General features: G+C 71.2%; 46 protein-coding genes (2 of these 46 only partly in view). 32 read left to right on the forward strand and 14 right to left on the reverse strand.

All coding sequences use genetic code 11. The annotated features are described in order from the left end of the window. Together ABZ725_RS13440 and ABZ725_RS13445 are read left to right on the forward strand one after the other, a co-directional pair. Positions 1 to 325, forward strand: the 3' portion of a protein-coding gene (locus ABZ725_RS13440) for a crotonase/enoyl-CoA hydratase family protein (RefSeq protein ID WP_358802821.1). 545 nt of this gene lie to the left of the window's left edge; only the last 325 of its 870 coding nucleotides appear in the window; its start codon lies beyond the left edge, outside the window; the stop codon is at positions 323 to 325. A gap of 107 nt (positions 326 to 432) precedes the next feature. Continuing rightward, the gene (locus tag ABZ725_RS13445; RefSeq protein ID WP_358802822.1) at positions 433 to 1,851 is read left to right on the forward strand and encodes a family 1 glycosylhydrolase; all 1,419 of its coding nucleotides are present in this window, start codon (positions 433 to 435) and stop codon (positions 1,849 to 1,851) included. Here ABZ725_RS13445 and ABZ725_RS13450 read toward each other — a convergent pair. Both ABZ725_RS13450 and ABZ725_RS13455 read right to left on the reverse strand, forming a co-directional pair. Continuing rightward, positions 1,830 to 2,339, reverse strand: a complete 510-nt coding sequence (locus ABZ725_RS13450) for a MaoC family dehydratase N-terminal domain-containing protein (protein WP_358802823.1) — start codon at positions 2,337 to 2,339, stop codon at positions 1,830 to 1,832. The genes ABZ725_RS13445 and ABZ725_RS13450 overlap by 22 nt on opposite strands. Positions 2,340 to 2,365: 26 nt before the next feature. After that, the gene (locus ABZ725_RS13455) at positions 2,366 to 3,187 is read right to left on the reverse strand and encodes an enoyl-CoA hydratase/isomerase family protein (protein ID WP_358802824.1); all 822 of its coding nucleotides are present in this window, start codon (positions 3,185 to 3,187) and stop codon (positions 2,366 to 2,368) included. 81 nt (positions 3,188 to 3,268) lie between these two features. Between ABZ725_RS13455 and ABZ725_RS13460 the strand changes: the two genes are divergently transcribed. The 4 genes from ABZ725_RS13460 to ABZ725_RS13475 are packed head-to-tail and all read left to right on the forward strand — an operon-like array spanning position 3,269 to position 6,981. Continuing rightward, positions 3,269 to 4,438, forward strand: a complete 1,170-nt coding sequence (locus ABZ725_RS13460; protein WP_358802825.1) for an acyl-CoA dehydrogenase family protein — start codon at positions 3,269 to 3,271, stop codon at positions 4,436 to 4,438. Positions 4,439 to 4,472: 34 nt separating this feature from the next. Beyond that, the gene (locus tag ABZ725_RS13465) at positions 4,473 to 5,651 is read left to right on the forward strand and encodes an acyl-CoA dehydrogenase family protein (protein ID WP_358802826.1); all 1,179 of its coding nucleotides are present in this window, start codon (positions 4,473 to 4,475) and stop codon (positions 5,649 to 5,651) included. Then, the gene (locus ABZ725_RS13470) at positions 5,648 to 6,226 is read left to right on the forward strand and encodes a nuclear transport factor 2 family protein (protein ID WP_358802827.1); all 579 of its coding nucleotides are present in this window, start codon (positions 5,648 to 5,650) and stop codon (positions 6,224 to 6,226) included. The genes ABZ725_RS13465 and ABZ725_RS13470 overlap by 4 nt, the downstream gene beginning before the upstream one ends. Next, positions 6,226 to 6,981, forward strand: a complete 756-nt coding sequence (locus ABZ725_RS13475) for an SDR family oxidoreductase (RefSeq protein WP_351912222.1) — start codon at positions 6,226 to 6,228, stop codon at positions 6,979 to 6,981. The genes ABZ725_RS13470 and ABZ725_RS13475 overlap by 1 nt, the downstream gene beginning before the upstream one ends. 130 nt (positions 6,982 to 7,111) lie before the next feature. Here ABZ725_RS13475 and ABZ725_RS13480 read toward each other — a convergent pair whose 3' ends face one another. Next, complete coding sequence (locus ABZ725_RS13480) at positions 7,112 to 8,293, reverse strand: CaiB/BaiF CoA-transferase family protein (protein WP_358802828.1); 1,182 nt, start codon at positions 8,291 to 8,293, stop codon at positions 7,112 to 7,114. Positions 8,294 to 8,435: 142 nt separating this feature from the next. Between ABZ725_RS13480 and ABZ725_RS13485 the strand changes: the two genes are divergently transcribed. Genes ABZ725_RS13485 through ABZ725_RS13510 form a run of 6 tightly spaced genes read left to right on the forward strand, consistent with a single transcriptional unit; the run spans position 8,436 to position 13,229 of the window. Further along, positions 8,436 to 8,927, forward strand: coding sequence for a PaaI family thioesterase (locus ABZ725_RS13485; RefSeq protein ID WP_351912218.1), 492 nt, complete (start codon positions 8,436 to 8,438; stop codon positions 8,925 to 8,927). 4 nt (positions 8,928 to 8,931) lie between these two features. Beyond that, on the forward strand, positions 8,932 to 9,789 hold the full coding sequence (locus ABZ725_RS13490) for an enoyl-CoA hydratase-related protein (protein WP_358802829.1): 858 nt from the start codon (positions 8,932 to 8,934) through the stop codon (positions 9,787 to 9,789). A 16-nt stretch (positions 9,790 to 9,805) separates the two neighbouring features. Continuing rightward, positions 9,806 to 10,252 (forward strand): MaoC family dehydratase N-terminal domain-containing protein, encoded by a 447-nt coding sequence (locus tag ABZ725_RS13495; RefSeq protein WP_358802830.1) that lies wholly within the window; start codon positions 9,806 to 9,808, stop codon positions 10,250 to 10,252. Continuing rightward, positions 10,249 to 10,698 carry a MaoC/PaaZ C-terminal domain-containing protein gene (locus tag ABZ725_RS13500; protein ID WP_358802831.1) on the forward strand — a complete coding sequence of 150 codons (450 nt, stop codon included), beginning with the start codon at positions 10,249 to 10,251 and terminating at the stop codon, positions 10,696 to 10,698. Before ABZ725_RS13495 ends, ABZ725_RS13500 begins: the two co-directional genes overlap by 4 nt. Before the next feature lie 4 nt (positions 10,699 to 10,702). Then, entirely contained in the window at positions 10,703 to 12,139 is a 1,437-nt protein-coding gene (locus tag ABZ725_RS13505; RefSeq protein WP_358802832.1) for a class I adenylate-forming enzyme family protein, read from the forward strand. Next, a complete protein-coding gene (locus tag ABZ725_RS13510) occupies positions 12,132 to 13,229 on the forward strand; it encodes a serine hydrolase domain-containing protein (protein WP_358802833.1) in 1,098 nt (365 codons plus the stop codon). The genes ABZ725_RS13505 and ABZ725_RS13510 overlap by 8 nt, the downstream gene beginning before the upstream one ends. A gap of 40 nt (positions 13,230 to 13,269) precedes the next feature. Here ABZ725_RS13510 and ABZ725_RS13515 read toward each other — a convergent pair whose 3' ends face one another. Both ABZ725_RS13515 and ABZ725_RS13520 read right to left on the reverse strand, forming a co-directional pair. Then, positions 13,270 to 14,451: an amidohydrolase family protein gene (locus ABZ725_RS13515; protein WP_358802834.1), complete on the reverse strand. Its 1,182-nt coding sequence runs from the start codon at positions 14,449 to 14,451 to the stop codon at positions 13,270 to 13,272. A gap of 102 nt (positions 14,452 to 14,553) precedes the next feature. Beyond that, positions 14,554 to 15,357, reverse strand: a complete 804-nt coding sequence (locus ABZ725_RS13520) for an FCD domain-containing protein (protein WP_358802835.1) — start codon at positions 15,355 to 15,357, stop codon at positions 14,554 to 14,556. A 139-nt stretch (positions 15,358 to 15,496) separates the two neighbouring features. On the opposite strand from ABZ725_RS13520, the gene ABZ725_RS13525 reads away from it, so the two are divergent. Both ABZ725_RS13525 and ABZ725_RS13530 read left to right on the forward strand, forming a co-directional pair. Beyond that, the gene (locus tag ABZ725_RS13525) at positions 15,497 to 16,378 is read left to right on the forward strand and encodes an enoyl-CoA hydratase-related protein (RefSeq protein ID WP_358802836.1); all 882 of its coding nucleotides are present in this window, start codon (positions 15,497 to 15,499) and stop codon (positions 16,376 to 16,378) included. After that, positions 16,375 to 16,989, forward strand: a complete 615-nt coding sequence (locus tag ABZ725_RS13530; protein WP_358802837.1) for a DUF2889 domain-containing protein — start codon at positions 16,375 to 16,377, stop codon at positions 16,987 to 16,989. The genes ABZ725_RS13525 and ABZ725_RS13530 overlap by 4 nt, the downstream gene beginning before the upstream one ends. Here the strand turns inward: ABZ725_RS13530 and ABZ725_RS13535 are convergent. Beyond that, positions 16,974 to 18,335: a 6-phospho-beta-glucosidase gene (locus ABZ725_RS13535; protein ID WP_358802838.1), complete on the reverse strand. Its 1,362-nt coding sequence runs from the start codon at positions 18,333 to 18,335 to the stop codon at positions 16,974 to 16,976. The two genes, ABZ725_RS13530 and ABZ725_RS13535, sit on opposite strands and share 16 nt — an antisense overlap. Then, on the reverse strand, positions 18,332 to 19,084 hold the full coding sequence (locus tag ABZ725_RS13540; protein ID WP_351912198.1) for a DeoR/GlpR family DNA-binding transcription regulator: 753 nt from the start codon (positions 19,082 to 19,084) through the stop codon (positions 18,332 to 18,334). The genes ABZ725_RS13535 and ABZ725_RS13540 overlap by 4 nt, the downstream gene beginning before the upstream one ends. Before the next feature lie 320 nt (positions 19,085 to 19,404). Between ABZ725_RS13540 and ABZ725_RS13545 the strand changes: the two genes are divergently transcribed. From ABZ725_RS13545 to ABZ725_RS13555, 3 genes are read left to right on the forward strand one after another with little or no spacing between them, the layout of a single operon-like run. Beyond that, positions 19,405 to 20,679: an extracellular solute-binding protein gene (locus ABZ725_RS13545; protein ID WP_358802839.1), complete on the forward strand. Its 1,275-nt coding sequence runs from the start codon at positions 19,405 to 19,407 to the stop codon at positions 20,677 to 20,679. Position 20,680: 1 nt separating this feature from the next. After that, on the forward strand, positions 20,681 to 21,739 hold the full coding sequence (locus ABZ725_RS13550) for a sugar ABC transporter permease (protein ID WP_358802840.1): 1,059 nt from the start codon (positions 20,681 to 20,683) through the stop codon (positions 21,737 to 21,739). Positions 21,740 to 21,789: 50 nt separating this feature from the next. Beyond that, positions 21,790 to 22,569: a carbohydrate ABC transporter permease gene (locus ABZ725_RS13555; protein WP_351920112.1), complete on the forward strand. Its 780-nt coding sequence runs from the start codon at positions 21,790 to 21,792 to the stop codon at positions 22,567 to 22,569. Between the two features lie 32 nt (positions 22,570 to 22,601). On the opposite strand, the gene ABZ725_RS13560 is transcribed toward ABZ725_RS13555, so the two are convergent. From ABZ725_RS13560 to ABZ725_RS13570, 3 genes are all read right to left on the reverse strand, one after another. After that, a complete protein-coding gene (locus tag ABZ725_RS13560) occupies positions 22,602 to 23,789 on the reverse strand; it encodes an SPFH domain-containing protein (protein ID WP_351920108.1) in 1,188 nt (395 codons plus the stop codon). 15 nt (positions 23,790 to 23,804) lie between these two features. After that, complete coding sequence (locus ABZ725_RS13565; RefSeq protein WP_358802841.1) at positions 23,805 to 24,056, reverse strand: hypothetical protein; 252 nt, start codon at positions 24,054 to 24,056, stop codon at positions 23,805 to 23,807. 105 nt (positions 24,057 to 24,161) lie between these two features. Continuing rightward, on the reverse strand, positions 24,162 to 25,421 hold the full coding sequence (locus tag ABZ725_RS13570) for an acyl-CoA dehydrogenase family protein (protein ID WP_358802842.1): 1,260 nt from the start codon (positions 25,419 to 25,421) through the stop codon (positions 24,162 to 24,164). Between the two features lie 81 nt (positions 25,422 to 25,502). On the opposite strand from ABZ725_RS13570, the gene fabG reads away from it, so the two are divergent. From fabG to ABZ725_RS13595, 5 genes are read left to right on the forward strand one after another with little or no spacing between them, the layout of a single operon-like run. Continuing rightward, on the forward strand, positions 25,503 to 26,249 hold the full coding sequence (gene fabG / locus ABZ725_RS13575) for a 3-oxoacyl-ACP reductase FabG (RefSeq protein WP_358802843.1): 747 nt from the start codon (positions 25,503 to 25,505) through the stop codon (positions 26,247 to 26,249). Between the two features lie 43 nt (positions 26,250 to 26,292). Beyond that, the gene (locus tag ABZ725_RS13580) at positions 26,293 to 27,531 is read left to right on the forward strand and encodes an acetyl-CoA C-acetyltransferase (protein ID WP_358802844.1); all 1,239 of its coding nucleotides are present in this window, start codon (positions 26,293 to 26,295) and stop codon (positions 27,529 to 27,531) included. Continuing rightward, positions 27,531 to 28,958 (forward strand): OB-fold domain-containing protein, encoded by a 1,428-nt coding sequence (locus tag ABZ725_RS13585; RefSeq protein ID WP_358802845.1) that lies wholly within the window; start codon positions 27,531 to 27,533, stop codon positions 28,956 to 28,958. The genes ABZ725_RS13580 and ABZ725_RS13585 overlap by 1 nt, the downstream gene beginning before the upstream one ends. Before the next feature lie 12 nt (positions 28,959 to 28,970). Then, positions 28,971 to 30,179 carry an acetyl-CoA acetyltransferase gene (locus tag ABZ725_RS13590; RefSeq protein ID WP_358802846.1) on the forward strand — a complete coding sequence of 403 codons (1,209 nt, stop codon included), beginning with the start codon at positions 28,971 to 28,973 and terminating at the stop codon, positions 30,177 to 30,179. 16 nt (positions 30,180 to 30,195) lie between these two features. Then, positions 30,196 to 30,990, forward strand: coding sequence for a glucose 1-dehydrogenase (locus ABZ725_RS13595; RefSeq protein ID WP_358802847.1), 795 nt, complete (start codon positions 30,196 to 30,198; stop codon positions 30,988 to 30,990). Positions 30,991 to 30,997: 7 nt separating this feature from the next. Here ABZ725_RS13595 and ABZ725_RS13600 read toward each other — a convergent pair whose 3' ends face one another. Then, a complete protein-coding gene (locus ABZ725_RS13600) occupies positions 30,998 to 33,700 on the reverse strand; it encodes a branched-chain amino acid ABC transporter permease/ATP-binding protein (protein ID WP_358802848.1) in 2,703 nt (900 codons plus the stop codon). A 129-nt stretch (positions 33,701 to 33,829) separates the two neighbouring features. Between ABZ725_RS13600 and ABZ725_RS13605 the strand changes: the two genes are divergently transcribed. Genes ABZ725_RS13605 through ABZ725_RS13615 form a run of 3 tightly spaced genes read left to right on the forward strand, consistent with a single transcriptional unit; the run spans position 33,830 to position 35,982 of the window. Beyond that, on the forward strand, positions 33,830 to 35,068 hold the full coding sequence (locus ABZ725_RS13605; RefSeq protein WP_358802849.1) for an ABC transporter substrate-binding protein: 1,239 nt from the start codon (positions 33,830 to 33,832) through the stop codon (positions 35,066 to 35,068). Positions 35,069 to 35,083: 15 nt separating this feature from the next. Further along, entirely contained in the window at positions 35,084 to 35,794 is a 711-nt protein-coding gene (locus ABZ725_RS13610) for an ABC transporter ATP-binding protein (RefSeq protein WP_358802850.1), read from the forward strand. Positions 35,795 to 35,817: 23 nt separating this feature from the next. Continuing rightward, on the forward strand, positions 35,818 to 35,982 hold the full coding sequence (locus ABZ725_RS13615; RefSeq protein ID WP_358802851.1) for a hypothetical protein: 165 nt from the start codon (positions 35,818 to 35,820) through the stop codon (positions 35,980 to 35,982). 9 nt (positions 35,983 to 35,991) lie between these two features. On the opposite strand, the gene ABZ725_RS13620 is transcribed toward ABZ725_RS13615, so the two are convergent. The 3 genes from ABZ725_RS13620 to ABZ725_RS13630 form a co-directional block, all read right to left on the reverse strand. Continuing rightward, a complete protein-coding gene (locus ABZ725_RS13620; RefSeq protein ID WP_358802852.1) occupies positions 35,992 to 36,762 on the reverse strand; it encodes an SDR family NAD(P)-dependent oxidoreductase in 771 nt (256 codons plus the stop codon). Positions 36,763 to 36,860: 98 nt separating this feature from the next. Continuing rightward, positions 36,861 to 38,909 (reverse strand): non-reducing end alpha-L-arabinofuranosidase family hydrolase, encoded by a 2,049-nt coding sequence (locus ABZ725_RS13625; protein WP_358802853.1) that lies wholly within the window; start codon positions 38,907 to 38,909, stop codon positions 36,861 to 36,863. A gap of 216 nt (positions 38,910 to 39,125) precedes the next feature. Next, on the reverse strand, positions 39,126 to 40,073 hold the full coding sequence (locus ABZ725_RS13630) for a methionyl-tRNA formyltransferase (RefSeq protein ID WP_358802854.1): 948 nt from the start codon (positions 40,071 to 40,073) through the stop codon (positions 39,126 to 39,128). Positions 40,074 to 40,311: 238 nt separating this feature from the next. Between ABZ725_RS13630 and ABZ725_RS13635 the strand changes: the two genes are divergently transcribed. The 7 genes from ABZ725_RS13635 to ABZ725_RS13665 form a co-directional block, all read left to right on the forward strand. Next, the gene (locus ABZ725_RS13635) at positions 40,312 to 41,658 is read left to right on the forward strand and encodes a lysine N(6)-hydroxylase/L-ornithine N(5)-oxygenase family protein (protein WP_358802855.1); all 1,347 of its coding nucleotides are present in this window, start codon (positions 40,312 to 40,314) and stop codon (positions 41,656 to 41,658) included. A gap of 111 nt (positions 41,659 to 41,769) precedes the next feature. Beyond that, positions 41,770 to 42,828, forward strand: coding sequence for an iron ABC transporter permease (locus tag ABZ725_RS13640; protein WP_358802856.1), 1,059 nt, complete (start codon positions 41,770 to 41,772; stop codon positions 42,826 to 42,828). Positions 42,829 to 42,833: 5 nt separating this feature from the next. Continuing rightward, on the forward strand, positions 42,834 to 43,895 hold the full coding sequence (locus ABZ725_RS13645; RefSeq protein WP_358802857.1) for an iron chelate uptake ABC transporter family permease subunit: 1,062 nt from the start codon (positions 42,834 to 42,836) through the stop codon (positions 43,893 to 43,895). Positions 43,896 to 44,030: 135 nt separating this feature from the next. Beyond that, positions 44,031 to 44,834, forward strand: coding sequence for an ABC transporter ATP-binding protein (locus ABZ725_RS13650; protein ID WP_358803251.1), 804 nt, complete (start codon positions 44,031 to 44,033; stop codon positions 44,832 to 44,834). Between the two features lie 90 nt (positions 44,835 to 44,924). Beyond that, on the forward strand, positions 44,925 to 45,986 hold the full coding sequence (locus ABZ725_RS13655) for an iron-siderophore ABC transporter substrate-binding protein (RefSeq protein ID WP_358802858.1): 1,062 nt from the start codon (positions 44,925 to 44,927) through the stop codon (positions 45,984 to 45,986). A 2-nt stretch (positions 45,987 to 45,988) separates the two neighbouring features. After that, positions 45,989 to 47,776, forward strand: coding sequence for an ABC transporter ATP-binding protein (locus ABZ725_RS13660; RefSeq protein ID WP_358802859.1), 1,788 nt, complete (start codon positions 45,989 to 45,991; stop codon positions 47,774 to 47,776). Between the two features lie 70 nt (positions 47,777 to 47,846). Then, positions 47,847 to 57,671: the 5' portion of an amino acid adenylation domain-containing protein gene (locus ABZ725_RS13665; protein WP_358802860.1), read on the forward strand. Its footprint extends 1,119 nt past the window's final position; 9,825 of the gene's 10,944 nt are visible here — the first part of the coding sequence; it begins with the start codon at positions 47,847 to 47,849; the stop codon falls past the right edge of the window.

The following is a 57,671-nucleotide window of genomic DNA, read 5'->3' on the forward strand; positions in this document are numbered from 1 at the left end:
CGTCCACCCGCCCGAGGAACTGCTGCCGGCGGCGTACGCCCTCGCCCGCGAGATCGCCGAGAACACCTCCGCGGTCTCGGTCGCCCTGGCCCGGCAGATGATGTGGCGGATGCTCGGCGAGCCCCATCCCCTGACCGCCCACCGCCTCGACTCGCGGATCATGAGCCAGATCGGCGGCGGCCCCGACCCCACCGAGGGCATCGAGTCGTTCCTCGCCAAGCGCCCCCCGAAATTCCCGGGCCGGGTCAGTGCCGACATGCCCGCGATCTACCCCTGGTGGCAGGACGAGGACTTCCGCCCCTTCGACGAGCCTTTCGGCGGCTGAGGCGGAGATCTGGCCGAAACGTTGTCGTAGTGTGCGTGAAGTGTTAGCGTCCCGACGGCGGGCATTCAGTTGAATGCGCTAAACCATTCACCGCCTGGACGGTAACCATGAGCGATGGTTTCCTGCATGAATCGCTGCGCGGTGTCGACTGGGGAGTCGCCACCGCCGACACCATCGCGGCCCCGCTGCCGCCCCCGCCCGAACGGGCCGGACACTTCGGCCGGTGGACCGAGGACATCCGGCAGCTCATAGGCGCCGACGTCGACGCACGCCGGATGGTCGCCGGATGGCCGCGACTCCAGCCCGACGGCCCGGGCAGCTGGGACCGGGACGCCCTGGACCGCTGCGACCGCGCACTCGACGCCCTGCTCGCCCAAGGAGTACGGCCCGGCCTCACCCTGTTCGACCGGACCCTGCCGCCCTGGCTGGACGCCGCCGGCGGCTGGCTCGAACGGGACACCGCCGAGCACTTCGCCGCGTACGCCGCCGAACTCGGCCGCCGCTTCGGCGACCGGGTGGAGCGCTGGATCACCTCCACCGACCTGGCCGGGCCCACCCTCGCGGACCATGTGGCCGGAATGTATCCACCGGCCCGGGGGATCGGCCGGGCCGGTCTGCCCACCGTCCACCACATCCTGCTCGCCTGCGGACTCGCCACCCAGGCCCTTCGGGCCGCCGGAGCACGGGGTCGGATCGGGACCACGGTCACCCTGGTCGGCGCCTACCCGGCCACCGACGACCCCTTCGACCGGCTCGCCGTCGAGCGCCTGGAGAGCTGGACCAACCGGCTCTTCCTCGACCCCCTGCTGCTCGGCGAGCACATGGTGACCGAGGAGGACGTCTCCCCCGTCGAGGCCGGCGGCTGTGTGCGCCCGGGCGACCTGGAGATCATCGCCGCCGAACAGGACCTCCTCGGCCTGTCCTGGCACACGCCGTTCCGGGTCACCGCCCCCGAGAACCTGCCGCGCGTCCTGCCCACCGCCAAGTGCCTGAGCGCCCTCAACGAGGTGAACCGCCTGCTCGTGGGCCTCGGCTTCGCGATCGTCCCCTTCGACGAGGTGGAGACGACCGCCTACGGCTGGCCCATCCTGCCCGAGGGACTCGCCGACGCCGTCGCCGGCCTCCACGACCTCTACGGCGAGCTGCTGCCGCCGCTCTCGATCGTCGACAACGGCATGGGCGATCTGGATCTCGTCGACGCGTCAGGACACAGCGACGACGCCCGGCGCCGGAACCTGCTGCGCGCCCGACTCTCCTGGCTGGCCCGACTCGTCGCGGCCGGGGTGGACGTGTGCGGCTACGAGTACTGGTCCGTGCTGGACAACCTGGAGGCGAAGTTCCGCTACACCCGCCTCTACGCGATGGCGGTCCCGGACCACGAGCTCCCGTCCCGCCCGCCGATCCCCTCGGACTGGGTGCACGGCGAGGCCTTCGACCCCGGCGGGGAACCCGGACCGGGTCATCCCCTGTCCGTGCTGACGCTGGTACCGGCCCCCGGCCGGCCTCAGGGCGTCCCGGCCTCGTAGTCCCGGCCCCGGATCAACCGCACCGGCGTGTAGACGAGCACGTCCTCGTCACGCTGGTTGCGTACCGTGATCCGGCTGGTCACCACGCCCCGGCCGGGCTTGCCGGACGGGCGCGACTTCGTGGTCTCGACGACGGCGTACAGCGTGTCGCCGACGTAGACCGGCCCGTGCACGGTCAACTCCATGTGCAGGAAGGCGAGCCCGGTGCCGTGCAGCACGTTCGTCTGGAGCACGAGCCCTTCGGCGATGCAGTACGTCAGCGCCCCGGGGACCAGCCGACCGGTGTAGCCGCCGTCCGCGGCGTGCGAGGCGTCCCAGAACAGGGGCTCGTTGAAGCCGCCCCAGGTGATGAAGTTGACCAGGTCGGTCTCGGTGATCGTGCGCCGGGCGGTGCGGAAGACCTGCCCGGCGGGCATGTCCTCGTAGGTCAGTCCCCGCACCAGCGGGGGGATGTCACGGGCGGTGGCGGTGGTGGGTTCGGATGTCATCGGTGGCTCCTCGTGAGTAGCAGGGATCAGAGGTCGATCGGGTGCTTGCCGGCCACGCCCTCGAAATCCGGTGCGCGCTTCTCGCGGTGGGCGGCGAGTCCCTCGACGACCTCGGGCCCGCCGAACCCGAAGAACTCGAGCCCGAGGGAGGCCTCGAAGATCGGCTGCGCGGTGCGGTACCAGTGGTTGAGGGACCGCTTGGTCCAGCTGAGGGCGCTGGCGGGCCCGGCGGCCAGGACCTTCGCCACGCGCAGTGCCTCCGTGTGCACCTCGCCGTCGTCCACGCACTTCGACACCAGCCCGATCCGCTCGGCCTCCTCGCCGGTGAGCGTCTCGCAGGTCAGCAGGTAGTACTTGGCCTTGGCCATGCCGCACAGCAACGGCCAGCAGATGGCCGCATGGTCACCGGCAGCGACCCCGAGCCGGGTGTGCCCGTCGACGATCTTCGCCGTACGGGCCGCGATCGAGATGTCCGCGAGCATGCCGATGACCAGCCCCGCGCCGACCGCCGGGCCGTGGATCGCGGAGACCACCGGCTTGGAGCAGTTGATCACCCCGTAGACCATGTCCCGGGCCTCGCGCATCACCCGGGCGCGCACCGCGTACTCCTCGGTCAGGGCGTCGATGGAGTCGAAGGTCCCGCCCGCCGAGAAGGCCCGGCCGGCCCCCTGGACCAGCACGGCGCGGGTGTCCGCGTCCCGGTCGACGACCGGCCAGAGGTCGGCGAGCTCGCCGTGCATCCGCGGATCCACGGCGTTGAGGTTCGGGGCGTCCAGCACGACGCGCAGCACGCCGGGCGCGGGCCGCTCGAAGGTCAGGCTCGTGAACTCGGCGTAGAGATCGGTCACGTCGCGCTCCTGGTGTAATCAGTGCGGATACTATAATTATCTAACTGTATAGTGGTCGGGTCGACAAGCGGGAGACGAGGCATGGACTTCTCCTTCACCGAGGAACAGGACGAACTGCGCAAGGTCGTACGGTCGTTCCTCGCCAAGCACTGCGGCGATGCGCAGGTGCGCCGCCCGGCGACCGACCCGCTGAGCCACGACCCGGTCGTCTGGCGTCGGATGGCCGGCGAGCTCGGTCTGCAGGGACTCGCCGTACCCGAGGAGTACGGCGGCTCCGGATTCGGCTACGTCGACCTCGGCATCGTCTTCGAGGAGACGGGCCGCGCCCTGCTGTGCTCGCCGTACTTCGCCACCGTGGCGCTGGCCGCCGAGGCCCTGCTGCGCTGCGCGGACGAAGCGGCGCGACGTGAGCTGCTGCCCGGCATCGCGTCCGGCGAGACGGTGGCCACCCTGGCGCTGACCGAGGACGGCGGCCGCTGGGACGAGCCGGGCATCCGGCTCACCGCCCGCGAGTCCGCCCGCGAGTCCGCGCGCGATTCGACCCGCGAGTCCGCCCGCGGCACGGCAGACGGCGGCTGGGAGCTGACCGGCGTCAAGACCTACGTCCTGGACGGGCACCTGGCCGACCTGCTGCTCGTCGCGGCCCGCACCCCCTGCGGCGTCAGCCTCTTCGCGGTCGCCGCCGACGCGCCGGGCCTGGTCCGCACGCCCCTGCCCACCCTCGACCAGACCCGCGGACAGGCCCGGCTGGAGTTCACGGACACCCCCGCGCGACTGCTGGGCGCCGAGGGCACGGCCTGGCCCGCCCTCGAACGCACCCTCGCCACCGCCTCCGTCCTGCTGGCCGCCGAACAGGTCGGGGGAGCCGCCGCCGCTCTGGACGCCGCGGTGGCCTACGCCAGGATCCGCGAGCAGTACGGCCGGCCCATCGGCTCCTTCCAGGGCGTCAAGCACAAGTGCGCCGACATGCTCATGGAGATCGAGTCCGCCCGCTCGGCCGCGTACGGCGGACTCTGGGCGCTGGACGCGGACGACGAGACGGAGACCGCGATCGCGGCGGCGATCGCACAGGCCTTCTGCTCGGAGGCGTTCACCAAGGTCGCGGGCGACAACATCCAGGTCCACGGCGGGATCGGCTTCACCTGGGAGCATCCCGCCCACCTGTACCTCAAGCGGGCCAAGAGCTCCGAGGCGCTGCTGGGCACGCCGTCGTACCACCGCGAGCTGCTCGCGGCCCGGCTCGGCATCTGACCACCGGCCCGCGACCACCGGCAAGGGAGCTGACATGGAACTGGACTTCGGGCCCGCCGTACGCGCCTTCCGCGACGAGCTGCGGGACTGGCTTGCGGACCACCTCGTGGGGGAGTTCGCCGAGCACCGGGGCGTGGGCGGCCCCACCGACGGCGAGGCCTGGGAGGTGCGGCTCGCCTGGGACCGTGAGCTCTCCGCAGGGAACTGGCTGGGCGTCGGCTGGCCCGAGGAGTACGGGGGCCGGGGCCTCGGACTGATCGAGGAGATCGTCTTCGAGTACGAGTACGCCCGGGCGAACGCGCCCTACCGCGCCACGGGCAACGCCCTGGACCTGCTCGGACCGATGCTCCTCACGACCGGTGCCGAGGCGCAGAAGAAGCGGTTCCTGCCACCGATCCTCGCCGTCGAGGAACTCTGGGGCCAGGGCTTCAGCGAACCCGGCGCGGGCTCCGACCTGGCCTCCGTCCGCACCCGGGCCGAACGCGACGGCGCGGAGTGGGTCGTCAACGGGCAGAAGGTGTGGACCTCGTTCGGCGTCCACGCCGACTGGCTCTACCTCCTCACCCGCACCGACCCGGACTCCGTGCGGCACAAGGGGCTCACCATGCTCCTCCTCCCGGCCGACCAGCCGGGTGTCGAGATCCGGCCCATCCGCAACCTCGCCGGTCAGGACGAGTTCGCCGAGGTGTTCCTCTCCGACGCCCGCACCGGCGCGGACCTGGTCGTCGGGGAGGTCGGCCAGGGCTGGCGCACGGCGATGACCACCCTCGGCATCGAGCGCGGCACCACCCTGCTGCCCCAGCAGCTCACCTTCGAACGGGAGGCGCAGGCACTGATCGACCTGGCCCGGGAACGGGGCGCCCTGGACGACCCCATGCTGCGCCGCCGGATCGTCGACGCCTGGATCTCCGTACGCATCATGCGCACCACCAACCTGCGGACCGTCGCCGAACTGACCGCGGGCCGCACCCCGGGCGCCCAGGCCACCACGGCCAAGCTGTACGCCTCGACGCGTCACCAGCAACTCGGCCATCTGGCCATGGAGTTGGCCGGTCCGGCGGGACAGATCGTCGGCGAGGACTACCGCCTGGACACCCGTCAGCGCTCCTTCCTGCTCTCCCTCGCGGAGACGATCTACGGCGGATCGAGCGAGATCCAGCGCAACATCATCGGGGAACAGGTCCTCGGCCTGCCGAAGGAACCCCGGCCATGACGACACCACCCGACGACAGCCCCGACCGCATCGACGGCTTTGACCGCGTGGACCGCCTTGACCCTCTGGATCGCCTGGATCGGATCGAGTCGCATCTCGCCGTCCAGCAACTGCCCGTCCGCTACGCGCTCGCCGTGGACGCCCGCGACCTCGACGCCTGGGTGGGCTGCTTCGCTCCCGACGTCGACATGGGGCGCCTGGGCAGCGGTCGGGAGACGCTGCGCGCGTACATCGACCCGCTCGTCCGCGGATTCCACCGGTCGGTCCACCAGATCTGCGGCCACCGGATCGAGTTCACCGGCCGTGACACCGCCACCGGCTCCGTGTACTGCCGAGCCGAGCACGAGGTGGGGGAGCGGTGGATCGTCATGGCGATCCGCTATCTCGACGACTACGCGCGCGTCGACGGCGAGTGGTACTTCACCCGGCGCCGCGAGCAGCACTGGTACGCGGCCGATGTGACCGAGCGCCCCCAGGCGGTGGCCTTCGAGGGCTGGGCGGGCGCAGGTCGGCCCGCGCTGCCCGACGCCTTTCCCACCTGGACGGACTTCTGGAAGGACGGGAAGGAGACGTGATGACACGGCTTTCGGGGAAGACGGCGCTGGTCACCGGCGGCGGTCAGGGGGTCGGCCGGGGCATCGCGCTCGCGCTGGCGGCGCAGGGCGCGGCGGTGGCGATCACCGGCCGCACCGAACGCACCCTGAAGGACACCGCCGCGGAGATCGCGGCGCGCGGCGGCCGGGCGCTCACGGTGGTCGGGGACGTCGGCGAACGGGACGACGTCGACCGCATGGTGGCCGAGACGGTACGGGAGTTCGGCGGCCTCGACGTGCTCGTCAACAACGCGCAGTCGTCGGTGCAGCGTCGGCTGGAGCAGACGTCGTACGCGGACGTCGAACTCGCCTACCGCAGCGGCCCGTTGGCGGTGTTCCACGCCATGCGGGCCGCCCTGCCCCATCTGAGGGCGAGCCGGGGCAGCGTGGTGAACCTCGGCTCCTCGGCCGCGGTGCAGGGCGAGGCGACCTTCGCGGCGTACGCGATGGCCAAGGAGGCGATCCGGGGGCTGACCCGGGTGGCCGCGCGGGAGTGGGGCGCGTACGGGATCAGGGTGAACGTCGTGTGTCCGGCGGCGCTGAGCCCTGCGGCGGAGGACTTCTTCGCCGCGCATCCGGAGAAAGCCGAAAGCGTGCTCCGTGCCATTCCGCTCGGACGGATGGGGGACCCGGAGACGGACATCGGCCGCGCGGTGGCCGCGCTCGTCTCCGACGACATGGCCTATCTGACCGGCGCGACGCTGATGCTGGAGGGCGGGCGGACCCTGATCGGCTGACCCGCGACAGCCCGGTCGCGGGGCGCCGCTGCCCGCGACAGCCCGGTCGCGGGGCGCCGCCGTCCGCGACAGTCCGGTCGCGGGGCGCTGCCGCCCGTGTCGAGGAGGTGTCCAGGAGGTGTGACAGGTCCTAGACGACCCCCCGCGCCCGCAGCTCCGCCAGCCGACTCTGCGTCACCCCCGCCAGCTCGCCCAGGACCTGGGCCGTGTGCTCGCCGAGCGCGGGTGGCGGTGCGTACCGCTCGACGGGGGTCGCCGAGAGCCGGACGGGGTTGGCCAGCAAGGGCAGTCCGCCGGCCTCGACCAGCATCTCGCGGTGCCGGATCTGGGGGTCGGCGAAGACCTCGGGCAGCTCGTTGAACGGCCCCGCGGGCACGTCGTGCCGGTCGAGCACGGCCAGCCACTCGTCGCGGGTCCGGGTGCGCAGGATGTCCTGGAGCACCGGCAGGATCTCCGTGCGGTGGGCGATGCGCGCGGAGGTCGTGGCGAACCGCGGATCCTGGAGCAGATCGGTGCGGTCGGCCGCCGCGCAGAACGCGGCGAACTGCTTGTCGTTGCCGGCGACGAGGAACAGCGGTCTGTCGCTGCACATGAACGACTGGGACGGGATCCCCCCGTACCCGCCGTTCCCGCGCCGCTCGGGCACCTCGCCGGAGACCAGGTAGTTCATCGCGAAGTGCGACAGCGAGGCCAGCCCGCAGTCCAGCAGGGAGAGGTCGATGAACTGGCCCTCCCCGGTGGCGTCCCGGTGCCGCAGGGCCGCCAGCACGGCCGTCGAGGCGTAGAGCCCGGTGAGGATGTCGACCATGCTGATCCCGACCTTCATCGGCTCGTCGGGGTGCCCGGAGACGCTCATCATCCCGGACATGGCCTGGAAGATCCCGTCGTAGCCGGGTCGCCCGGCGTAGGGGCCGGTCTGGCCGAAGCCGGTGACCGACAGATAGACCAGCCGGGGATCGATCGCGCGCAGGCTCTCGTGGTCGAGGCCGTACTTCGCCAGGGTGCCGACGCGGAAGTTCTCGACCACGACGTCCGAGCGTGCGGCGAGCGCACGGATCAGTTCCTGCCCCTCGGCGGTGGCGTGGTTCACGGTGACCGACCGCTTGTTGCGGTTGCAGGAGAGGTAGAAGGCGGCGGTGTCCGTTCCGGGCGCGAACGGGGGCCCGTAGGTCCGTGAGTCGTCGCCCGCTCCGGGCCGCTCGACCTTGATCACCTCGGCGCCCAGGTCGGCCAGCAGTTGGGTGGCCAGCGGCGCGGCGAGAATGCGGGACAGATCGAGGACGCGGATCCCCTCCAGGGCGGCAGACGGCATCGAGCACGCTCCCCTCTCGGTGAGCTCTCCCGGCGAGCCCTCTTAATCGGTTAGATAAATGATACATCGACGCTCGCGAATGGCGCTGAATCATGTAACTATATGGACCTGGGTAGCGAGGCAGAGACCGGAAGGTGCGCGGATGACCGTCGCGGCGAGGACCCTCACCGACCAGGAACAGCGCGAACGCCGCGAGTGGTTCCGGGCCCGCTGGGAGCGCGGGGTCGCCTTCAACCGCTTCTGCCGCCTGCGCGTGACGCGTTGGGACCCGGACGGAGTCGAGATCGCGCTCCCCTACACCGAGACCCTCTCCGCTCACGAGGGCGTCTTCCACGGCGGGGTGATCTCGGCGCTCATCGACACCGCGGGCGCGGGCGCCGTGATCTCCGGGCACGACTTCACCAAGGGGAGTCTGCTCAGCACCGTGTCGATGTCGGTGCAGTACCTCGCTCTCGCCCGGGGCCAGGAGGCCGTTGCCTACGCCCGTTGCCTGCGGCGGGGCCGCAGACTGCACTTCGCCGACGTCGACGTGATGGCCGACGGCCGGATCTGTGCCCGTGGGCAGGTCGTGGTGAGCATCTCCGGGGAACGGGCCGGTGTCGGCGACCCCATCGAACCGCTGACGGAGGAGTGACGTGATGCCCGACGAGCCCGCCAAGGACCCTCATGACGACCTGGTGCTGTACGAGGTCGACAAGGACGGCGTCGCCACGGTCACCCTCAACCGGCCCGAGCGCAAGAACGCCTGGAGCCTGCCCATGGAGCGCCGCTTCTTCGCGCTGCTCGACGAGGCCGCGCAGGACCCGGCCGTCCGGGTCGTGATCGTCACGGGCGCCGGCCGGGCCTTCTGCCCGGGGATGGACGTCCAGCGCCTGGAGCAGAACGCGCAGCCCGGCCAGTCCCTGAACCTCCGGGCCCGCGTGCCGATGTACAGCAAGCGGAACATGCCGAAGCCGCTGATCGCCGCCGTCAACGGCGCGTGCGCGGGCATCGGCCTGGTCCAGGCCCTCGTCTGCGACGTCCGGTTCGCCGCCCGCGGGGCCCGCTTCACCACCGCGTTCACCCGCCGCGGCCTGGCCGGCGAGTACAACCTGCCGTATGTGCTGCCACGCGTGGTCGGCCTGGAGAACGCACTCGACCTGCTGCTGTCCGGCCGCGTCTTCGACGCCGACGAGGCGAAGGCCCTCGGTCTCGTCAGCCGTGTCGTGGAACCGGAGGACCTGCTGGACTCCGCCCGCGCCTACGCCCGTGACATCGCCCGCAACTGCTCACCGCGCGCCATGGCCGTCGTACGCCACCAGGTGTACGGCGACCTCGACCGCCCCTTCACCGACGCCCTGGCCCGCTCCTACTCCGCCATGGAGTTCTTCGCGGGCTCCCCGGACTTCCGCGAGGGCGTGGCGAGCTTCGTCGAGAAGCGCGAGCCCGAGTTCGAGGGCCTGCCGCCGGACTTCGATCCCGAAGCGGCCACCCGCGACGCGTTCCTGCCGTACTGACCGAGGAGTTGACGAGATGACAGCGCAACCGTTCCCCGTCGAGGCGGGGCACATCATGATGTTCGCCCGCGCCATCGGCGACGAGAACCCCTCGTACGCGGAGTTCGCCCCGCCGACCTTCACCATCGCGAGCGCCCAGTACGACCCGGACTACCGGATGCGCCCAGGAGCCGGACAGGAGTGGTTCGGCTCGGGTCGTGAGCCGGGGGTGATGCCGGAGTGGGGCGGGGGCCTGCACGCCGAGCAGCACTACGAGTACCACCGTCCGGTGCGCGTGGGCGAGACGCTGTACGCCCACGTCGTACCGGGCGGAAGCTGGGAGAAGCGGGGCCGCAGCGGACGACTGCTGTTCAGCGAGCGGATCACCGAGTACCGGGACGCGGCCGGCGAACCGGTCGTCACGGCCCGTCAGGTGGCCGTCGTGCCCGAGGGGCCGGTCACCAGGAAGGACGAGGGCCGATGACCCTGCGCATCGACGACGTCAAGGTCGGGGAGAGCCGCGAGCGCGTGCTCGTCGAGGACCTGAAGCGCACCCGGATCGTCCAGTACGCGGGCGCCGGCGGCGACTACAACCCCGTGCACACCGACGAGGTGTTCGCCACCGAGGTCGCCGGATATCCGGGCGTCTTCGCCCACGGGATGATGACGATGGGCATGGCCGCACGCGTGCTCACCGACTGGGTCGGCATCGAGGCCCTGCTCAGCTACGGGGTGCGTTTCAAGGCCCAGGTCTGGCCCGGCGACACCCTCACCGCCACGGTGACCGTCGAGTCCGTGGAGTACGCCGAGTACGCCCAGTCCGCCGAGGAGGCGTCGACCGGGCCGGTCGCCCGCTTCTCCCTCACCGCGGTCAACCAGAACGGCGTCGAGGTGGTCAGCGGCACCGCGGCGGCCCGCCTGGAGCAGTGACGAGGTGGCCACCTGGACCGCCATGGTGAGCCGGGCCTACGACCACGCCCGACCCGCCGCCCGGTTCGGCGACCTGACCTGGACCGGTCGCGAACTCCTCGACCGGGCCGGCGGCGCGGCCGACTGGCTGGACACGCTCGGGCTGGAGCCCGGCACACCGGTCCCGGCGCTGGTCGCCACCTCCGCCGAAGCCCTGGCGCTCGTCATCGGCGGCGCCGGGTCCGGCCATCCGCTCGCCCCGCTGGGCGTCCGCACGACCGCGTACGAGATCGCCGCCGTCGTCCAGGAGACGCGGGGGCAAGTCCTGCTCGTGCAGCCCGAGTTCGCCGAGCTCGGCAGACAGGTCGCCGAACTCTCCGGCCGAAGGGTCGCGGTCGTCCCCGAACTACGGTCTACGGAACGGGAGTTGACCGCCGCCCCCGACGAACTCGCCGCCGTCCTGCACACCTCCGGTACGACCGGACGGCCCAAGCCCGTCCCCATGACCCAACGACGCCTGGCCGCCCGCGCCCGCGTCAACGGCGAGCTGTGCGCGCTCGACCCCGACAGCTTCTACGGCGGCAGCGCCCCCTTCCACCACATCGCGGGCCTCGGCAACATCGCCGTCGCGCTCGCCGCGGGCGCGCTGATCACCGGCCTGCCCCGGTTCACCGTCGAGGGCTGGGCCCTGCTGCGGCGCCTCGGGGCCACGCACACCAGCATGGTCCCGGCGATGCTGGAGACTCTCCTGTCCGCCGGCGAGGCCCGCCACGAAACGCTGCGGGTCCTCCAGTACGGCGGCGCGCCCGTCCGCCCCGGCACTCTGCGTCGGACGTACGAGGCGATGCCCGGCGTCCGCATGCTCAACATGTTCGGCCAGACCGAGGGCTCGCCGATCAGCGTGCTCACCCCCGAGGACCACCGGGAGGCGATCGCCGGACGCACCGAACTGCTGCGCTCGGTGGGGCGGCCCGCTCCCGGGGTCGAGGTCAGGGTCGACGATCCCGGGCCCGACGGCATCGGCGAGATCCACGCCCGCGCCGACCATTTCTTCCGGATCGACGCCGAGGGCTGGCTGCACAGCGGCGACCTGGGCCGGATCGCGGACGACGGCTACCTCTACCTCCTCGGCCGGCGCACCGACATGATCATCCGCGGTGGCGAGAACGTCCATCCGCTGGAGGTGGAGACGGTCCTCGCCGCGCATCCCGCCGTGGCGGACGCGGCGGTGACGGGCGTGCCCGACGAGCGGCTCGGCCAGACCGTCGTCGCCTTCGTCGTACCGGCCGATCCCGACGCCCCGCCGCAGCCGACGGCGCTCAGAAGTCATACCCGCGCCCGGCTGTCCGGGTTCAAGGTCCCCGTCCGCTGGTGGTTCGTGGACGACCTGCCGCGCAACGCCAACGGCAAGCTCGTCCGCAGCCGGCTGCGGGAGCCGCACGAAGGAGGAACACGTGCCTGACACGGTCGACCCGCTCCGCCTCGACACCCTGCTGAGCCGGATCCGCCGGGAGGTCGAGCAGGGCCCCTTGCCGTCCGCACAGGTCGCCGTCGCTCATGAAGGGCGGTTGGCGGCCTTCGAGACCTACGGCGACGCCGACCCCGGCACCCGGTACGTTCTCCAGTCCGTCGGACGGTCGATCGTCGCGGGCGCGGTGTGGAAGCTGATCGGCGACGGGCTCCTGGACGTGGGGGAGCAAGTCGCCGCGATCATCCCGGAGTTCGCGCCGAACGGGAAGGACGTGGTGACGGTCGAGCAGGTGCTCACGCACACCGCCGGCTTCCCCTTCGCGCCCCTCGGGTACCCCAAGATGCTCGACCGTGAGCAGCGGCTCGCCGCCTTCGGGCGCTGGCGGCTCGACTGCCCGCCGGGCAGCCGCTTCCAGTTCCACCTCACCTCGGCGGCCTGGCTGATCGCCGAGATCGTCGAGCGGCGCACGGGTCTGGCCTTCGCCGACTATCTGCACGAGCGGATCGTCCGGCCCCTCGGCCTGTCGTCGATCGAGCTGGGCGTCCCGGAGGACCGGCAGTCGGCGACCGTCGCCCCGATGGTCGCGACGGACCGCACCGACGACGACCAGGAGCCGGACCCGTGGGGCCCCTGGTATCTGGCCGACCCGCGCGTCCTAGCGGCCGGCGAGCCCAGCCACGCGCTCGTCGGCACGGCCGCCGACGTCGCGCTCTACTTCCAGGCGCTGGAGCACTCGGGCCTGTGGAAGGCGGAGGCGGTGGCGGAGGGGCGGCGGATCCGGCTGACCGACCACCCGTACGGCGAGCAGATCTACGGCGGCGGCGGCAGCCGGCGCACCAGCATGGGGCTGTTCGTGACCGTGGCAGGCCCCGACGCGGGCAGCCAACTGCCGTCGACCGGGTCGCCCGCGCTGTTCGGCAGCGCCGGAGCGGCGTACCAACTCGGCTTCATGGACCCGGAGTCGGGCCTGTCCTTCGCCTGTCTGAGCAACGGCTACCCGCTGGCCGGCTACGACCACTCCCCGCACGGCGCCGCGTTTCTCGCCGACATGGCGAACCTGGCGGCGGGCCTGGTCCGCTAGAGCCGGACCGGGCCCGCCGCCAGGCGAGGTTCCACGACGCTCAGCGGCTGATCAGCTGCTGGGCGTTGTGGTACATGATGTCGTCCTGCACGGACTCGTCCAGCTCCGAGATGAGCTTGCGGAAGTCCGCCGGGTTGGCCAGGCCCTCCGCGTGCGGGAAGTCGGAGCCCATCACGATGGACTCGTGGTGGCCGAGGCGCTTCACCAGGCTCACCGTGTCGTCCTCCGGGTAGGGCACCACGCGGACGTGCTTGCGGAAGACCTGGCTGGGCCGCTCCTCCAACTGCCCGCCGATCCAAGGGCCGTTGCGGCCCATGCCCCGGCTCTTGTCCATGTGGCGCACGAAGTGCGGCACCCACTCGGCGCCGAACTCGGACACCAGGACGTTGATGTCGGGGAAGCGGCCGAAGAGGTTGTCGAAGATGAGCGCGGAGAGCGTCTCCTCGATGGGCCGCTGGCCGTAGGTGTTCTGCCACTGCCACGCCGACATCCGGAAGTGGATGGGGTGGGGGTCGAAGCCCCATGAGGGCGCCACCTGCGAGTTGTAGTAGAACTCGCTGATGTGGTAACAGACGCTGGCCTTGGCCTCGTTGACCAGTTTCCAGAACGGGTCGAAGTACGGGTCGCCCGGCGAGCGGCCGTACACCGGCCCGGTGGGCAGCAGGATGAAGCGGGCGCCCTGCTCCAGGACGTACTCCAACTCCTTGACGGCGCTGGGCAGATCGCGCAGCGAGAGCAGCGCGGGGGCGTAGATGCGGCTCTGGTGGTCGAAGCCCCACACCTCGTTCATGTACCGGTTGAACGAGTGGTAGTTGGCGTAGAGCGGCTCGACGCCCTTCACATACTCCTCGGCGACCAGTGCCCAGCCGCCCGGGTACATGATCGTCTGGTCCAGTCCCTGCTCGTCCATGACCCGCAGCCGGGCGTCGCGGTTCTGGTACGCCTCGTGCATCGGTTCGAACTGGTACGTCTCCTCGGGGTTGCCCGAGGCCATCGCCTTGAGCATCTCCTTCAGCGAACCCGGGCGGTACACCTGGCCGAACTCCGGCTCCAGGCAGACGACGATCCGGTCCCCGGCGAGGATCACCTCCCGCCCGTCCGGCAGCGTCACCGGCGCGACAGCCGCACCGAGGAACTCCTTGGGAAGGTAGCGGGTGAAGGAGTCCCGCTCCTCGTACATGTGCTGGTCGCAGTCGAAGATGCGCTTGCGCTGTTCGGCCATGGCCGTCGCCTCCGGACCCCAGAGCTAATCGGTACGCCTCCTATAATTATCTAACTGTTTCGCTGAGGCAAGGGGGTGACGGCAGGCGGTGTCGGGGTCGGCTCAGTCGAGGAGTTCGAGCACCGTCTTGGGGCCCGCCGCGTTCACGACGTCGTCGGCGCTGGAGATGTGCCGCTGCCACAGCTTCTCCGCCTCGTCCGCCTTGCCGGACTCGATCAGCCCGACGAGTCGCACATGTGCCCGGTGCCCCTTCAGGGCCTGCGCCTTCTGGGTCTCGGCGTCCGTGGCGGCCGCGGTGTACGAGGCGTTGGCGCGGTCGATGATGGTGCGCACCATGCTGCACAGCAGGATCAGGGTCTGGTTGCCGGTGAGCTCGACCAGCAGCGCGTGGAAGGCGTCCTGGGCCTCGACCAGTGCGAGCGGGTCGTCCAGGACGGTCTTCTCGGCGGCCACCGCGTCACGCAGCCGCTTGATGTCGTCCGGCGTGTTCTTCGCCGCGAGCTGGCGGGCGCAGGGCGGCTCGATCATGGCGGCCGCGCGGTACAGGTCGCCCAGGGTGGCGCCGCGGTACTCGAGGATCAGGCCGGCGAAGCGGGCGGCGACCTCCGCGTCGGGCGCGCTCACCCGGGCGCCGCCGTGGGCGCCGCGGCGGACCGTGATCAGGGACTCCGACTCCAGCACCCGGAACGCCTCGCGCAGGGTCGGCCGGGAGATCCCGAACTGCTCCATCAGGCCCGACTCCGGCGGCAGCGCGTCGCCGGGCTGCAGTTCGCCCCGGACGATCTGGCGGCGCAGATGTGCGGCGACCAGCTCGGCGGTCTTCGGCACCCGCACCTGACGCCCGACGCGACTGCGGGCGGGGACGGGCACGGTCGCCGTTTCGCTTGCGCGGGCTGCCTCGGCCACGGTGGGCTCCTCAAATAGCAAAATGAATCGTCTTAGTGCATCGAGGGTACCAGGTCAAGGGATCGGTGGATCTTCCCTTGGCGGGACTTCTGGTATACAGATGATTCATCTACCTATTAGGCTGGTGGGAGAGACCTCGATGACCGAGAACCCGACCCCGGTGACCCCGCCGACCCCGGTGATACTCACCGAACTCACCGACGACGGGGTCATGCTGCTCACCCTGAACCGGCCCGAGCGGCACAACGCCTGGACGCTGGAGACGGAGCTGCTCTACAACGAGCTGTTCGACCGCGCCGAGGCCGATCCACGGGTGCGGGCCGTGGTGCTCACCGGCGCCGGGCGCAGCTTCTGCCCGGGCATGGACATGAGCGTGCTGGACGGAGCCTCGTCCGGCGCCCGCCCGTGGCCCACCGATCGGCTGCCGCCGCGCACCCGCCCGATGTCCTTCCCGAAGCCCGTTGTCGCGGCGATCAACGGCGCCTGCGCGGGCATCGGGTTCAACCAGGCGCTGATGTGCGACGTCCGGTTCGCCGTGCCGCACGCCAAGTTCGCCGCCGCGTTCAGCGCGCGCGGGCTGGTCGCCGAGGACGGCGTGTCCTGGCTCCTGCCCCGGCTGGTCGGCCATGGTGCCGCCAGCGATCTGCTGCTGTCCTCACGCCGGATCACCGGTGCCGAGGCCCTCGCGATGGGCCTGGTCAACCGACTGGTCGAGCCGGCGGAACTCCTCCCGGCGGCGCTCGCCTACGCGGGCGAACTGGCCCGCTCGGCCAGCCCGTACGCGATGTCGCTCATCAAACGGCAGCTGGCCGACGACCAGGCCAGGACCTTCACCGAAGCCCGCGACCACGCGGCCGCCCTCCTGGCCACGGCCAAGCGCGCCCCGGACTACCGCGAGGGCGTGCGCAGCTTCATCGAGCGCAGGCCGCCCGAGTTCGCGGGACTGGGCGAGCGCGCGACCGAGCCGCAGGACGCACCGCAGGACGAATCGCAGGACGCATCGGAGGCGACCGCGTCATGACTCCCGCCGAACCCCCGCTGCACCGCCGGACGATCACCGTCACCGCCAGGGAGGAGGGCGGCGAGGAGGAGGGCGACGAGATCTCGGTCGAGGCGGAGCTGTGCGACGAGCGGCCGTGGGCGCCGGGACCGGCCGGTGCGGTCCACCGGATGACGCTGGTCGTGCGCGTCCGTCGCACGGACATGGTGATCACGGCCGCCGCGGCGGACATGCGGACCTTCCCGCACACCGAGTGCCCGCTCATCGCGCCGGCCTTCGACGGCCTGGTCGGACTCAGCGTGGCCGCCGGATACAACCGGGCGGTCCAGGAGCGCTTCCGCGGCGTCTCGGGCTGCTCCCACCTCTACGAGCTGGCCCGGGTGCTCGGGCCTGCCGTGGTGCAGTCCGCCATGTCGGCCAACGCGCGACGCCGTGCCGCGGGCGAGCCCGCGCACGGCCCCCGCGCCACGGCCGGGGTGCTCGACAGCTGCCACATCTGGGCGCCGGACGGCGTCGGCCTGCGCAAGCTGGACCTGGGCTGGCGTCCGGGGTCCGGCCCGCGCCCGGTCCCGCCGCTCGACGCCTTCGAGCACCCGAACGGCGTCTCGGAGGAGGTTCAGCGGCCCAGGTAGCCGAGTTCGGGGAAGTGGCGCTGGTAGCCGTCGAGCAGCCGTTTCGCGACGGCGTACGAGTCGATCAGCGGGTGGATGGTCAGCGCCTTGACCGCGTGGGCGCGCTCACCGGTGGCGGCGGCGTGGATGACGGCGTGCTCGACGGCCTTGACCGCGCACACCAGGCCCTTGCCGTGGTCGGGCAGCGGGGCTCCGGCGATGGGCCGGGCGCCGTTGGCGTCCACATGGCAGGGGACCTCGACGACGTCGTCGTCCTCGAGGACGTCGATCCGGCCGCGGCCCCGGACGTTGAGGATCAGGGAGACGCGCTCGTCCAGGGCGATGGCCCGCATCAGGGCGAGGGCCACCTGCTCGTAGCCGCCGGACTCCAGGTCGCAGGAGTCGCGTTCGCCCATGCCGACGGCGTCCCGGTTCTCGGCCATGTACGTGATCTCGCGCTCCAGCCGGGTGGCGTCCCAGGCGTTCCAGGCGGCCCGCGCGGACGGCGGCGATCCCTCGGCCGTGCCGAGGGAGTCGTAGAAGTGCTGCTGCTGGGAGTGGAGGAAGGCGCCCCGGGTCTGCTCGGCGGCCAGGGCGGAGCCGACCGACTCGCGGTTGAAGTAGTAGTAGTGCAGGTATTCGTTCGGCAGCGCCCCGAGCGTGCGCAGCAGGTCGGCGCCGAAGAGCTTGCCCTCCTCGAAGGAGGTCAGGGCCGTCTCGTCCGCGAACAGCGCCGGCAGCAGGTCCCGGCCGTCGGCGTACAGACCGCACAGCCAGCCCAGGTGGTTGAGCCCGACGTAGTCCAGGCGGACGCGAGCCGGGTCGGCGCCGATCGCGCCGGCCGCCCGGCGGCCGAGACCCACCGGGGAGTCGCAGATGCCGATCACACGGTCGCCGAGATGGGCCGTCATGGCCTGGGTGACCATGCCGGCGGGGTTGGTGAAGTTGATGACCCAGGCGTCGGGCGCCAGGGCCGCGACCCGGCGGGCGATCTCCACCGCCACCGGGACCGTGCGCAGCCCGTAGGAGATGCCGCCCGCGCCGACGGTCTCCTGGCCCAGGACGCCCTCCTCCAGGGCGATCCGCTCGTCGGCGGCGCGTCCGCCGAGCCCGCCGACGCGGATGGCCGAGAACACGAAGTCGGCGCCGGTCACCGCCTCGTCCAGGTCCGTGGTCACGGTGACGACGGGGGCGTCGGGGTGCCCGGCGGCCTGGTCGGCGAGGACCTTGTGGATGGTGGTCAGCCGGGAGGCGTCGAGGTCGTACAGGGTCACCTCGGTGACGCGCCCCGGGCCGCGGTCGCCCAGCAGCGCGCGGTAGACCAGCGGGACCCGGAAGCCGCCGCCGCCCAGGATCGTGAGTCTCATACTTCGACCACCTCAACTCCCGCCTCACGCAGTCGATTACAGGTCTTCTCGTCCCCCGGGGCGTTGGTCACCACGACGTCCAGCTCCTCCGGACCGCACACCCGGGCCATGCCGGTGCCCGGGAACTTCCCGGCGTCCGCCACCAGCACCACCTGGGCGCTCGCGGCGATCATCGCCCGTTTGACGGGCACCTCGACGGCGGTGGTGTCCAGCACCTGCCCGTCGGGGCGGACCCCGCTGGTGCCGAGGAACAGCCGGTCGGCGTGGATCTGCCGCAGGTTGTCCTCGGTCAGGAAGCCGACCAGCGAGCGGTAGTCACGCCGGACCACCCCGCCCAACAGGATCAACTGGACGTCCTTGTCGTCCTGGAGCTCCTCGTAGACGGCGAGATTGCTGGTGATCACGGTGAGGGACCGGCCGTGCAGATGACGGGCCACCCGGTGGGCCGTGGTGCCGATGTCGAGCAGAACCGTCTCGCCGTCCATGACGAGGTTTGCGCACCAGGCGGCCAGGGCGTCCTTCGCCTCGACCCGGACGGCGGCCACGTCGGCGAACGGGTCGTCCTCGCCCACCACGGGCGCGGCGCCGCCGTAGACGCGTTTGAGCAGGCCCTCCTCCTCCAGCTGCACGAGGTCGCGCCGGATGGTGGCCTGGCTGGCCCCGACCTTCTCGGCCAGGGAGACCGCCGAGGTGGGCCCGTCCGCGCGCAGGACACGCAGGATCAGCTGATGTCTTCGGTCAGGGAGCATGCGGCAGACCATACTCGCGAACTCGCCAAACTCAAGCAAAGTCACGCATGAATGTCTCGATACGTGCTTGACCCTTGTCAAACCTGCGCACCGGGTGCACTCTCTTGCGTAATTCGGAGCCTGTTCCGGACCCCACTCCGGTCGGCCGAAGCGGATGAACGGCGCATTACGCCGCCATGGACGCATCGGCACCGTCTGAGAGGACCAGGTCACAAGCCCCGGGTGGCCGAAGGGTGCACACCACGCCGATGCCCTTCGGCCACTCGGTCCCCGCCGCGCCCCAGGCCCCTCTTTGACGTGCCGAAAACTAGGAGAAGACCGTGGACCTTTCCCGCAGACGATTCCTCCAGGCCGCCGTACTGACGGCCGCCGCGGCCGGCGCCACCGCAGCGTGCGGCGGCTCCGGGTCGAGCGGCAGCAAGGACAGCAAGAACCTGAGCCTCTGGTACTGGGCCGGCGGTCTGAGCGACAAGGTCGTCGCGGACGCCAAGACGCACTTCTCCGAGATCAGCCTCAAGACCTCCGTGGTCGGCGGCGACTTCAAGACCAAGCTGCTCACCGGCCTGCGGGCGGCGCAGTCCGCCCCGGACATCACCGGGATCAAGGGCGAGGACATCGCCTCCTTCCTGCCCAACGCCGACCGATTCGTCGACCTGAAGACCGTCGGCGCGGACAAGCTGGTCCCGCAGTACCTGTCGTGGAAGCTGAAGCAGGCCACCACCCAGGACGGCAAGCTCATCGGCTTCCCGATCGACATCGGCCCCTGCGCCACCTTCTACCGCGAGGACCTCTTCGCGCAGGCCGGACTGCCCACCGACCCCGCCCAGGTCTCCGCGCAACTGGCCACCTGGGAGGACTACTTCAAGGCCGGCGTCGAGCTGCACAAGGCGGTGCCCAAGACCTTCCTCGTCAACAACATCGGCTCGGTCTTCACCATGGTCGTCGGCCAGGGAACCACCCGGTTCATCGACGAGGACGGCAAGTTCATCGGCGACCAGGACCACATCCGCACCGCCTGGACCACGGCGGTGAAGCCCTACACCCTCGGCATCGACGCCAAGATCAACGACAACACGTGGAACGCGGCGATCGGCTCCGGCACCCTGGGCACCGAGATCGGCGCCGCCTGGCACGCGCTGGACATCAGCAACGCCGCCCCGGGCACCAAGGGCAAGTGGCGGGTGGCGAGCCTGCCGGGCGGGCCGTCCAACCTCGGCGGGTCCTTCCTGGCCATCCCCGCGACCAGCGGAAACCCCGAAGAGGCATTCAAGATCATCAGCTGGATCCTCAGCCCCGAGAACCAGGCCCGCGGCTTCACCGACGCGGCCCTGTTCCCGACCGCCCCGGCCGCCTACAAACTGCCCGCGCTGACCGGCGGCGACGCCTTCTTCGGCGGCCAGAAGACCATCGAGATCTTCGGACCGGCGGCCGAGAAGATCCCCGCCGCCTACGAGGCCCCGGCCGACGCGGCCGTCTCGGCTCCCTTCTACAGCGAGCTCACCAGCATCGAGGCCAAGGGCAAGGACCCCGACACGGCCTGGAAGGACGCCGTCAGCCAGGCCAAGCAGATCGCCCAGCGGCAGGGAGTGAAGTGACATGTCGTCAAGCCCGGTAGCCGGCCCGGCCGCCACCGGACCGTCCTCCGGATCCGACCCCGGACCCGTCGGCCGGCCGGCCCGAGACCGCCCACGCGGCGGTTCGGGCCGGCCCGGCCGCCGGATCCGGCCGGTGTCGGCCGGGGCCCGGCCCGGGCCCCGGCGGCGGGCCACCAGGTACTGGCCGCAGTACCTGGCCATCTCCCCGTACTACCTGCTCTTCTCGGTCTTCATGCTCTTCCCGGTGCTCTACACCGTGTACCTGGCGTTCCAGAAGTGGGACGGCATCGGGGACATGCAGTTCGTCGGGTTCCAGCAGTTCCGCTTCCTCTGGGACGACCCCGTCTTCTGGCTGTCCATCCGCAACACCCTCGTCATCTGGGTGCTGTCCACGGTGCCGATGCTCATCCTGGCGCTGGTGCTCGCGGTGCTGGTGAACTCCACCAAGCGGCTCACCGCGTTCTACCGGGTCGCCCTGTTCATCCCCAGCATCACCTCGCTGGTGGCCATCGCGATCTTCTTCGGCGCGATCTTCAGCAACAACTTCGGCCTGATCAACGCCATCCTGAAGTCGGTGCACCTGTCGGCCGTGCCCTGGATGAGCAACGAGTGGACGATCAAGCTGGTGATCGCCGCCCTGATGACCTGGCAGTGGACCGGCTACAACGCGATCATCTACCTCGCCGGCCTCCAGGCGATCCCCTCGGAGCTCTACGAGGCCGCCCGGATGGACGGCGCCGGCCCCGTCCGGATCTTCTTCTCCATCACGATCCCGCTGCTGCGGCCCATCATCCTGTTCACCGTGGTCATCTCCACCGTCACCGGCCTGCAGAGCTTCACCGAACCGCAGGTGCTGTTCGGCAGCGACGCGTCCACCAACCCCAACTCCGGCGGTCCGGGCCAGGCCGGTCTGACCACGTTGCTGTACTTCTACCACCAGGCCTTCGACAACAACGACTTCGGCTACGGGGCCGCGATCGTCTGGGCCTTCTTCCTGCTGATCCTGCTCATCGTCGTCGTCAACTGGCGCCTGGTGCAGCGTAAGGAGCGACGGTCGTGAACAGCCTCAACCGCAAGCGCGCCCGGGGTCTTTCCGTCCACCTCGTCCTGATGACCGGTGTCGTCATCTCGGTGTTCCCGTTCTACTGGATCGTCGTCATGGCGACGAACACCTCGCAGGACATCTACAGCTACCCGCCGAAGCTGTGGTTCGGCGACAACCTGGTGACCAACGTCCAGCACCTGTTCGACAAGATGGATTTCTTCGGGTCGCTGTTCAACACGGTGATCGTGGCGGTCTGCACGACCGTGCTCGTGCTGTTCTTCGACTCCCTGGCGGCCTTCGCCTTCGCCAAGTACGACTTCCCCGGCAAGAAGATCCTGTTCGGCGTCCTGCTGTCGATGTACATCCTGCCGACCCAGCTGGCGATCATCCCGCAGTACGAGATCATGGTGCAGCTGGGCTGGCTGGGCACGCTCAAGGCGCTGATCGTGCCCGCCGCGGCCAACGCCTTCGGCATCTTCTGGATGCGCCAGTACACCAGCACCAGCGTCCCCGACGAGCTGCTGGACGCGGCCCGGATCGAGGGCGCCGGCTTCTTCCGCCAGTACTGGCACGTGGTGCTGCCGTGCGTCCGCCCGGCGCTGGCGTTCCTCGGCATCTACACCTTCATCGCCGCCTGGAACGACTACATCCTGCCGTTGGTGATGCTGGTCAACCCCGACCGGCTCACCCTCCAGGTGGCGCTGGCCCAGCTGTACGCCGGTCACTCCACCGACTACAGCATGGTGATGGCCGGGGTGCTCCTGTCGGTCATCCCGCTGGTGCTGGTGTTCACCTTCTTCGCCCGCGGGTTCATCGCGGACGCCACGAAGGGAGCCCTGCGCTGACCGCCTGACCGCCTGACCGCCTGACCGCCTGACTAGTCGACGTCGACCGGGCCGTCGTCGGACTTCTTCTCGCGGCCCGGGCGCAGTTCGAGCACGCCGTTGCCGCCGCCTCCCTCGGGGCGGCCGCGGCCGTCGGTGGAGTCGCCGTTCAGGTTCTGGCGGACCGAGTCGAGGATCGTCAGGCCCTGGGACACCAGGCCGGCGGCGATCTCGCCGAGGCCGTCCGCGCCGTTGAGGACATTGACGTTGGCCCCGGCGAGGCCGCCGGCGGCCTCCTTCACGATCTGCGGGAGCTGGTCGATCAGCATCCGGTCGAGCGCGACCCGGTCGTAGGAGGCGGCCGCCTCCGCCTGGATCTTCATACGCTGGGCATCGGCGGCGGCGAGCACCCTGATCCGCTCGGCCTCGGCCTCGGCGGGCTTCACGATCTCGGCGACCAGCTGCTGCTGGCGCAGCTTGGCCTGGCGCAGCGCCAGTTCGGTCTGGGCGGCGAGCACCTCCTGCTGGGCGTGCGCCTGGGCCAGCGGTCCGGCCTGCGCGGCCTGTGCCTCGGCGCGGTTCACCTCGGCCGAGTACTCCGCCTTGACGATCGCGGTCTGCCGGGCGTACTCGGCCTGCTTACGGGCCGCCGCCTGCTCCGCCTCGGCCGCCGCCTGGGTGGCCTGCGCCTGGGCGATCTGGGCCTGTCGCTGGATGGCCGCCTTGTGCGGCGCCGACATCGCGTCGATGTAGCCGGTGTCGCCGTCGTCGATCGACTGGATCTGCAGCGAGTCCACGATCAGACCGATCTTCGCCATCTCGGTCTTGGAGGTGTCCAGGACCTCCGCGGCGAGCTTCTGCCGCTCGGTGACGATCTCCTCGACCGTCATCGAGCCGATGATCGACCGCAGGTGACCGGCGAAGATCCGCCCGGTCAGCACCGCCATCTGGTCCTGGTCGGAGAGAAAGCGCTGGCCTGCGTTGATGATGCTCTCGTGGTCGTTGCCGACCTTGAACGCGATGACCGCGCGGACGTGCAGCGCTATGCCCTGCCGGGTCACACAGGTCTCGGTGACCTCCGACTCGCACATCGACAGGGTCAGGAAACGGGTCTTGCGGAAGATCGGGAGCACGAACTTGCCGTGCCCCGTCACCACTCGGAACGGCGCGCCCCCCAGTCCCCGCCGGCCCCCCGAGATCAGCATCGCCTCGTCGGGAGCGGGAACGCGGTATCCGAACATGTCTGTCTCTGCTCCTCAGTCTGCGTCGGCGAGATCGCCGAGCGCGTCCAACGGATCCGCCCACACGACGACGTCGACCGCACGGCAGCCGCGCGACTCGATCACGAGCACCGTCGTCCCCGTCGGCAGCGGATCCTCTGACCAGGCGAGAAAGGTCTCGGAGCCGCCCCGGACCCGCACCAGGATCTCGCCGGGGCCCGCCGAACCGCGGGTTCCGATGAGTACCGTCCCCGTGCAGCCGATCACGGCCTCGTCCTGCGGCGTCACCGGCCGTTCTCCCGCGCTCTGGCACACGGTATCGACGATAGTCCTGCCCGGGGCGGGACCCAACAGGCTTGGTGATTCCTTGGAACGGCACAGGTCAGACCGTTGCTAACCCGCCGTCGCCCGCGGTTCGCGCGGGAGCCCCAGCACCTTCTCGGCGAGGATGTTCCGCTGTACCTGGGAGGTGCCCGCGTAGAGCGTGCCGGAGAGCGCGATCAGGTAGGTCGTCGACCAGGACGCGGAGGAGTTGGCGGCGCCGGGGTCGTCGGTGCGGTAGGTCCGCAGCGGCGGTCGGCCGACCGGCACCTGGCCGTGCAGGCCCATGATGTCCATCGCCAGGTCGGTGACCTCGGTGTGGTACTCGCTCCAGTACAGCTTGGCGATCGACGACTCGGGGCCGGGGTCGGCGGCCTTGAGCCAGCCGGTGAGGATCCGGTAGCCGAGGTAGCGCATGATCTCGACCTTGGACCAGCACCAGGCGATCCGCTGCCGGACCACCGGATCCTGGTCCTTTCCGTAGCGGCGGGCCAGTTCGACGAGGCGCTCGACCTCGGCCCGGAACAGGATCGGGTTGGTCGCCGCCTCCTCCCCGCGCTCCACGCCGAGCAGGCTCTGGGCGACCGTCCAGCCGTTGTCGACGCCGCCGACGACGAGATCGGCGCGGGTGCGGGCGCCGTCGAAGAACACCTCGTTGAAGTGCAGCTGCCCGCTCATCATGCGGAACGGCCGCACCTCGACGCCGGGCTGGTCGAGCGGGACGAGCAGGAAGGAGATGCCGCGGTGCCTGGGCGCGTCGCGGTCCGTGCGGGCCAGGACGAAGATCCAGTCGCTGTGGTGGGCGCCGGAGGTCCATACCTTCTGCCCGTCGATCACCCACTCCTCGCCGTCGAGCACCGCCCGTGTCTTCAGCGAGGCCAGGTCCGAGCCCGCGTCCGGCTCCGAGTACCCCTGGCACCAGGTGTCCTCGCCGCTGAGGATGCGGGGGAGGAAACGGCGCTTCTGTTCCTCCGTGCCCCAGCGCAGCAGCGTGTTCGCCAGCATCTTCACGCCGAAGGTGTCCTGCGGCAGCCCGAACGGCACCCCGGCCAGCGCGAGCTCCTCCATCAGTACGACCTGGTGCAGCTTGGACAGACCGCGGCCGCCGTACTCCTCGGGCCAGGCGAGGGAGAGACAGCGGCGCTCGGCGAGCCGACGGCGCCAGTCCCGGGCGAACGCCCAGGCCGCCTCCTCGTCGAGGGCGCCGATGCCCTGCCAGTCCGGCGGCAGCGCCTCGGCGAGGAACTCCTTGACCTCGGTGCGGAACGCCTCGGTCTCCGGGGGATAGCTGATGTCCACCTGCGCCCACTCCTCGTCCGGTCCCGCTCGCACAGCAGGATCGCTGTATTGATTGTTTCAGCATAATAGGTTATCTATTTTAGAGGAATGACGAGGAGTCGAGGTGAACTGACAATGAGACTGCTGGACGGTCGGAACGCCGTGGTCACCGGTGGCGCCCAGGGCATCGGCTACGAGATCGCCGTCGTCCTGGGCGACGCGGGAGCCCGGGTCGTCATCGGCGACATCGACGCGGACGCGGCGGCGCAGGCCGCCGAGCGCCTCACCGAGAACGGCGTCGCGGCCTCCTCGCTGCGCTGCGATGTCACCGACGAGGACGAGGTCGCCGCCCTCGTCGCACACTGCGGGGAGGTCTTCGGACCCGTCGGCGTGATGGTCAACAACGCCGGCATCACCCGGGACGCGACCCTGCGCAAGATGCGGATCGACGACTTCCGTGCGGTCCTCGACGTCCATCTCACCGGCGCCTGGAACGGCACCCGGTACGCCGCCGAGGCGATGCGGGAGCACGGCGAGGGCGGCAGCATCGTCAACATCTCCTCCATCGCCGGCAAGGTCGGCAACTTCGGGCAGACCAACTACAGCGCCGCCAAGGCCGGTCTCGTCGGGCTCACCAAGGCCTCCGCCAAGGAACTCGCCAAGGCCGGCATCCGCGTCAACGCCGTACAGCCCGGACTGATCCGCACCGCGATGACCGAGGCGATGCCCGCGGCAGCCTGGGACGCCAAGCTCGCCGAGATCCCGATGGGCCGCGCGGGCGAACCCGCCGAGGTCGCCCAGGTCGTGCTGTTCCTCGCCTCAGGGATGGCGAGCTACCTCACCGGAGCCGTGATCGAGGCGACCGGCGGCCGGTACATGTGAATCGCCCCTCGCTGTCGCCCCTCGCTGACGAAAGGCATGACGGATGCGTGACGCGGTCATCTGCGAACCGATACGTACCCCGGTCGGTGGCTACGGGGGAGTCTTCCGCGACGTCACGGCCGCCCGGCTCGCGGCCACCGTCGTCCGCGCGGTCCTGGACCGCACCGGCATCCCGCCGGCCGCCGTCGACGACGTGCTCCTCGGCCAGTGCTACCCCAACGGCGAGGCTCCCGCCATCGGCCGCGTCGCCGCCCTGGACGCCGGACTGCCCGTCGAGGTGCCCGGCCTCCAGATCGACCGCCGCTGCGGCTCCGGCCTCCAGGCCGTCATCACCGCCGCCATGCAGGTGCAGACCGGCGCGAGCGACCTCGTCCTGGCCGGCGGCGTCGAGTCGATGAGCCAGGCCGAGTTCTACACCGTCGACGCCCGCTGGGGCGTACGCGGAGCGGGCGCCATGCTGCACGACCGGCTGGCCCGGGGCCGCGTCACCTCCGGGGGCGTCGACCACCCTGTTCCCGGCGGCATGTTGGAGACCGCGGAGAACCTGCGGCGCGCGTACGGCATCCCGCGCGAGGAACAGGACCGACTCGCCCTGCGCTCCCACGAGAAGGCCGTCGCCGCCCAACGGGCGGGCCGGTTCGCCGACGAGATCGTCCCCGTCACCGTGTCGACCCGCAAGGGCGAGACGGTCGTCGACACCGACGAACACCCGCGCCCCGACTCCTCGTTGGAGAAGCTCGCGGCCCTGCGTCCCGTGCTGGGCCGGCAGGACCCCGAGGCGACCGTCACGGCCGGCAACGCCAGCGGGCAGAACGACGGCGCCTCGATCTGTGTCGTGACCCACCCCGAACGCGCCGGCGAACTCGGCCTGCGCCCGCTCGGCCGCCTGGTCTCCTGGGCGGTCGTCGGCGTGCCACCGGAGACGATGGGCATCGGGCCCGTGCCCGCCACCGCACGGGCACTGGAGCGGGCAGGACTGAAGCTCGCGGACATCGACCTGATCGAACTCAACGAGGCCTTCGCCGCCCAGGCGCTGGCCTGCACCCGCGAATGGGGCCTGACCGAGGCCGACTTCGCGCGGTTCAACGTCAACGGCTCCGGCATCTCGCTGGGCCATCCGGTCGGCGCCACCGGCGGCCGCATCCTCGCCACCCTGCTGCGCGAGCTGGACCGCCGGCAGGCCCGCTACGGCCTGGAGACCCTGTGCCTGGGCGGCGGCCAGGGCCTGGCCGCGGTCTTCGAACGGCCGACGCACACCACTCACGCCCCTGGAGGACGCTGATGCCCGGACTGATCGCGTACGGCGCCCATGTGCCGTACCACCGCCTCGCACGGGCGGACGTCGCCGCCGTACTGGGGACCTCGGCAGGCAGGGGAACACGCGCGGTCGCGGGCTACGACGAGGACACCACGTCCATGGCCGTCGAGGCCGCCCGCGGAGCGCTGGCCCGCGACGGACTGCGGCCCCGCATCGCCCAGCTCTTCCTCGCCACGGCCGCCCCCGCCTACCTCGACAAGACCAACGCGACCGCCGTGCACGCCGCACTCGGCCTCGACGAGCACGTCCTCGCCGTCGACATGGCCGGCTCGGTGCGCTCCGGCCTCGGCGCGCTCGTCACCGCCGCCCGCTCCCCGCAGCCCACCCTGGCCGTCCTGTCCGACCTGCGCACCGGCCTGCCCGGCGGCGCCGACGAACTGGCGGGCGGCGACGGCGCGGCCGCGTTCGTCTTCGGCGGACACCGCAACGGCGCCCCGGTCATCGCGGAACTGCTCGCCCACGACACCGTCAGCGACGAACTCCTCGACCGCTGGCGGCTGCCCGGCGCACCCGCCTCCCGCGTCTGGGAGGAACGCTTCGCCGAGGAGATCTACGTGTCCCTCGCCGACAAGGCGCTCGCCGCCGCCCTCGACCAGGCCGGCCTGGAGCGCGGGGCGATCGACCACCTCGTCGTCTCCGGCCTGCACGCGCGCGCGTGCGCCGCGGTGCGTCGCACGTCGGGCGTACGCCCCGAGGCGGTGACCCCGGACCTCGCCGGGGCGATCGGCAACGCCGGCGCCGCCCAGCCCGGCCTGCTCCTCGCCGACGTCCTCGACCGGGCCCGGCCCGGCGAGCTCATCGCGCTCCTTGTGCTCGGCGACGGCGCGGGCGTCCTGCTGCTGCGCGCCACCGACGCGCTCCCGGCGCACCGCAGCGCCCGCCCGGTCGCCGCGCAGATCGCCGCCGGCGGCGAGCCGATGCCGTACGCCGCCTACCTCACCTGGCGCGGCCTCCTCGACCGCGAACCGCCCCGCCGGCCGGACCCGGAGCCGCCCTACGCGCCGCCCGCACACCGCCGGGTCGGCTGGAAGTACGGCTTCGTCGCCTCCCGGTGCGAGAAGTGCGGCACCCGGCATCTCCCGCCGGACCGGGTGTGCGTCTCCTGCCGGGCCGTCGACGCCATGGCGGACGAGCCGATGGACGCGGTGCGCGGCACGGTGGCGACCTTCACGGTGGACCGGCTGGCCCACACGCCCAGCCCGCCGATGCTCGTCGTGGTCGTCGACTACGACGGCGGCGGCCGGTTCCGCTGCCAGCTCACCGACGCGACCGAGGCGGACGCGGTCATCGGCGCCCGGGTCGAGATGACGTTCCGGCGCACGGTCACCGCCGCCGGCGTCCACAACTACTTCTGGAAGGCCCGGCCCGTGCGGCTGGGCGACGACGGCTGAGGGGACGGGCACATGGGCTCGCACGGAATCCGGGACCGGGTCGCGATCGTCGGCATGGGCTGCACGCCGTTCGGGGAGCACTGGACCCGCTCGGCGGACGATCTGCTCGTCGACGCCGTCGGCGCGGCCGTGACCTCGGCCGGCATCGTCCTCGACGACATCGACGCCTTCTGGTTCGGCACCCAGGCGTCCGGGGTGTCCGGACTGACCCTGAGCCGGGCGCTGCGGCTGCCCCACAAGCCGGTCACCCGCGTGGAGAACATGTGCGCGACCGGCTCCGAGGCGCTGCGCAACGCCTGCTACGCCGTCGCCTCCGGGGCGTACGACGTGGCGATGGCCGTGGGCGTGGAGAAGCTCAAGGACTCCGGCATGTCCGGGCTGTCCGGCACGGCGATCCCGGGCGCGGGCGACGACAGCCGCGGCGAGATCACCGCCCCGGCGAACTTCTCCCTCCTGGCCCCCGCCTACGCCGCCAAGTACGGCCTGGCGGCGGCGGAGATGAAGGACGTGATCACGCGCATCGCCTGGAAGAACCACGTCAACGGGGCCCGCAACCCACGCGCCCAGTTCCGCAAGGAGGTGCCGCTGGAGCGCATCCGGTCGGCCCCGATCGTCGCGGGCATGCTCGGCGTGTTCGACTGCTCGGGGGTGTCGGACGGCTCGGCCGCCGCGATCGTGGTCCGGGCCGAGGACGCCTACCGGTACACCGACAAGCCGATCTTCGTGAAGGCGCTGTCCTTCGTGGCCGGCCCGGCGGACGGCCTCCTCGACCCGACGTACGACTTCACCACCTTCCCCGAGGTCGTCGCCTCCGCCCGGGAGGCCTACCGGCAGGCGGGCGTCACCGACCCGCGCGCCGAACTCGCGCTGGCCGAGGTCCACGACTGCTTCACGCCCACCGAACTGGTGCTCATGGAGGACCTCGGCTTCTCCGAGCGAGGACAGGCGTGGAAGGACGTGAGCAGCGGGGCGTTCGACCTGGACGGCGCGCTGCCGGTCAACCCGGACGGCGGCCTGAAGGCCTTCGGTCACCCCATCGGGGCCTCGGGCCTGCGCATGATGTTCGAGGCGTGGCTGCAACTGCGCGGGGAGGCGCCGCCCGAGCGGACGGTCAAGGCCGTGGCCGAAGGGCGCTCGCTCGCCCTCACCCACAACCTCGGCGGCGGACCCGGCGAATGCGTGTCCTTCGTCTCCGTCGTCGGGAGTGAACTCACCGATTAGGAAAGGCGGTTCGCCCATGGGGCGACTGGCAGACAAGATCGCGATCGTGACCGGAGCGGCGTCGGGCATCGGCGCCGCTACGGCGCGTCGGCTGGCGGCGGAGGGCGCGCACACGGTCGTCGCCGATCTGAACCTCGACGGCGCGAAGGCGGTGACGGAGGAGATCCTCGCCGCCGGCGGCTCCGGCACGGCGGTCCGGGTCGACCTGGGCGACGTCGACAGCGTGCGGGCCATGGTGGCCGCGGCGGTCGACGCGTACGGCGGCCTCGACGTCCTGCACAACAACGCGGCGGCCACCCATCTGGCCGCCCGCCGGGACCTCGCCGTGGTCGAGGCCGACCCGGCGGTCTGGGACGACACCATGCGGATCAACCTGCGCGGGACGATGGTCGCGATCCAGGCCGCCGTCCCGCACATGATCGCGCGCGGCGGCGGCTCGATCGTCAACACCTCGTCCGGCGCCGGGCTCGCGGGCGATCTGCGCAACCCCGCGTACGGCGCGTCCAAGGCCGCGCTGATCAACCTCACGCAGTACGTCGCCACCCAGTACGGCAAACAGGGCGTGCGCTGCAACGCCATCGCCCCGGGGTTCATCGTCACGCCGGCGAGCTCCGGCTCGGCGCACGGGGCGATCCGGGAGGCGATGCTGCGTCATCACCTCACCCCACGGCTGGGGCGCCCGGAGGACGTCGCCTCGGCGGTGGTGTTCCTCGCCTCCGACGAGTCCGCCTTCATCACCGGGCACACCCTGCGCGTGGACGGCGGGCTGCTGTCCCATCAGCCGTACGTCGCCGACCTCCGGGACGCATGAGTCTGGTTCAGGCCATGGCCTCGGGCTCCAGCTCGCCCAGGTAGGCCGCCCGTACCGCCGGATCGCGCCGCACCTCCTCGGGGGTGCCGGCGCAGATCCGGCGCCCGAAGTCCAGGACCACGACGCGGTCGCAGACGCTCATCACCATGTCGACGTCGTGCTCCACGAGCAGCACCCCCATGCCCCAGTCCTCGGCGAGCCGCCGTACCAGGTGGGCCAGTTCCCGGGTCTCGTCGTCGGACAGCCCCGCGGCCGGTTCGTCCAGGAGCAGCACGGACGGCGACGCCGCCACCGCCCGGGCGATGGCCAGCAGCCGGCGCTCGCCGTACGACAGGTCGCCCACCGGCCGGTCCAGACTGTCCTGGAGCCCGAACTCCCGCACGGCGACGAGCACCTGGGCGGGCAGCGGACGGCTGCCGGGACGGATCAGGTCCGTGAGGTACGCCCACCGGCCGGGCCGGTCGCAGGCCGCGTACAGGTTGTCCAGCACCGTCATGTCCTCGAACAGCTCCAGCGACTGGAACGACCGGCTCAGCCCGGCCGCCGCCCGTCGGTGCACCGGTGCGCGGGTGACGTCGTGCTCGCCGAGGCGGACGCTTCCGGCGGCGGCCCGGGTGAAGCCGGTGACCGCGTCGATGGCGGAGGTCTTGCCGGCGCCGTTGGGGCCGATGAGACCCACCACCCGGCCGGGCTCGACGTCCAGCGAGAGCCCGTCGACGGCCACGACACCGCCGTAGCGCACGGTCAGGTCGCGCACCTGGAGAGGGAGGGGAGCGGCACGGCGGACCGTCGGCACCGGTGCGGTCCTCGCCGCCTCGGGGCGGACCGCGGCACGGCGTTTCGGGAGCACCCTGCGTTCCACGGCCGCCGCCTGTCTGCCGAGGTCCTTTCCGATGCCGTCCTGGTTGCCCACCAGTGTCAGCACGAGGACGACCCCGCCGATCAGCGGCATCCACTCGCTCAGCCCGGGCAGCACCAGGTCCCCGAACCGGGCGCCGACCGTGCCCGCGGCGAACGTGGCGCCGAACAGCGGGCCGACCAGGAAGCCGACGCCGCCGATGACGGCGAGCCCGAGCGCGGTGACGGAGTCGAAGCTCGCGAAGTCGGAGAGGACCACCGAGGTCGAGCGGAAGCCGGTGAGCACTCCGGCGAGCGCGGCGATGGCCGAGGACAGGCCGAAGGCGTAGAGCTTGGCGGCCCGGACGTCGATGCCGAGCGCGGCGGCGGCCCGCTCGTTCGCCCGTACGGCGATGAGCCGGCGGCCGGTGCGGCTGCGCCGCACGTTGGCGACCACCAGTGCGGCGGCGACGAACATCACCAGCACCACGGAGGCGTACCGCTGCGGATGGTCGAGCCCGGACACGCTGATCCCGAAGAGGGTCTGCCTGCCCACGGCGATGCCGTCGCTGCCCGGGGTCGTCGCGAGGTCCGTGTTCTGGAAGACCATCGCCTCCAGGGTGGTGCCGAGCCCCAGCGTGATGATCGCCAGGTTCACCCCGCGGGTGCGGACGGCCGGGAGCGCGAACAGCAGGCCGATCGGGATCGTGCCCAACACCCCTGCGAGGAGGGCGAGTTCGAAGGGCCAGCCCCAGTCGGCGGCGGCATGCCCGGCGATGAAGGCGCCGGTCCCGGCCAGCGCGTACGCCGCGAGGGAGACCTGTCCGGCGTACCCGGTGACCACGACGATCGACAGGATGATCAGCGACAGCACCAGGGTGTTGGTGATCGCGTCCGCCCACAGGGGCGTGGCCAGGCTCACCAGCAGCAGCGCGAGCGCGACCGCGAGGGCCAGCGGCACGGGGCGGACCCGTCCGGTGCCCAGGGCGGGCAGTCGGTCCAGGAACGTGCCGCGCAGCGGCAGCGCCTGTCCGCGCGCGACCAGGACGAGGGCGATGCACAGGAACGGCACCGACGAGGCGAGCCCGGTGACGCCCGAGCCGAAGCGGGTCAGCTCGGACTGCACGATCCCGATGACCAGGCCGCCGGCCAGGGTCACGGGGAACGACGAGAACCTGCCGACCAGGGCGGCGGCCAGGGCGCTCAGCAGCAGCGTGGTCAGGCCGGTCACCGACAGGCCGATGACCGGCACGATCAGGATGCCGGTCAGTCCCGCGAGCGCCGAGCCCAGCGCCCAGTTGCCGGTGGCGATGACGTCCGGGGACCAGCCGAGCGCGGCGGCGGCGCCCTCGTTCTCCGCGACGGCGGTGGTGCCCAGGCCGAACAGGGTGCGCTTGTAGAGGAGATGGAGGACGGCGGTCACGGCGACCGCGATGGCGAGCAGCCAGACCCGGTCCTCGGACACCGTCACCCCGCCGATCGTCAGCAGCCGGGTGGGCAGCTTGCCCGGCACCAGCTCCAGGCTGTCGCCGTAGCGTTTGACGGCGAGGGCGGTGAGCACGATGAACACCGCCAGGGTGGCGACCAGCCGGGCCGGCGAGGACGCCCGGCGCAGCGGGCGCAGCACGAGCAGATGGGTGAGCACGCCCAGCGTCGCGGAGGCGAGCACCCCGCAGGCGACGGCGGGCCAGTACGGCATGCCCTGCCCGGCGGAGAGCTCCCACTGCACATAGGCGCCGGTCATCCCGATCGCGCCGTGCGCGAGGTTCAGGACGCCGGAGCCCCGGTAGACCAGCACGATGCCGTGCGCGGTGAGCGCGTAGAGGGCGCCGAGCCCGAGGCCCAACAGCGCGAACCGCAGGATGTCGTCCATCGGGGAAACCTCCCAGGGGTGGGGCGAGACAGCACATTCATTTAAATAATTGTGCCGAGAGTACTTCACTAACCCAAAAACGCACCCCATGCTGTTCGCCATCTCCACGTCGAGCTCCTCGGAGGAACGATGAACGACTCACGCCGACGCAGAACCGCCACAGCGAGCGCTCTCGCGGTGACCGGCGCCCTACTCGCCGCCGGCTGCGGGGGAGAGGCGTCCGACAGCTCGGCGCAGACCTCCGCCCTGAAGGGCACGCCGGTCAAGGTGATGGTCTGGACACCGGAGAACACCCAGGGCAGCGCCCAGCCCGGAGTCCGGCTCACCGCCCTGGCGTACGAGAAGTGGATCAACGCCAACGGCGGCATCAAGGGCGGCCCGCTGAAGGTGATCACCTGCAACGACAAGAACGACCCCGACGAGGCCGAGAAGTGCGCCCAGCAGGCCGTCGCCGAGAAGGTGATCGCCGTCGTCGGCTCCTACAGCCTCGCCGGCGACCGCTACATGCCCATCCTGGAGAAGGCCGGCATCCCCTACATCGGCGGGACCGGCGTCTCGGCGGCGGAGTTCTCCAACCCGCTGTCGTTCCCGGTCAACGGCGGCACCCCGGTGGTGTTCGCGGCACACGGCATGCAGCTCGTGGAGGAAGGCTGCAAGAAGATCTCCGGCGTCCGCTACGACGTGGCCGCCGCCGCCATCGTCTCCCAGTTCCTCACCCTCGGCGTGACCTCCGCCGGAGGGGCGGCGCCCAAGGACCTCAAGGTGCCGATCACGGCCACCGATCTCGCCCCGCAGGTCGCCACCGCGACCAAGGACAGCGACTGCGTGAGCGTCATCCTGGGCACCCACTCCGACCTGTTCGTCAAGTCGTACGTGCAGTCCGGCGCGAAGACCAGGCTCGGCAGCGTCGTCGGCAACCTCACCCCCGAACTGGCCGAGAGCACCGGCGGCAGCGCCGGCCCGCTGGAGGGCGCCGCGATCACCGGCTACTACCCGCCGTCCTCGGACGCCGTGTGGAAGGACTTCGTCGAGGCCGCCAAGGGCCAGGACATCGACACCACCAACGGCGCCAACGGCACGACCTGGGTCGCCTTCAAGGTCTTCACCGAGGCCGTGAAGCAACTGCCCACGATCACCTCCAAGGCGCTGGTGGAGGAGCTGAACACCACGTCGGGCATCGACACCGGCGGACTGACCCCGCCGCTGACCTGGAAGGCCTCCACCGCCCTGCCGATCAAGGGCCTCGACCGGATCCACAACACGACCGCCACCGAACTCACCATCCGCGACGGGAAGATCGAGTGGGCCAAGGAGGGCTCGACGTTCGTCGACGTCCGCAAGGCGCTGACGGCGGCCTCGGCCGGCTGACGAAGGAGAACGTCCGTGGACGACACCGCGTCCCTGATCGAAGCCCGCGCCCTGTCCGCCGGGTACGGCGGCCGGCCCGTCGTACGCGACCTCGACCTACGGGTCCGCCCCGGCGAGGTCGTCGCCCTGCTCGGACCCAACGGCGCGGGCAAGACCACGACACTGCGGGCGCTGTCGGGCGAACTGGCCCCGCTGGACGGCGAGGTGCGCTGGCTGGGCGACACCGGCCGCGCCCCGCTGCACCGCCGGGCTCGCCAGGGCCTGGCGTACGTCGGCGAGCGAGCGGTCTTCACCCGCCTCGACACCGCGGACAACCTACGGGTCGGCCGGGTACCGGCGGAGCGGGCCCTGGAACTCTTCCCGGAACTGGAGAAACGGCTGCGGACCGGCGCGGGCATGCTGTCCGGCGGCGAGCAGCAGATGCTGTCGCTGGCACGCGCCTTGGGCCGGGCCCCCAAGCTGCTCCTCGCGGACGAACTGTCCCTCGGTCTCGCCCCGCTCGTGGTCGATCGCCTCCTGCGCGCCGTGCGCGAGGCGGCCGACCGCGGCCTCGGCGCCCTCCTCGTCGAACAGCACGTCCGCAAGGTGCTGGACATCGCCGACCGCGTCTACGTCCTGCACCGCGGCCGCGTCACCATGACCGGCACCCCGAAGGAACTGCGCGCAGACCTGGACGCGATCGAGTCGTCGTACCTCGCCGAAAAGAAAACGTACGCAACCGATTGAGGTGGACGCTGTACCGAGCGCACGTGTGCGAACGCCTGGGCGTGGCCCGGGAGTTCACCTCGGCCGACGGTCCTCGGGCGCCGGGGGAAAACTTGTCCCTCGGCAAGGCGGGCGGCATGCCGCCCGGCCTCTCCCACGACGGCTTCCACCCGCTGCAGCGGCTCATGCGCCGGGTGAACGACGAGTGAGCCCGAGGGCTATCCGTCGGCCAGTCTCCGGAGCACCGCGGAGGAGAGCGGTGTGGGCAGGGCGCGCAGCGTGCGGACCAACGCCGCCGTGGGCCAGGGGAAGTACGCCTGGGCCGGTTCCCTCTCCAGCGCCCGGACGACGTGCCGGGCCGCCCGCTCCTGGCTGATCTGGAAGGGCTTGGGCAGGCCGTCCCCGCTGATCCGGTCCGTGGCGACGAAGCCCGGGTGGATCGAGGTGAACCGGATTCCCCTGGGCGCCAGTTCGACGCGCGCGGAGTCGACGAGCGTGCGCGCCGCCGCCTTCGCGGCCGAGTACGGCCCCTGGCGGGGGAGGCCCATCAGCCCTGCCAGGGAGTTGGTGTGGGCGATCAGCCCGCCGCCGCGCTGGCTGCCCATCCGGGCGATCAGCGGGACGAGGTAGTTCACGACGACGTCGTAGTTCAGGGCCATGATCCGGGCCACGTCCGCCACGCTCACCTGGTCCATGGACATGTCCGGCCCCTGGCCGGCGTTGAGCAGCGCCACGTCGACGGAGCCGTACTCCGTGACGGCGGCTGCCACGACCTCGGCGGCCGCCTGCGGATCCAGGGCGTCGGCGGCGATGTCGAGGCAGTCGCTGCCCGCCGCGCGTACCTCCTTCGCCACGGCGGCCAGTTCGGGGGCGCGCCGTGCGGTGAGGACCAGCCGGTTGCCTCCGGGGGCCAGTCGGCGTGCCACTTCGGCGCCGATGCCCGAGGAGGCGCCGACGATCAGAACGGTCCGGTCGATGATGCGCGCCATGGTGTCCCTCGGCTCGGGGGGAGAGAGCGAGGACCACGGTACGCGGGGACGGCCCCCGGCCGCTGCCGGGAGCCGCCGGGACGACGCCGCTGCCGAGGTCAGCAGGTCGAGTCGGTCTGGGTGAGCAGGCCGAGGCGCCACGGCAGACTGTTGTAGTCGCCGCCGGCGTTCGGGTCCTTGCCCTGGTACAGGTACTGCAGTCGGCAGGAGGGGATGGGCAGCGTCTGGTCGTTGCCCGCCCGGAGCATTTCGCCGTGGCTGATGTCGCGCGTCCAACTGCCGGACGGGAAGGTGACATTGGTGGCCCGCGCGAAGGGATTGGCCTCGGTCGCGGCCAGCGGGGTCCAGGAGCCCGCGAGGCTGCCGGCGGTCCAGGAGCGGAAGTAGCGCCGACCGTCGGAGCCGATCGCCTCGACGAGCAGCAGATACTGGTTGCCGCCCTGCACCTTGTACACGTTGCTCGCCTCGAACAGGGCGTACCTGTTGGAGTCCTGGAGCGCGATGACGGTGTCGGTGAAGCCGTTCGGGAACTGGGCGAGGGTCGTCCGCGAGCGGTACAGGTGCCCGTTGTCGTCGGAGGAGAACAGATAGCAGTCGACGCTGTCGCAGATCACCCACATGTCGACCCAGTAGCCGTTGCCGATGTTCTGCCGGATGATGTCCGGCATCGACGCGTAGAAGTTGCGCGGCGCGCTCCACCCGTCGGGGTTGCCGATGTCGGGGTTGGTGGAGAACGAGGCGTTGCCGGTCTGGTACACGAGGTACCACAGGCCCTGCCGCGTGTTGTAGAACACCTGCGGCGCGGCCCGGTACCCGGCCCCGATGGCCGTGCGGTCCAGGTAGTGGTGCGTGGCGGAACCCGCCTGCGACCAGTCGCTGAAGCTCAGATAGACCAGGCCGTAGCCGGCCGAGCTCGCGACGCTGGCGAACACGTGGTACTTGCCGTTGTGGTGGACGACCGACGGGTCCTTGATCCCCGCGATGGTGTGGGTGGCGTCCGACTTCGGCGCGATCAGCTGACCGCCGGAGCTCCAGCCGAAGCTGCTCGGCAGTGCGGCGGCCCGTTTCGTGCCGCTCGACGCGACGGCCGTGCCGCCGAGCGTGGTGAGCACCGACTGGTAGGCAGGCTTCTTGTTGCCCGAGTTGTCGAAGAGCAGCGGGTTCTGACCGGTCCGCCAGGAGTCGATGTCCCGGATGCCCCACACGGTGATGCCGGTGCAGCGCGCCACGTTCATACAGGCCCGGACCGAGTTCGCGTACGCGGTCGTCGACGCCTGCGCGATGTCCAGCTCCGTGATCTGCACGTCGACGCCGAGCGCGGCGAAGTTCGCCAGCGTGGTCTGGAAGCTCGTCGGCGGGCCGCCCGCGCCGAAGTGGGCCTGGAAGCCGACGCAGTCGACGGGGACGCCCCGCGCCTTGAAGTCGCGGACCATGCGGTACACGCCCTGGGTCTTGGCGTCGCTCCAGTTCTCGATGTTGTAGTCGTTGTAACAGAGCTTGGCCGCGGGATCGGCGGCCCGCGCGGTGCGGAAGGCCTGCTCGATGAACCCGTCGCCGAGCAGGTTCTGGAACACCGAGGGCCGGTGCGCGCCGCTGCCGCCGTCGGCGAAGGCCTCGTTGACCACGTCCCAGGAGTGGACCTTGCCCTTGTAGTGGTTCATGACGGTGGTGATGTGGTTGTTCAGCACGCTGCGCAGGGTGTTCGCGTCCGTGAGGGAGCTGACCCAGCTGGGCAGTTGGGAGTGCCAGACCAGCGTGTGGCCGCGGACGCGCTGACCGCGCGCCGGGGCCCGGTTGGTGATCTGGTCGGCCGGGACGAAGTTGAACGCGCCGCGCGAGCGCTCGATGGTGTCCCACTTCATCTCGTTCTCGGGGGTGACCATGGTGAACTCACGGTCGAGGAGGGTCGAGTACGTCGAGTCGCCGAGCTTCCCGGCGGCCACGGCGGTCCCGAAGTACCGTCCGGACTGGGCGGCTTGGGCGCCGAGGGTACTGGCCCGGACCGCTGCCTCGGGAGCGGAGGCGGCGGTGGTGGCGGGTGTCGCGGTGGCGGTGCTGGTCGTCACCATGACGGCGGCGGCCAGCAGGCCTAAGGCCGAGAGCCGACGCCGGCTCGGCCCGGCTGCGTCCCCTTTGGGCAGGTTCATGTCACTCCTGGTTACGGTCGGATGCGGGTGGGCGAGGGTGTGGGAGCGCTCCCACTGGATGATAGGAGTCACCCGGGGAGCGTCAATACCTCTCGCGCCCGACGGTGGGAACGGCGCTGCCGCCGTGCGGAGACGGGAAGGTCCGCACGGCGGCAGTGTCCGGCCGGCCCACAGGACCGTACTGGGGCCGGCACGTCAGGGGGGTGGGGTGATCGATCAGGGGCGGCTGGTGAGGTAGCCGCCCATCGACGTGAAGTACTCCGCCGCGGTCAGTTCCTTGCCTTCCTCGGTCCGTACGCGCGTGATGGCCAGGCCCCGGTTGCGGCCGGTGCGGGCGTCGGCGCCGGCGACGATCACCACGCCCTCGCCCTCGCGGTAGAAGATCCGGCCCGGTGTGCCTCCGTAGTTGTTCTCGGAGACCACCGCGGCGAGGACGTCGAGCCGCTTGCCCTTGTGGAAGGTGAAGGCGCTCGGGTACGGCGCGGACTGGGCGCGGACCAGGCGTTCGAGGTCCTCGGCCGGCCAGTTCCAGTCGATGCGGCTGTCCTCGATGGACCGCTTGTGGAAGAAGCTCGCCCGGGACCGGTCCTGCTTGGTGAACTCGGTCTGCCCGGTGGCGATGAGGTCGAGCGCGCCGATGGTGACCGGGGCGATGAGGTCGCACGTCCTGTGGAAGAGGTCGGTGACGGTGTCCGTCGGTCCGACCTGCACGGCCTCCTGCCGGACGATGTCACCGGCGTCGAGCTCGTCGTTCATCATGTGCGCGGTGACGCCCACTTCGGGCTCGCCGTTGATCAGCGCCCAGATCAGCGGGGAGAAGCCGGCGTACTTCGGCAGCAGCGAGTCGTGCACGTTGAGCGTGCCGCGGCGCGGGAGGTCGAAGATGCGCGGGGGGATCCAGGTCCGCCAGTTGTTGGCCACGATGATGTCCGGGTCGGCCTCCTTGAGGCGCTCGAACAGCTCGTCGTCGTCGGGGCGGTTGCGGATCAGCACCGGCACGCCGTGCTCCTCGGCGAGGTCGGCGACGGAGTCGCTCCAGATCTTCTCGTACGCGTGATCGCTCTTGGGGTGCGTCACGACCAGTGCCACGTCGTGCTCGGAGTCCAGGAGGGCTTGCAGGGTGCGGTGCCCCCAGGTCTGGTAACCGAACATGACGACCCGCATGGGGTTCCTCCTCGAGGCAGGGACTGACCGGTGGCAAGTAAAGCAAGGCTTACCTTAGTTTTCAATGGGCATGCATGGCCTTGCAGTTGGGGGAGCGGTCTTCGATCCGCCCCCATCGACAGCTTCACAAGATTAGCTTAGGCTCACCTAAGTTAACGGTGTGCCGCTCCGTCGGCATGCCCACCCTGCGTACTTTCCCCACGCCTGACAGGCGTCTGCCCCGCACGATGGGAGAGACATGTCACAGGTTCAGCCTGGTGACGCATCACTGGTCCACGACCTCATTGGCATCGGCTTCGGACCGTCCAATGTGGCCATGGCGATCGCGATCAGCGAGCACAACGCACGCGCCGACGAGCACGAGGCGGTCACCGCCCACTTCTTCGAGCAGCAGCCGCGCTTCGGCTGGCACCGAGGCATGCTGATCGACGACGCGACCATGCAAGTGTCCTTTCTCAAGGACCTGGTGACGCTCCGGAACCCGGCCAGTGAGTTCAGCTTCCTCTGCTATCTGCAGAGCAAGGGACGCCTGATCGACTTCATCAACCACAAGAGCCTCTTCCCGCTGCGTGTGGAGTTCCACGACTACTTCGAGTGGGCCGCCGCCAAGGTCGAGGACCTGGTCTCCTACGGCCACGAGGTCGTCGGCGTCGCGCCCGTCGTGCGCGACGGAACCGTGGACCACCTGGAAGTGACGGTCCGGTCGGGGGAGGGGCTCGCGGTCCACCGCGCCCGCAACCTCGTCATCGGCACCGGGCTGCGTCCGCTCATGCCGGAGGGCGTGGAGCGCGGCGAGCGCGTCTGGCACAACTCCGAACTGCTCGCGAAGGTCGACGGCTTGGAGGGCACCGCACCCTCGCGGTTCATCGTCGTGGGAGCCGGGCAGAGCGCCGCCGAGAACGTCGCCTACCTGCACCGGCGCTTCCCCGAGGCCGAGATCTGCGCGGTCTTCTCCCGCTACGGCTACAGCCCCGCCGACGACAGCAGCTTCGCCAACCGGATCTTCGACCCGGAGGCCGTCGACGAGTACTTCGCCGCGCCCGCCGACGTCAAACGCCGGCTGATGGACTACCACGGCAACACCAACTACTCCGTGGTGGACATCGATCTGATCGACGACCTGTACCGGCAGATGTACCGGGAGAAAGTGCTCGGCACCGAGCGGCTGAGGTTCATCAACATCTCCCGGCTCACCGGCGTCGAGGAGACCCCGGACAAGGCCCTTGCCACGGTGAAGTCCCTGGTCACCGGGGAGGAGGCCACGTTGGCCGCCGACGTGGTGGTGTTCGCCACGGGCTACAGCCAGGCCGACCCCGTCGGTCTCCTCGGCGAGGTCGCGGACCGCTGCCTGCGCGACGAAGCGGGCAACGTGCGGGTCGAGCGCGACTACCGCATCACCACCGACCCCGATCTGCACTGCGGCATCTACCTGCAGGGCGGCACGGAGCACACACACGGCATCACCTCGTCCCTGCTGTCCAACACGGCGATCAGGGTCGGCGAGATTCTGGACTCGCTCCTCGACCGGGGCCTCAAGTCCGCCTTCGACGAGGCCCGTTCGGTCGCCGACGGAAGCGCCCGCTAGGACAGGTCCTGGGACATGTCCTGGCCCCCCGGGGCACCGAGCGGCTCCGGTTTCTCGAGGTGCCCCGGGCCATGTCTCCCCGGTTGATCAATAGGGATAACGTACGTGGACATGGGCATGACTGCAGTGGAGCGCCTCGCTCCGAGGGGCTCGACACAGGCCCGTAGCCGACGGGTTGTCGGACTGGGCGCGCTGGTGGCGGTCCTGGCGATCGTCGGAGTGGCGTCGTTGGCCGTCGGCGCGCGGGCGTTGACCCCCGGCGAGGTGTGGCACGGGCTGTTCGCGGCGCCCGAGTCCGACCAGCGGCTCACCGAGATCAGACTCATCGTGCAGACCGTGCGCGTGCCCCGCACGGTGCTCGCCATCGTGGCCGGCATCGCCCTCGGCGTCGGCGGCGCGCTGATCCAGGGGTACACCCGCAACCCGATCGCCGACACGGGCCTGCTCGGGGTGAACGCCGGCGCGTCCTTCGCGGTGGTGTCGGCGATCGCCCTGTTCGGGTTCACCAACCCGTTCCAGTACGCCTGGTTCGGCTTTCTGGGGGCGGCGGTCGCCGGTGTCGTCGTGTTCGGTCTCGCGAGCATCGGACGCGGGGCCGGCAACCCCCTGACGCTGGCCCTGGCCGGTCAGGGCATCACCGTGTTCCTCGCGGCGATGACCACGGCGATCGCGCTCTCGGACCAGGCGGCGCTGAACGCGCTGCGGTTCTGGAACGCGGGCTCGGTGGCCGGCGTCGGGTTCGACGTCATCTGGCCGGTGACCGCGTTCATCGTGGTCGGGCTGGTGCTGGCCCTGAGCATGCTGCCCTCCCTCAACCTGCTCAACCTCGGTGACGACGTCGCGCGCGGACTGGGCGTCAACATCGCCATGAGCCGGACCGTCGGCATCGTGGCCATCACCCTGCTGGCGGGCGCGGCGACGGCCGCCTGCGGACCCATCTCCTTCCTCGGGCTGATGGTGGCCCACGTGGCCCGCTCTCTCACCGGGCCGGACTATCGCTGGCTGGTCCCCTACGCGGGTCTGCTCGGCGCCATCGTCCTGCTGGTCTGCGACATCGTGGGCCGCCTGGTGGTACGGCCGGGCGAACTGGACGCGGGTGTCGTCGTCGCCCTCCTCGGCGCCCCGTTCTTCGCGGCTCTGGTGTGGCTCGGAAAGTTCAAGAACGCATGACCGGGATGAACGGGACAGACGTGAAGCCGTCGGTGGCGCCGGGCGTACGGCTCGGCCAGGTGTCGTTCGTATGGCGGCCCTGGATGGTGCTCGTCACGCTGCTGCTGGCAGCGGCGACCTTCCTGGTGTTCTGCGTGTCCATCGGCGTGGGGGACTTCCCCATCGGCCTGCCCCAGGTGATCGCCACGATCTTCGGCCGGGGCGAGCCGGTCGACGAGTTCGTCATCATGGACCTGCGGATGCCGCGCGCCCTGGCCGGGCTCGTCGTGGGCATCGCGCTCGGGGTGTCCGGGGCGCTCACCCAGTCCATCGCGCGCAATCCGCTGGCCAGTCCGGACATCCTGGGGATCACCGGGGGCGCTGGCGCGGTCGCGGTGTTCCTGGTGACGGTGTCGGGCGGGACCACCGCGGCGGTCGTCAACGCGGTCGGCCTGTCCGCGGCGGCACTCCTGGGCGGTCTCGGCACGGGGCTGCTGGTGTACTTCCTGGCCTGGCGGCGCGGGATCGACGGCTTCCGGCTCATCCTCATCGGCATCTCGGTGAGCGCGGTGATGGAGGCGATCATCACCTGGCTGCTGGCCACCGCGGACATCCGCGATGTGGCCCGGGCCCAGGCGTGGCTGGTCGGCTCGCTGGACAACCGGTCGTGGGACGAGGTCCGGGTGGCGCTGTGGTGCTCGCTCGCCCTGCTGGTCGTCGTGTCGTGCGTCGCGTTCCAGTTCAAGCCGATGCACTTCGGCGACGAGGTCGCCGCGGGCCTGGGCGTGCGGTACTCGGCGGTGCGCGCGGTCCTGCTGCTGTGCGCGGTGCTGCTGGCCAGTGTGGCGGTGAGCGCGGCGGGCCCGGTCCCGTTCGTGGCGTTGGTGGCGCCGCAGGTGGCGATGCGTCTGACGCGGTTCCCGACACCGCCGTTGGCGGCCTCCGGGCTGGTCGGGGCGCTGCTGCTGATCGGCTCGGACCTCGTCGCGCGCACGGCCCTGCCGATCTCCCTGCCGGTCGGCGTGGTCACCGCCGCGATCGGCGGCCCCTTCCTCGTCCACCTGTTGGTGCGGGCGAATCTCAAGTAGCTGGTACAAAGGTTAGGCACACCTAAATCAGGGGGGCTTGTGGGCGCTCAGCACATCACCGAGTCCGAGGCCGACACCCGGGCCGGGTCCGGTACCGGGACAGGATCCGGGTCCGCGGTCCAGGACGGCTCGCGACTGGCGGCCAGGGGCGTCACGGTCGGATACGGCGCCCGGACCGTCATCGACGCACTCGACGTGGCGATCCCGCCCGGGGTGATCACCACGATCATCGGCCCCAACGGCTGTGGCAAGTCGACCCTGTTGCGGACCCTGACGCGGCTGCTCAAGCCGACCAGGGGCACGGTCGTGCTGGACGGCGAGGACATCGTCCGGCTCAAGACCCGGGACGTGGCGAAGAAACTCGGTCTGCTGCCGCAGGCGCCGGTCGCGCCGGAGGGGCTGACGGTGGCCGACCTGGTCGCCAGGGGCCGTCATCCGCACCAGAGTTGGCTGCGGCAGTGGTCGTCGGACGACGCGGCCGTCGTGGAGCGCGCGCTGGCCATGACCGGGGTCTCCGATCTGGCGGACCGTCCGGTCGACGCGCTCTCCGGCGGACAGCGGCAGCGCGTCTGGATCTCGATGACCCTGGCCCAGGGCACCGATCTGCTGCTGCTCGACGAGCCGACCACCTACCTGGACCTGGCGCACGCGATCGATGTGCTCGACCTGGTGGACGATCTGCACGAGTCGGGATGCACCGTGGTCATGGTGCTGCACGATCTGAATCTGGCCACCCGTTACAGCGACAACCTCATTGTGATGAGGGCGGGTTCGATCCTCGCGCAGGGGCACCCGCGTGACGTGATCACCGCCGAACTGCTGCACGAGGCGTTCGGGCTGCGCGCCGAGGTGATCGAGGACCCGGTGGGCGGTCGCCCTCTCATCGTGCCGATCGGCCGCACCCATGTCCGGGAGAACTCCCCAGGTAAAAAGCAGTAGTTAGGCTAGGCTAACCTCACTTTTGTGGATAAGGTTTGCCTGCCCTTAGAACAAGGTGCAGCGGACAGTGCGAGAGCAAAGGGAATGCGGATGCTCCTCCAACGAACGACGCTCATGAAGCCCTGGCGGCGATTCGCGGCGGTGTTGTCGGCCGCGACGCTGGGCGTGGGGCTCCTGGCCGGATGTGGCTCGGATTCGGCGGACAAGGACTCGTCGAGTGACACCACCTCGGCTGCCGCTGCGGCCGGCGCGTTCCCGGTCACCGTGGAGCACGCATTCGGCACCACGACGGTGAAGAAGGCGCCCGAACGGGTCGTCACCGTCGGCTACACCGACGACCAGTCCGTCCTGGCGTTCGGCATCAAGCCGGTCGGCATGGTCGACCAGTACCCGAACCCGACGGGTCAGAGCCCCGACATCAACACGCAGTGGCCCTGGGTGAAGGACAAGTGGGGTGACACCAAGCCCGAGGTCATCATGAACAACGGCGACTCCGGCCCCAACTACGAGAAGATCGCCGCGCTTCGGCCGGACCTGATCATCGCGGTCTACTCCGAGGTCGACCAGGCCGCCTACGACAAGCTCTCCAAGATCGCTCCGACGGTCGGCCGCACCAAGGCCGAGAAGGAGCCGTTCAGCGCGCCGTGGCAGGACAACGCGCTCCAGATCGCGACGGCGGTCGGCAAGGCCGCCGAGGGCAAGAAGATGATCGCGGACATCCAGGCCCAGCTCGACGCGGCCAAGGCCGCGCACCCCGAGTTCGCGAACCAGACCGCCGTCGCGCTGTCCTGGTACAAGGACGCGGTGAACCCGTTCACCTCCACCGACGTGCGCGGACAGCTGCTGACGGGCCTCGGCTTCAAGTACCAGACCGAGATCGACAAGATCGCGGACGGCGGCTTCTCCGTGGCGCTCTCCCCCGAGCGCATGGACCTGGTCGACGTCGACCGCGTCTTCGTCATCAACGACAAGGCGGACACGGAGGCCATGAAGAAGGACAAGCTGTTCGCCAACCTCGGCGCGGTGAAGAACGGCAAGGTCTCGTACCTGCTGGACAGCGAGGGCCCGGCGATCGGCGCGGCCATCTCCCAGGGCACCCTGCTGTCCATGCCCTACGCGATCGACGAGCTCGTCAAGTCGGCGGCAGAGTAGGTGTGAGCACCACCGACACACGCGTCGCCCCGGCAACCCTGCGCACGGCGACCGGACGCGAGGCCACCCGATGGGTCGTGGCGCACTGCCGCGAAGTGCCGGGGCTGACGGCGGCCACCGTGATCACCACGGTGGTCGGCGCGGCGCTCCAGGTGCTCCCGGTGCTGCTGCTCGGCGAGGTGGTCGACGGAGTGGTCGGCGGCGAACCGCGCTCGAGCCTGGTCACGATCGGGGCGTTGATGGTGGCCGCCGCGCTGCTCGGCGCGGCGGCCACCGCGGTGTCCACCTATCTGATCGGGCGGCTGGGCGCGGATCTGCTGGCCCGGCTGCGCGAAGGCGCCGTCCGGGCCGTGCTGGGGATGCCGAGCGCACGCATCGAACAGGTCGGCCGGGGCGACGTGCTCTCCCGGGTCGGCGACGATGTGGCCGTCATCTCCAAGGGCATCCGCACGGCCATCCCCACGGTGTTCTCCGCCGGGGTCCTGGTCGCCATCGCCACGGCCGGCATGTTCGGCCTGGACTGGCGACTGGGCCTGGCGGGCGCCGGCGCACTGCCCGCCTACGCGCTCGCCCTGCGCTGGTATCTCCCCAGGTCCGCCCCGCTCTATCGTAGGCAGCGGGTGGCTCAGGCCGATCGTGCGCAGGCGCTGATCAGCGGTCTCAACGGGATCGACACGGTCCGGGCGTACCGCCTGGAGGACGCCTTCCGCGAGAAGGTCACCGTCGAGTCGAAGCGGGTGCGCGATCTCGGCATCGACGTGTTCCGGTTCTTCGGCCGGTTCGTCGGCCGGGAGAACCGCGCCGAGTTCATCGGGCTGGTCCTGATCCTCGTGGTCGGATACGCCCTGCTGGAGGCCGATGCCGCGACCCTGGGCGAGGTGTCGGCGGCCCCGCTGCTGTTCCACCGGCTGTTCACCCCGCTGGGCGCCATCATGTTCACCTTCGACGAGGCGCAGAAGTCGGGTGCGAGCCTGACCCGCCTGGTCGGAGTGCTGGGGGAGGACTCGGAGGACCGGCTGGTGGGCGACGCGACCGTCGCCTCGGCGGACTCCGGCCCCCACCCGGTGACCGTGCGGGGGCTGACGTTCCGTTACCCCGACGCCGACGAGCCGGTCCTGCGGGACGTCGACCTGACGATCCCGGCCGGCGGCTCGCTCGCGCTGGTGGGGGCGACGGGCGCGGGCAAGACGACGCTGGCCGCGCTGATCGCGGGCATAGGGACCCCGGACGCCGGTTCGGTGCGGGTCGGGTCGACCGATCTCGCCGGTCTGGACGAGGCCGGGGCGCGGGCCCTGGTGAGCATCCTGACGCAGGAGACGCATGTCTTCTCCGGTCCGCTCGCCGACGATCTGCGGCTGGCCGCGCCGAAGGCGACCGACGCCGAGCTGACCGACGCGCTGCGCACGGTCGGCGCCGACGGGTGGGTCGAGGCGCTGCCCGACGGCCTGAACACCATGGTCGGCGAGGGCGGCGAGCGCCTGGACGTCACCAAGGTCGCCCAGATCGCCCTGGCCCGGCTGGTGCTGGCCGGGTCTCCCGTGGTGGTGCTCGACGAGTCGACCGCGGAGGCGGGCAGCGAGGGCGCCGCCGAGTTGGAGCGGGCGGTGCTGGCCGCGTGCGCGGGCCGGACCACGTTGTTCGTGGCGCACCGGCTGACCCAGGCGATGGCGGCGGACCGGATCGCCGTGCTGGACGCGGGGCGCGTCGTGGAGCAGGGAACGCACGAGGAGTTGGTCGCTCTGGGCGGCCGGTACGCGCGACTGTGGCGAGCGTGGCGAGAGGGTAGCTAGAGGCCTAGTTAGGTAACCCTAATTTAGGTTAGGCTAACTTTCATACCATGGAAGGGATGCTGAGTCTTCGATGATGGAACCCCGCGCGCGCGTTGTGCTGCTTTCTCCCACGCGCCTGGCCGACGTACGCCGGCGTACCGGCGACTTCTCCGACAGGACCATCGCCGAAGCGTGTGCCATCGGGCTGTCGTACTGGGCCACCGGCCGCAGCCCCGACGGCATCGACCTCACCCCCGGCACGCTGTTCGCCGACGTCCTCGGCTGGGTCGACAACGGCGGTGCCGGACCCGGCGGTTGGCAGGTCGGCCCGGACGGTGTGGACGGCGTGGAAGGTGCGGACGTCTCGGACGGCCGCAGCATCACCGTCCCGGAAGGCGTCGAGCTCGCCGAGGCCCAACTCGCCCTCGACGACCTGGCCGACTTCCCCGACCGGCCCCTCGGCACCATCGGCCCGTCCGACGTGACCACACGGCTCGAAGCCCTGACCGGGTGGAACGACACCCACGCCGACCGGGTCCGCCCGACCGTCGTGGAGCTGTTCCGCGAGCAGGCGCGGACCCGGCCGGACGCCGTCGCCGTCGTCGACGAGCACCGCTCGCTGACCTACCGTCAGGCAGCCGAGCTGTCCGGCCAGTTGGCCCATCGTCTGATCGAACGCGGGCTCACCGCCGAGCAGGTCGTCGGCATCTCGCTCGGCCGCTCCGCCGACATGGTGATCGGCCTGCTCGGCGTGCTCCAGGCGGGCTGCGCGTTCGTGCCCCTCGACCCGCAGTGGCCGGCCGCCCGCCGTGCCGTCGTCATCGAGGACGCCCGCGTCGTCGTCCAGCTCAACGACTCGGGCGAGCACGCCCCGGAGGAACCGGAAGCCGTCGCCGTGGACCTCGGCGACTGGGCGTACGGCTCCTACCCGGCCGAGGCGCCCGAAGTCGCCGTCCCCGGCGACGCGCTGGCGTACGTGATCTTCACGTCCGGTTCGACCGGGCGGCCCAAGGGCGCGATGATCCGGCACGAGGCGATCAGCGAGCGCCTGCTGTGGCAGGTCGACGAGATCCTGCACTTCGGCCACGACGACGCCTCGCTGTTCAAGGCGCCGCTCTCCTTCGACATCTCCATCAACGAGATCTTCCTGCCGCTGGTCAGCGGCGGCCGGCTGGTGGTCCTGCGGCCCGGCGGCGAACGCGACCCGCACCATCTGCTGAGCGTGATCGCCGAACAGCGCGTCACCTTCACCTACCTGGTGTCGTCCATGCTGGACGTGCTGCTGGAGATCGCCGGCGACTCCGGACGGCTGGACAGCCTGCGGCACGTGTGGTGCGGCGGCGAGGTGCTCACCCCGGAGCTGTACGAACGGTTCCGCACCCGGCTCGACATCCCCATGTACCACGGCTACGGCCCGGCCGAGACGACGATCGGCGTCTCGCACGTCATCTACCGGGGAGCGGCGGAACGCCTGTCGACGTCCATCGGCAAGGCCAACCCCAACACCCAGCTGTACGTGCTGGACGACGAGCTGCGCCCGGTCCCCGTCGGCGTCGGCGGCGAGCTGTACGTGGGCGGCTTCCTGCTGGGGCGCGGCTACGTCAACGCGCCCGGCCTGACCGCGTCCCGGTTCGTCGCGAACCCCTTCGCCGACGACGGCTCCCGGCTCTACCGGACCGGCGACCTGGCGAGGTTCGCCCCCGACGGGTCGCTGGACTTCCTCGGCCGCGCCGACAACCAGATCAAGATCCGCGGCATGCGGCTGGAGATCGAGGACGTCGAGGTCGGCCTCGCCGAACACCCCGGAGTACGGCACACCTGCGTCGTCGCGAAGAAGAACTCGGCGGGCGGCACCTACCTGGTGGGCTATGTGATCCCGGCCGCCGGCAGCGCCGAGCTGCGCGCCGACGACGTCAAGACGTGGGCCGTCGAGCACATGGTGGAGTACATGGTGCCCACCCACATCGTCGTGCTGACGGAGTTCCCGCTCACCGCGAACGGCAAGCTCGACCGCAACGCGCTGCCCGAGCCCGTGGTGGTCACCGGCACGATCGTCCCGCCCGGCACCGAGAACGAACGCATCGTGTGCGCGGCGGTCGCGGCGGTGCTGCGGCTGGACGAGGTCGGCGTCGACCAGGACATCTTCCGGCTCGGCGGCGACAGCATCCTGGCGATCTCGCTGCTCTCCGCCCTGCGCGAGGCGGGTCTCCATGTCACGGCACGGCAGATCTTCACCCACAGCGTCGTCGGGGCGCTGGCGGCGGTGGCCGGCCGGGAGGACGTCTCCACGGTCGACCACGGCGACGTGCCGACCGGCTCCGTCGTGGGATCGCCCATCGTGCAGTGGCTCGGCGAGACCACCGACGCGATTCGTGGCTTCGTGCAGTCGGTCGTGCTGAACACCCCGGCCGAGCTGACCGCCGACTCCCTCGACGAGATCCTCGCCGCCGTCCTCGGCCGGCACGACATGCTGCGCGCCCGGCTCGTGCGCGGCGACCGCTGGAGCTTCGACATCCCCGAGCCGGGCCCCACCGCCGGGGTCTGGCAGGAGAGCGACCGACCGCTCGACGCGTGCGTGGCGCTCGCCACCGACGCTCTGGACCCGGCGGACGGCGCGATGCTGCGCGCCGTCTGGCGGCGGGCGGCGCGACAACTGGTCGTGGTCGTCCACCACGTGGTGATCGACGGCGTGTCCTGGCGGGTCCTGATGGACGACCTGGCCACGGCCTGGCGGCAGTCCGCCGCCGGCGTGCCGATCGAACTGCCCCCGGTCGGCACGTCGTTCCGGCGCTGGACACAGGCGCTGGAACGCGCGGCGTTCGACGCGGACAGCGCCTACTTCTGGCGTCCCCTGCCGGGAACGGACGAGCCGGTCGGCAGACGCGCGCTGTCCGAAGCCGACACCGTCGCCCGGGAACGGGTGCGGACCGTCTCCGTCGGCCCCGACGTCACGGCCGCGCTGCTGGGCGAGATCCCCGCGAAGTTCCACGCGGGAGTCAACGACGTCCTGCTGACCGCGCTCGCCGTCACCCTCGCCCGCTGGCGCCGGGACCTCGGCCAGGACCAGACGTTCGCGCACATCGAGCTCGAAGGCCACGGCCGCGAAGGACAGTTCGTCGCGGACGCCGTCGGCTTCGAACCCGAACTCTCGCGCACCGTGGGCTGGTTCACCACCCTGTTCCCGGTCACCGTGGACCCCGGCCCGGCCCCCGACCTCACCGCCCCCGCATACCTGGCCGCCGCGCTCAAGGCCGTCAAGGAAGACCTCGCCCGGGTGCCCGACAACGGCGTCTCCTACGGCGCCCTGCGCTACCTGACCCGGACCGAGTTCGACGCCCCGGCGCCGCAGGTGCTCTTCAACTACCTCGGCCGCTTCGACGCCGGCTCCTCCGAGCACTGGCAACTCGCCGGAACGACCGGACAGTTGGGCGAGAAGCGCGACCCGAGGATGCGCCTGCCGCGCGCCCTGGAGTTCAACGCGATCGCCGAACCCGCCGCCACCGGCGGATACGAGCTGGTCACCACCGTCTCCTGGCCCGACGCCATGTTCACCGACGAGGACATCGAGACGGTCGGCGCCTACTTCCGGGAGGCCCTGGCAGGCCTGGCCGCACTGGAGGAAGGCGGCCACTCGCCCAGCGACTTCGCCGCGGTGCCCCTCACCCAGGCCGACGTCGACGACCTGGACGGCCCGACGCTGCGGGACATCCTGCCGCTGACCCCGCTCCAGGAGGGCCTGTACTTCCACTCGGTCTTCGACGACGACTCGGCCGGCGCCTACGTCGAGCAGCAACTGCTCACACTGAGCGGGGAGGTGGACGCCCATCGGCTCGCCGCGGCCGCCACCCGGCTGCTCACGCTGTACCCGAACCTGGCCGCCCGGTTCACGTCCCTCGCCGACGGCCGTGTGGTCTCCGTCCTGGAGAGCGCAGTCGAGGCCCCCTTCACCACGCTCGACCGCCCCGGCATCACCGACGCCGAGATACGCGAGTACGCCGAGCGCGACCGCCGTGCCGGATTCGACCTGGCCACCGGCCCGTTGATGCGCTACACGCTCATCCGCGCCGGCATCGGCCGCAGCATCCTGGTGCAGACCGTGCACCACATCATCGCCGACGGCTGGTCGGTGCCGCCGATGCTCCGTGCACTGCTGGCCGAGTACCACGCGCCGGGGACGGTGTACCCGCTCGGCGGCTTCCCCGACTATGTGCGCCGGCTCGCCGAACTCGACGACGACGAGAGCGACCGGGTCTGGGGCGAACAGCTCGCCGAGCTGCCCGGCCCCTCGCTGGTCGCCGAAGGGCACACCCCCTCCGACCGCTTCACCGACATCGCGGTGGAGCCGGGCGAGGACATCGACGCGGCCGTCCGCTCGGCCGGCGTGCCGCTGAGCGTGGCCGTGCACAGCGCGTGGGCGGTGACGCTGGGCGGCCTTCTGCACGGCCGTGACGTGGTGTTCGGCTCCACGGTCTCCGGACGCGACGCGGATGTGCCCGGCATCGAGGACATGGTGGGTCTGTTCATCAACACGATCCCCGTGCGCGCCCGGTGGACCCCTGCCACCACCTCGTCCGACCTCCTCGCCGCGGTGCGCGAACACCAGAGCGCGGTACTGCCGCACCAGCACGTCTCGCTGGCGCGGATCGGCCGCCAGGCCGGCGCCGGCTCCCTGTTCGACACCCTGGTGGTGTTCGACGTCGCCACCGACGTGGCCGGTCTGCGTCGGCCCGGCGACACGCTGGTCATCGCCGACATCGTCAACGAGGGCGCTCCGCACTACCCGTTGACCCTCGTCGTGGAGCGCGCGCTCGACGGCCGTCCGCGCTTCAACCTGATCTACGACGGCGAACTGCTGCGGGAGTCGAGCGCCCGGACGATCCTGGACACCTTCACCGAGACCCTCACCGGCCTGCTCACCCGGCCCGAGGCCCTGGTCGACGAGCTCGCGCCCGAGCGGGCCCCACGCCCCGAGCAGGCCACCGCGACGACCCTGGGCGGTCTGTTCGACGCCGCCGCGCACCGCGACCCCGCCGCCACCGCCGTCACCCAGTGCGCCCTCGACGGCGGCACCCGGTCCCTGACCTACGGCGAACTGGCCGACGCCAAGGACGAGTTGGCCTCGACCCTGCGCGCGGCCGGCGTCCGGCCGGGCAAGCGGGTCGCCGTGGCCGTCCCGCGCTCCCTCGAACAGGTCGTCGCCCTGGTCGCGATCGTCACCGCGGGCGGCGCGTACGTGCCGCTGGACCTGGCGTACCCGGACGAACGGCTGGAGTACATCCTCGCCGACGCGGCCCCGCAGGTCGTTCTCGTGGAGCGCGAGCAGCGCGACCGCTTCACCGGGCTGCTGGCCCGGGCGGGCGTCTCGGCGCGCGTGCTCGTCCAGGGGGAGGAGCTGCCGCAGGATCTCGGCACCGAGCCCGAGGTCGGCCCGCACGACCCCGCGTACGTGATCTACACGTCCGGGTCGACCGGCCGGCCCAAGGGCGTCGTCGTCCCGCACTCCAGCGTGGTGTCGCTGCTCGCGGGCACCCGGCCCGACATGGACTTCGGCCCGCAGGACGTGTGGGTCCAGTTCCACTCCTTCTCCTTCGACTTCGCGGTCTGGGAGCTGTGGGGCGCGCTGGCCCACGGCGGTGAGCTGCTGGTGCCCGAGTACGGGCTGACCCGCTCCCCGGTCGACTTCCACCGGCTGGTCCGCGAGCGCGGAGTGACCGTGCTCAACCAGACCCCGTCGGCGTTCTACCAGTTCATCGAGGCCGACCGGCACGCCGGAGAGCCGGTTCCCGCACTACGCCGGATCGTCTTCGGCGGCGAGGCGCTCGACCTCGGGCGACTGCGCGGCTGGGTCGAACGGCACGGCACGGGCCGACCCGAGCTGGTCAACATGTACGGCATCACCGAGACCACGGTCCATGTCACCCACCGGGTGCTGACCGACGAGGACTTCGCCCTCGGCGACGACGTCAGCCCGATCGGCGGTCCGATCCCCGGCCTGGTCACCTATCTGCTCGACGACCGGCTCCGGCCGGTGCCGCCGGGCCGGGTGGGCGCGATCTACGTGGCCGGCGACCAGGTGTCGCTCGGCTACCTGGGCAGGCCCGGGCTGACCGCGGGCCGGTTCGTGGCAAACCCGTTCGCGGGCGACGGCTCCCGCATGTACCACACGGGCGACCTCGCCCGCCGTACCCTCGACGGCGAGCTGGAGTTCGCCGGCCGCGCCGACGACCAGGTCCAACTCAAGGGCTTCCGCATCGAGTTGGGCGAGGTGGAGGCCGCGATCCGGGGACTCGCCTCCGTGGTCGACGTCGCCGTCACCGTGGCGGACAGCGGCGACCACCTGGTCGCCCACATCGTGGGCCGGGCGCCGGCCGATCTCACCGACCTGCTGTCGGCGAAGCTGCCCGTGCACATGGTGCCGGGGCGGGTCCTGACCGTCGACGCCCTGCCGCTGACGGTCAACGGCAAGCTGGACCGCAAGGCACTGGCCGCGCACGCCGCACAAGCACAGGCACAGGCACCGGACGACACCCCGGCGGCCGCGAACGACTCCGCGCTCGCCGCGTTGGTCGGCATCTTCGCCGACACCCTTCCCGGCTCCGATGCCGACGCCGACACCGACTTCTTCCGGGCCGGAGGCGACAGCATCGTCGCCATCACCGTCGTCAACCGGGCCAGGGCGCTCGGACTGCCGATCGCGCCCCGGGACGTGTTCCTGCTGCGGACGCCTCGCGCGCTCGCCGAGCAGCTGGGGACGGCGAGCACCCCGCAGCCCGTGGCCGCTGTGCCCGCCCGCCGCGAGGACGGCCCGCTGACACCGACCCCGATCATCCTGCGCCAGCGCGAACTGGGCGGCTCGCTCGCCCGGTTCGCCCAGGCCAGGACGCTGACGGTCGCCGAGGGCGCCGGGTTCGCCGACGTCGAGCGCGCCGCGAACGCCGTCGTGGCCGCGCACCCGGCCCTGCGGCTGCGGCTGCGCGTCGAGCACGGGGTGTGGGCCCTGCGCACCGAACCGGCGACCCGCGAGGTCACCGTCGTCCGGCCGGACACGACCGACGCGACGGCCGTGGCGAACGAGGCCGCCGACCGGCTCGATCCCGAGGCCGGGGACGTCGTCGCGTTCGCCTGGCTGGAGGCGAGCCGGACCCTGGTGGTCACCGTGCACCACCTCGCCGTCGACTCGGTGTCCTGGCTGGTCCTCCTCGACGACCTGGCCACCGCGCTGACCGGCGCGGCCCTGCCGCCGCCGACCACCTCCTACGCCGAGTACGCCGAAGCGCTGACGCTCCGGTCCGCGCAGGCCGTCGACGACCTCGGGCGCTGGGTCGACACGCTCCAGGCGCCCGCCCTGCTGCCCGCGATCGAGGGGCTGCGCGAGACCACCGTCGTGCTCGCCCCCGACGTCAGCGACCGGGTGACGCGGACCGCGCCCGCCGCACTCGGCGTCGGGCTCACCGAGTTGCTGTGCGGCGCGCTGCGCACCGCGCTGACCCGCGTCCAGCCGGCGCCCACCGATCTCGCGATCGAGCTGGAGCGGCACGGCCGGGTCCCGGTCCTCGAGAACCACGACTACACCCGCACGGTCGGCTGGTTCACCTCCATCGCGCCCGTGCGGCTCACCGCGCACACCGACCCCGTCGCGGCGGCCCGCGAGCTCGTCGAACGCCAGCCGGACGAGCGCGGGCACGTCGCCTACGGCCGGCTCAGGTACCTCAACCCGCAGACGGCCCCGCTGCTGACCGCCCGCCCGCAGGTGCTGTTCAACTACCTCGGCCGGGGCAGCGAGTCCCAGGCGCTGCACCTCACCGGCGGCGACCAGGGCAGCCCGTACGCCGTCGAGGTCAACGCGTGGATCGACGCGGCCACCGGCAGCCTGCACACGGCGTTCACGCTCGCCGAGGGCATCCCCGACGAGATCACCGAGCACTGGCGCAGCGCGCTGGAAGGCATCGCGGACGTCTCCGCCACGGCCGAACGCACGGCGCCGGTCACCCCGCTCCAGCGAGGTCTGTACTTCCAGGCCCAGATGGCGGGCTCGGCCGGACACTACGTCGCACAGAGCTGGTTCACCTTCGACCGGCGCCTGGACACCGACGCGCTGGCCGAGGCGATGACGCACGTGATCGCCCGGCACCCGGTCGTGGGAGCCGGCTTCACCACCGACGACGACGGCAACCCGGTCCAGGTCCTCTCGGCGGGCCGGCGGGTCGACGTCCGCACGGTCGAGCTGTCGACGGACGCGGAGGTCGAAGAGCTGCGCGCCCGCGACCGCGACACGGGATTCGACCCCGGTGAGCCCCCGCTGATCCGGCCGACCGTGGTCCGTCTCCCCGACGGCCGCGACGGCCTGCTGCTCAGCTACCACCTGCTGCTGTGGGACGGCTGGTCCCGCGAGATCGTGCTGCGCGACCTGTTCGACGCCTACGAGGCCGTCCTCGCGGGCGAGCCCTGGGACGCGGCCCCCGCCACGCCGAGCTTCGAGGACTACGCCCGGGAGCTCGACGCCAAGGACTCGGCGGTATCGGAACGCTTCTGGGCCGAGCATCTGGCCGCTCTCCCCGGCCCGACGCTGCTCGCCGGACCGACGCCGGCCCTCTCGGACGACCTGCCGAGCGCGCTTGTGCAGGCGCTGACCGTCGAGCAGTCCGAACTGCTGCGGGAAGCCGCCCGCGTGCACGGCGTCACGCTGAACTCGGTGCTGACCGGTGCGTTCGGCCTGCTGCTCGGCGCCCACACGGGCCGCAGCGACGCCGTGTTCGGGGTGACCGTCTCCGGCCGGGACGGCGACGGCCTGGACGGCATCGTCGGCGTGCTCCTCAACACCGTCCCGCAGTGGACGCGGGCCAGGCCCGACGACACCGTCCGGGAGTATCTGCTCGCCGTGCAGGCGGCCCGGGTCGAGGCGATGGAGCACGAGCACCTCGGGCTCGGCGAGATCCAGCGGGCCAGCGGTCACGACACGCTGTTCGACAACCTGTTCGTGCTCCAGAACTTCCTGGACATGGACGCGTTCGCCGAGATGAACGCCCGGCACGGCATCACCGCGGTGAAGGCCGACGACTCGACCCACTACCCCTTCACCTGGGTCGTCACGCCCGGCGACCGGCTCACGGTCAAGCTGGAGTACCGCGACGACGACACCGCGGGCGCCCGCCGTCTCCTCGACGACTACCTGCGGGTGCTCGAGGACCTGGCCCGCTCGACCGGCCCGGTCGGCGCGCTGCGGGGCCCGGCTCCGGAGCCCGAGCGCGCCGAACGCACCGACGTCGGCACGGACACCGTCGTCGACCGCTTCGACCTGGCCGCGGACCGCGACCCGGAGCGGGTCGCGCTCGTCGCCCACGGCTCGACCATGACCTTCGGCCGACTCCGCGACCGCAGCCGGGCGGTGGCGGGCGTCCTCGCCCAGCGCGGCATCGGCCCCGAGACGAACGTGGGTCTCGCGATCCCGCGCTCCCTCGACTGGATCGTGGCGCTGTTCGCCGTGCTGCGCGTCGGCGCCGCGTATGTGCCGCTGGAGCTGGACCACCCGGACGAGCGGATCGCCGCGATCGTGGCGGACGCCCGCCCGGACGTCACCCTCACCGTGAGCACGGTGTCGCCCCGGCTGACCGGCGACCTCATCGAGCTGGACCGCCCGCTGCCCGACGCCGAGCCGTATCGGACGTTCACGCCGGACGACCCGGACCGGCTGCGGCACCCCGCGTACACGATCTACACCTCCGGCTCGACCGGGAAGCCCAAGGGCGTGGTGACCGAGTACGCCGGGCTCACCAACATGCTGATCAACCATCAGCGCCGCATCTTCGAACCGGTGTTGGCCGACCACGGCCACCGGATCTTCCGGATCGCGCACACCGTGTCGTTCGCCTTCGACATGTCGTGGGAGGAGCTGCTCTGGCTCGCCGACGGGCATGAA

Origin of the sequence: Streptomyces sp. NPDC006872 (genome assembly GCF_040635845.1) — a bacterium.
Lineage (GTDB): Bacteria > Actinomycetota > Actinomycetes > Streptomycetales > Streptomycetaceae > Streptomyces.

Excerpts from the sequence above, each read along its gene's own strand:
- ABZ725_RS13625 (WP_358802853.1), bottom strand. The coding sequence starts at position 38,909 with ATGAACCTGCCCAAAGGGGACGCAGCCGGGCCGAGCCGGCGTCGGCTC.
- ABZ725_RS13595 (WP_358802847.1), top strand. The coding sequence starts at position 30,196 with ATGGGGCGACTGGCAGACAAGATCGCGATCGTGACCGGAGCGGCGTCG.
- ABZ725_RS13530 (WP_358802837.1), top strand. The coding sequence starts at position 16,375 with ATGACTCCCGCCGAACCCCCGCTGCACCGCCGGACGATCACCGTCACC.
- ABZ725_RS13535 (WP_358802838.1), bottom strand. The coding sequence starts at position 18,335 with ATGAGACTCACGATCCTGGGCGGCGGCGGCTTCCGGGTCCCGCTGGTC.
- ABZ725_RS13630 (WP_358802854.1), bottom strand. The coding sequence starts at position 40,073 with ATGCGGGTCGTCATGTTCGGTTACCAGACCTGGGGGCACCGCACCCTG.
- ABZ725_RS13485 (WP_351912218.1), top strand. The coding sequence starts at position 8,436 with ATGACCGTCGCGGCGAGGACCCTCACCGACCAGGAACAGCGCGAACGC.
- ABZ725_RS13490 (WP_358802829.1), top strand. The coding sequence starts at position 8,932 with ATGCCCGACGAGCCCGCCAAGGACCCTCATGACGACCTGGTGCTGTAC.
- ABZ725_RS13645 (WP_358802857.1), top strand. The coding sequence starts at position 42,834 with ATGAACGGGACAGACGTGAAGCCGTCGGTGGCGCCGGGCGTACGGCTC.
- ABZ725_RS13585 (WP_358802845.1), top strand. The coding sequence starts at position 27,531 with ATGCCCGGACTGATCGCGTACGGCGCCCATGTGCCGTACCACCGCCTC.
- ABZ725_RS13525 (WP_358802836.1), top strand. The coding sequence starts at position 15,497 with ATGACCGAGAACCCGACCCCGGTGACCCCGCCGACCCCGGTGATACTC.
- ABZ725_RS13515 (WP_358802834.1), bottom strand. The coding sequence starts at position 14,451 with ATGGCCGAACAGCGCAAGCGCATCTTCGACTGCGACCAGCACATGTAC.
- ABZ725_RS13460 (WP_358802825.1), top strand. The coding sequence starts at position 3,269 with ATGGACTTCTCCTTCACCGAGGAACAGGACGAACTGCGCAAGGTCGTA.
- fabG (WP_358802843.1), top strand. The coding sequence starts at position 25,503 with ATGAGACTGCTGGACGGTCGGAACGCCGTGGTCACCGGTGGCGCCCAG.
- ABZ725_RS13560 (WP_351920108.1), bottom strand. The coding sequence starts at position 23,789 with ATGTTCGGATACCGCGTTCCCGCTCCCGACGAGGCGATGCTGATCTCG.
- ABZ725_RS13475 (WP_351912222.1), top strand. The coding sequence starts at position 6,226 with ATGACACGGCTTTCGGGGAAGACGGCGCTGGTCACCGGCGGCGGTCAG.
- ABZ725_RS13620 (WP_358802852.1), bottom strand. The coding sequence starts at position 36,762 with ATGGCGCGCATCATCGACCGGACCGTTCTGATCGTCGGCGCCTCCTCG.
- ABZ725_RS13470 (WP_358802827.1), top strand. The coding sequence starts at position 5,648 with ATGACGACACCACCCGACGACAGCCCCGACCGCATCGACGGCTTTGAC.
- ABZ725_RS13495 (WP_358802830.1), top strand. The coding sequence starts at position 9,806 with ATGACAGCGCAACCGTTCCCCGTCGAGGCGGGGCACATCATGATGTTC.
- ABZ725_RS13550 (WP_358802840.1), top strand. The coding sequence starts at position 20,681 with ATGTCGTCAAGCCCGGTAGCCGGCCCGGCCGCCACCGGACCGTCCTCC.
- ABZ725_RS13635 (WP_358802855.1), top strand. The coding sequence starts at position 40,312 with ATGTCACAGGTTCAGCCTGGTGACGCATCACTGGTCCACGACCTCATT.
- ABZ725_RS13600 (WP_358802848.1), bottom strand. The coding sequence starts at position 33,700 with ATGGACGACATCCTGCGGTTCGCGCTGTTGGGCCTCGGGCTCGGCGCC.
- ABZ725_RS13500 (WP_358802831.1), top strand. The coding sequence starts at position 10,249 with ATGACCCTGCGCATCGACGACGTCAAGGTCGGGGAGAGCCGCGAGCGC.
- ABZ725_RS13450 (WP_358802823.1), bottom strand. The coding sequence starts at position 2,339 with ATGACATCCGAACCCACCACCGCCACCGCCCGTGACATCCCCCCGCTG.
- ABZ725_RS13480 (WP_358802828.1), bottom strand. The coding sequence starts at position 8,293 with ATGCCGTCTGCCGCCCTGGAGGGGATCCGCGTCCTCGATCTGTCCCGC.
- ABZ725_RS13655 (WP_358802858.1), top strand. The coding sequence starts at position 44,925 with ATGCTCCTCCAACGAACGACGCTCATGAAGCCCTGGCGGCGATTCGCG.
- ABZ725_RS13540 (WP_351912198.1), bottom strand. The coding sequence starts at position 19,084 with ATGCTCCCTGACCGAAGACATCAGCTGATCCTGCGTGTCCTGCGCGCG.
- ABZ725_RS13445 (WP_358802822.1), top strand. The coding sequence starts at position 433 with ATGAGCGATGGTTTCCTGCATGAATCGCTGCGCGGTGTCGACTGGGGA.
- ABZ725_RS13465 (WP_358802826.1), top strand. The coding sequence starts at position 4,473 with ATGGAACTGGACTTCGGGCCCGCCGTACGCGCCTTCCGCGACGAGCTG.
- ABZ725_RS13555 (WP_351920112.1), top strand. The coding sequence starts at position 21,790 with ATGACCGGTGTCGTCATCTCGGTGTTCCCGTTCTACTGGATCGTCGTC.
- ABZ725_RS13590 (WP_358802846.1), top strand. The coding sequence starts at position 28,971 with ATGGGCTCGCACGGAATCCGGGACCGGGTCGCGATCGTCGGCATGGGC.
- ABZ725_RS13640 (WP_358802856.1), top strand. The coding sequence starts at position 41,770 with ATGGGCATGACTGCAGTGGAGCGCCTCGCTCCGAGGGGCTCGACACAG.
- ABZ725_RS13580 (WP_358802844.1), top strand. The coding sequence starts at position 26,293 with ATGCGTGACGCGGTCATCTGCGAACCGATACGTACCCCGGTCGGTGGC.
- ABZ725_RS13605 (WP_358802849.1), top strand. The coding sequence starts at position 33,830 with ATGAACGACTCACGCCGACGCAGAACCGCCACAGCGAGCGCTCTCGCG.